This window comes from Rhodopseudomonas sp. BR0M22 (assembly GCF_010907035.1).
Classification (GTDB): Bacteria; Pseudomonadota; Alphaproteobacteria; order Rhizobiales; family Xanthobacteraceae; genus Rhodopseudomonas.
Genome location: NZ_QUMK01000045.1, coordinates 1 through 46,962, shown reverse-complemented (window position 1 = coordinate 46,962; position 46,962 = coordinate 1). Strand labels below are relative to the sequence as shown.

Here is a 46,962-nt window from a genome sequence, read left to right as displayed (position 1 = left end):
GCCACACGCTCAGTGCTCGGAGCACCCCCACCCCGGCCTCCGCTTCGCTCGGCCGACCCTCCCCGCAAGGGGGGAGGGGCACGGCGGCCGCTTCGCTCACATGGGAAGAAGTAACTACGCCACCGCGCCGAGGCACCAGGCCAGGATGCCCTTCTGCGCGTGCAGACGGTTTTCGGCTTCGTCGAACACCACCGACTGCGGGCCGTCGATCACCTCGTCGGTGACCTCCTCGCCGCGATGCGCCGGCAGGCAGTGCATGAAGATCGCGTCCTTGTGGGCGAGCGACATCAGCTTGGCGTTGACCTGATACGGCTTGAGCAGGTTGTGGCGATGCTCGCCGTCCTTGTCGCCCATCGACACCCAGGTGTCGGTGACGACGCAGTCGGCCCCGCGCACCGCCTCTTCGGGATCGGTACCGATGGTGATCGCCGCACCGCTCTGCTTGACCCAGTCGCGCAGTGCCTTGCTGGGCGCGAGCTGCGGCGGGGTGGCAATCTTGAGCTTGAAGTCGAAGCGCTGCGCGGCGTGAGCGAACGACGCCAGCACGTTGTTGTCGTCGCCGGTCCAGGCGATCGTGCGGCCCTTGATCGGCCCGCGATGCTCCTCGAACGTCATCACGTCGGCCATCACCTGGCAGGGATGCGACTTGCGGGTCAGGCCGTTGATCACCGGCACGGTGGCGTTGGCGGCGAGCTCCAGCAGCGCCTCGTGATTGAGGATGCGGATCATGATGATGTCGACGAAGCGCGACAGCACCCGCGCGGTGTCGGCGATGGTCTCACCGCGGCCGAGCTGCATTTCGGCGCCGGTCAGCATGATCGACTCGCCGCCGAGCTGGCGCATGCCGACATCGAACGACACGCGGGTGCGGGTCGACGGCTTGTCGAAGATCATCGCCAGCGTCTTGCCGGCGAGCGGCTTGTCGGCCTCGGCGTTCGCCTTGCGCTTCGCCTTCATGGCGACGGCGGCGGCCAGCATGTTGCGCAGTTCGGATGTCGGCAGCTCGGTGAGATCGAGGAAGTGCCGCGGCATGGTGCTACTCATCACACCGCCTCCTTCTGCGCCGCCTGCCCGGCAAGCGTGACGCAGGCGCGCTCCAGTCGCCCGATCGCCTCGTCGAGTTCGGCTTCGCTGACGATCAGCGGCGGCAGCAGGCGCACGACATTGTCGCCGGCGCCGACGGTGAGCAGCTTCTCGGCGCGCAGCGCTGCGATCAACTCCGGCGACGGCACCACCGCCTTCAGGCCGAGTAGCAATCCTTCGCCGCGGATCTCGCTGACGACGCGCGGATGCCGATCGACGATCCCGGCGAGTTTCTGCTTGAGCAGCAGCGACATCTTCTTGACGTGATCGAAGAAGCCCGGCTGCAGCATGATGTCGAGCACCGCATTGGCGGCCGCGACGGCGAGCGGATTGCCGCCGAAGGTCGAGCCGTGCGCGCCGGGCGCCATGCCCTTCGCGGCTTCGGCGGTCGACAGGCAGGCGCCGATCGGAAAGCCGCCGCCGAGCGCTTTGGCCAGCGCCATGATGTCCGGCGCAACGCCGACCCGCTTATAGGCGAACAGCTCGCCGGTGCGGCCCATGCCGGTCTGGACTTCGTCGAAAACCAGCAGCAGGCCGTGCGCGTCGCACAGCTCGCGCAAGGCGCGGAAGAACGCCAGCTCCGGCGAGCGCACGCCGCCCTCGCCCTGCAGCGGCTCGATCAGGATCGCCGCAGTCTCCGGACCGATCGCGGCTTTGACCGCGTCGAGATCACCAAGCGGGAGCTGATCGAACCCGTCGAGCGGCTTGCCATAACCTTCCAGGTACTTGGCCGCGCCGGTGGCGGCGAGCGTGCCGAGCGTGCGGCCGTGGAACGCACCTTCGAAAGTAATTACCCGGGTGCGCTCGGGCGCGCCGTTCGAGAAGTGATAGTGCCGCGCCATCTTCAGCGCGCATTCGACTGCTTCGGCGCCCGAATTGCAGAAGAACACCTTGTCGGCGAAGCTCTGCTCGCACAGCCGCGCCGCCAGCCGTTCGCCGTCCGGGCTCTTGAACAGATTGGACATGTGCCACAGTTTGGTCGCCTGCTGCTGCAAGGCTTCGACCAGATACGGATGGCAATGGCCGAGCGCATTGACGGCGACGCCGCTGGTGAAATCCAGGTAGCGCTCGCCGTCGGTCCCGTGCAGCCAGACGCCTTCGCCGCGCTCGAACGCGACATCCGCTCTGGCGAAAACCGGGAGGAGATGGGACGTTGAAGCGCTCTGAGACATGGCCGATCCGATCGGAAAAAAGCGGGCCGCCGGCCGGCCGCGTCATGTGCATGACACGAACGCAGTCAGGACAACGTACCCCGAAAACGAAACGTGCCGCCTTTCCAGGCGGCACGTAGGATTATTTTAGAAGCGTCGAACTCACTGTCAACACGGAGCTTCGACGAAGTGCGGCCAGAAAAGCACGGCTCGTGCTGATTGTTGTGGCTTCGTGGACTCACTCACAGGAGAAGGTGTGGACGCACCGGGTCGGACTCTTGCGCCCGAGTCACGGCATATTGTAGCCTTTTGCCTGTCGGGTACGACATCTCGTGCGCGGTTTGTAATCCATTTCGAGTTCTCGGATGAGGCGTAACGCCGGGGCGGCAGGGGTCGTCCGGCGAGCGCTAAGGGATTCTGACAGCAGAGATTTTGACGACCTCACAGCCGCGGTTCCGCGCCTCGCCTTCGGCGCCCGCGGCAGGAAGGGATAGAACTATGACGGCATTGACCTGGACCGACGAGCGCGTCGAACAGTTGAAGAAATTGTGGGAGGGCGGGCTGTCGGCGAGTCAAATTGCCGCCGAGCTGGGTAACGTCACCCGCAATGCCGTGATCGGCAAGGTTCACCGCCTCGGCCTGTCAGGCCGGGCCAAGAGCCCGACCTCGGCGGCGCCGCGGCCACGCAAGGCTCGCCCGGTGCAACAAATGATGCGTGTGAACCGTCCGGTGGCCCGCGGCAACACCGCCCTAGCCCACGCTTTCGAAGTCGAAGCGGAGCCGGATCCGGTCACGTTCGACAACGTGGTCCCGATGAACCAGCGGCTGTCGCTGCTGGAACTCAACGAAGCCACCTGCCACTGGCCGGTCGGCGATCCATCGAGCCCGGAATTCTTCTTCTGCGGCGGCAAGTCGCTGCCGGGCCTGCCCTACTGTGCGCACCACTCGCGCATCGCCTACCAGCCGGTCGGCGATCGCCGCCGCGCAGCTCCCAAGACCACCCGCTAGACTGACGCCGCCAACCCAAGGCCGCAGCAAACCGCGCTCGCGCAGCTCAGGGCTGCGCCATCCCGCCAAACTGTCATCGCCCGCAAAAGCGGGCGATCCAGTATTCCAGAGCGTCCGTTACTTGCCACCAACCCACTGCAATACTGGATCCTCCGCCTTCGCGGAGGATGACGCTGCTATGTTGGGCTGAGGCCGCGGCTGAACGATTGCAAAAGCTATAAAGTCGGCAAACGCCGCCATCGCGGCGCTCCCACGTGTCACCAAATCCCACTCGCGGTCATCGTGATTTGAAACTAGAGCGGTTCATCGTTTGATTGAACGATCCGACCTTTCCGAAGGCACTGAGTCCTCATCCTGAGGAGCCCGGCGAAGCCGGGCGTCTCGAAGGATGGGGCAACGCATTCCCTGCGTCACATGGTTCGAGACGGCGCTACGCGCCTCCTCACCATGAGGTTGTGCGTGGGGCAGGAGGCGTGGATCAGCTCTGATTCTATGAAAAACAGAACTGCTCTAATGTCTTGGTAGGCACGCTTCGCTTTGCCCACCCGACGTCGCAAACCTGCTAACAACTACGACGGGCTGCCTTCGATCTTGGCAAAGCGGTCGTCGAGGGCGTAGCCGGCGCCGCGAACGGTGCGAATCGGGTCCTGCTCGCGACCGATATTGAGCAGCTTGCGCAGGCGGCCGATGTGCACGTCAACGGTGCGCTCATCGATGTAGATGTCACGCCCCCAGACGCCGTCGAGCAGCTGTTCGCGGCTGAACACCCGGCCGGGATGCTCCAGGAAGAATTCGAGCAGACGATATTCGGTCGGGCCGAGATCGATCGGACGGCCGGACCGCGCCACCCGGCGCTTGTCGCGGTCGAGCTCGAGATCGCCATAGGCCAGCACGGTGGCGAGACGCTCCGGCGCCGCGCGACGCAGCAGGCCCTTCACCCGCGCCAGCAGCTCGGGCACCGAGAACGGCTTGACGATGTAATCGTCGGCGCCGGTCGCGAGCCCGCGGACCCGCTCGCTTTCCTCACCGCGCGCCGTCAGCATGATGATCGGCAGTTGCTTGGTCTCCGGCCGTGCCCGCAGCCGGCGGCACAGCTCGATGCCGGACAGGCCCGGCAACATCCAATCCAGCACCACCAGGTCGGGAATCCGCTCCTTCATCCGGGTGTCGGCGTCGTCGCCGCGCGCCACCGTCTCGACCTCGTAACCTTCGGATTCCAGATTGTATCGCAGCAGCGTCGTCAGCGCTTCCTCGTCTTCAACTACCAGAATGCGCGCAGCCATTGTCGTCCTCGTCTCAGTGTCGTCTCGATCCGCCCCATGGCGCCGGCCCGGCGGGCCGGCGACCAGATCGGCGTCAGTTGCCGGGAGTGGCGTTCGCGAAGGTCGTCATGTCGCCCTTCGGACGCTTGTCCATGATCTGCTGACCTTCGATCATGTAGAACACCGTCTCGGCGATGTTGGTCGCGTGATCGCCGATCCGTTCGATGTTCTTGGCGCAGAACATCAGGTGGATGCAGAACGAGATGTTGCGCGGATCTTCCATCATGTAGGTGAGCAGCTCGCGGAACAGCGAGGTGCAGATCGCGTCGACTTCCTCGTCGCCGTTCCACACCACCATCGCGGCCGGCAGGTCGTGCGCCGTATAGGCATCCAGCACTGCCTTGACCTGCGATTGCACGAGGTCGGTCATGTGCTCGAGGCCGCGGATCAGCTTCAGCGGATGGAAGTCGCTGTCGATCGCGTTGACGCGCTTGGCGATGTTCTTCGACAGATCGCCGATCCGCTCGAGATCGGTTGCGACGCGCATCGCGCCGACGATTTCGCGCAGGTCGATCGCCATCGGCTGGCGCCGCGCGATGGTCAGCACTGCGCGCTCTTCGATATTGCGCTGCATCTGGTCGATCTCGGCATCGGCCGCGACCACGCGCGAGGCCAGCGCGACGTCGCGCCGGATCAGCGCATCGACCGAGTCGACGATCTGGCGCTCGGCCAAGCCGCCCATCTCCGCAACCAGCCGGGTCAGATCCTGCAGGTCGCCGTCGAACGCCTTGGTGGTGTGTTCGAATCCCATATCCGTGCTCCTCGCCCGCCGCGTCAGCCGAACCGGCCGGTGATGTAGTCCTGGGTGCGCCGATCGCTCGGCGAGGTGAAGATCTTGTTGGTCGGGCCGAACTCGATCAGCTCGCCGAGATACATGAAGGCGGTCGACTCCGAGACGCGCGCCGCCTGCTGCATGTTATGGGTCACGATCGCGATGGTGTACTGTTCCTTCAACTCGTCGATCAGCTCTTCGATCTTGGCGGTGGAGATCGGGTCGAGCGCCGAGCACGGCTCGTCGAACAGGATCACTTCCGGCCGCACCGCGATGGTGCGCGCGATGCACAGCCGCTGCTGCTGACCGCCCGACAGGCTGAGGCCGGAGGCGTTGAGCTTGTCTTTGACTTCGTTCCACAGCGCCGCGCCGCGCAGCGCTTTCTCGACCCGGCCGTCCATCTCCGACTTGGAGATCTTCTCGTACAGGCGGACGCCGAACGCGATGTTTTCATAGATCGTCATCGGGAACGGCGTCGGCTTCTGGAACACCATGCCGACCCGCGCACGCAGCAGGTTGAGGTCGAGCTTGGGGTCGAGGATGTTGGTGGTGTCGAGCAGCACCTGCCCCTCGGCGCGCTGCCCCGGATACAGGTCGTACATCCGGTTGAAGATGCGCAGCAACGTCGACTTGCCGCAGCCCGACGGACCGATAAAGGCGGTGACCCGGTTGGTGGCGAGCGCCAGATTGATGTGTTTGAGCGCGTGGTTCTGGCCGTAGTAGAAATTGAGGTCACGCACGGTCACCTTCGCCGGCCCGTCCGGCTGGGCGCCGATCGGCGGCATCGCGGACGGAACGCTGGTGGCGATCGAGATCTCGGTCATTTCGTGGTCCTCTCGGCGCCGATGATGCGCGCGCCAATGTTCAGGGCAAGCACGGTGAGGGTGATCAGCAGCGCGCCTGTCCAGGCGAGCTGCTTCCAATAGGCGTAGGGGCTCTGGACGAAGTTGTTGATGGTGACCGGCAGGTTGGCCATCGTCTTGGTCAGATCCAGGCTGAAGAACTGGTTGCTGAGCGCCGTGAATAGCAGCGGCGCGGTCTCGCCGGCGACGCGGGCCGTCGCCAGGAGGATGCCGGTGATCAGACCGGCGCGCGCCGCCCGATAGGCGATTCGGCGGATCACCAGCGAGCGCGGCAGACCGAGCGCGGAGGCGGCTTCGCGCAGCGAGCTCGGCACCAGCAGCAGCATGTCTTCGGTGGTGCGCACCACCACCGGGATCACGATCACCGCCAAAGCCAGCGCGCCGGCAAGCGCCGAGAACCGGCCCATGGTCACCACCACCGCGCCGTAGATGAACAGGCCGATGATGATCGAGGGTGCGCTGAGCAGGATGTCGTTGATGAAGCGGATCACCGAGGTCAGCTTGTCGTACTTGCCGTACTCGGCCAGATACGTGCCGGCGAACAGGCCGAGCGGCGCTCCGATGCCGACGCCCAGAATGGTCATCAGCACCGAGCCGACGATGGCGTTGAGCAGACCGCCGGAGGTCGAACCCGGCGGCGGGGTGTTCTGGGTGAACACTTCGAGATTGAGGCCGGCGAGGCCGTTCCAGAACAGCGTGAACAGGATCAGCGCGAGCCAGGTGACGCCGAACAGCGCCGCTCCCGAGCACAGCACCTTGATCACCACGTCGTTGCGATGACGCCGCTTGTAGATGGGATTGTCGAGATGGATCGGCGTCATGTCACTTACCCGCCTTCAGTTCGAGCCGGAGCAGCAGCAGCCGGGCGGCCGCCAGCACCAGGAAGGTCAGAATGAAGAGCAACAGACCTAGCAGGATCAGGCCCGACTGGTGCAGACCGTCGCTCTCGGCGAATTCGGAGGCGATCGCCGCCGAGATCGTCGTGCCGGGCGAGAAGATCGACCCGGTGATCCGGAACGAGTTGCCGATGATGAAGGTGACCGCCATGGTCTCGCCGAGCGCACGGCCGAGCGCCAGCATCACACCGCCGATCACGCCGACCCGGGTGTAGGGGATCACCACGCTGCGGACCACCTCCCAGGTCGTGCAGCCGACGCCGTAAGCAGCCTCTTTCAGCACCGGCGGCACGGTCTTGAAGACGTCGACCGAGATCGCGGTGATGAACGGCAGCACCATGATGGCGAGGATCAGCGCCGCGTTGAACAGGCTGAGATAGGACGGCGGCCCCGCGAAGATGTCGTTCAGCACCGGAATGTCGGCGAAGATCGAGATCATGAACGGCTGGAAGTGATAGGCCAAGAACGGGCCGAGCACGAAGAAGCCCCACATGCCGTAGATGATCGACGGGATGCCGGCGAGCAGCTCGATGGCGAGCCCGATCGGGCGGCGCAGCCACATCGGGCACAGCTCGGTGAGGAAAATCGCGATGCCGAGGCCGACCGGGATCGCGATCATCATCGCGATCAGCGACGTCACCAGCGTGCCGTAGATCGGCCCGAGTGCGCCGAGCACCGGCGGATCGTTGGCTGGCGCCCACCGCGAGGTGGTGAGGAACGAGAAGCCGAATTCGCGGATCGCCGGCAAGGCACCGATGATCAGCGACACGATGATGCCGCCGAGGATCAGCAGCACCGAAATCGCGCAGGAGCGCGTCGTCCAATAGAAGGCCTTGTCGCCGAGCTTGAAAGCGCTGAGCGCCTTGGCCCGATCGTAAGGTCCGGCAGCCGCTTGCAATCCGGTTGTCTCAACCGCCATATCCGCCACGCTAACTCTCCCTATGCCTTCTGCAGGGCCGAAACCGCGCTTCGCGGCTGGAGATTTCTGAATTGAATCCGGATGCGCGCTCGATCGTCGCGCCTGCACCGGCTGCGGTGCAAAACCGGAGTCCGAGAAGTCCGCTCCTCGGAATCCGTCGTTCGCGTGAACGTCGTGCTACGACCCGGACGGAGCCGGATCGCAGCTTCGACAGTCAGCCTATCAGCTCTTGATGTCCGCGGCCCAGGTCTTCTCGATCAACTTGACGACCGGTTCCGGCATCGGGATGTAGTCGAGCTCTTCGGCGGCCTTGGCGCCCTTCTCGAACGCCCACTTGAAGAACTTGACGGCTTCGGCGGAGGCAGCCTTATCGACCGGCTCCTTGTGCATCAGGATGAAGGTCGCGGCGGTGATCGGCCACGAGGCTTCGCCCGGCTGGTTGGTCAGGATCAGGTAGTAGCCAGGAGCCTTGGCCCAGTCGGCGTTCGACGCCGCAGCCTGGAAGGCCGCGATGGTCGGCTGCACCGTCTTGCCGGCGCTGTTCACCAGACCGGTGTAGGTCAGCTTGTTCTGCTTGGCGTAAGCGTATTCGACGTAACCGATCGAATTCTTGGTCTGACCGACGTTGCCGGCAACGCCTTCGTTGCCCTTGGCGCCGACGCCGACCGGCCACTCGACCGCGGTGCCCGAACCAACCTTGGTCTTCCACTCCGGGCTGACCTTGGACAGATAGTCGGTGAAGTTGAAGGTGGTGCCCGAGCCGTCGGAGCGACGAACCACGGTGATCGCGTCGCTCGGCAGGCTGACCTTCGGGTTCAGCTTCTTGATCGCCGGGTCGTCCCACTTGGTGATCTTGCCGATGTAGATGTTGGCCAGGGTCTCGCCGTCGAGCACCATCTCACCCGGCTTCACGCCTTCGAGGTTCACGACCGGCACGATGGCGCCCATCACCATCGGCCACTGCACCAGGCCTTCCTTGTCGAGCTGTTCCGGCTTCAGCGGCGCGTCGGTGGCGCCGAAGGTCACGGTCTTGGCAATGATCTGCTTGATGCCGGCGCCCGAACCGATCGACTGATAGTTCAGACCGTTGCCGGTTTCCTTCTTATAGGCGTCCGCCCACTTCGAGTAGACCGGGTACGGGAAGGTGGCGCCAGCGCCGGTGATGTCGGCGGCGAAGGCCGAGGTCGACGCCGCAACCAGACCGGCCGCGACGATTGCCTTGATGAAATTCATGGGGAAGGTCTCCATCTGTAAGCGAAGCGCTCAGCGCGCCCGACTGCGCTTACCCCGCCCCGTCTACGGGCGGTCGGTTGACCTTTTATGAGGGTTTGATGACAGTCATGTGACCGCCCTAAGCGATTGAAATCGAATGCTTATTCGACTCAGACCTGGGGCTTTCCCTGAGGCAGGCAGACGGTGAAAGTCGCGCCCTTTTTCAGCACGCTTTCGATCAGAAGCCGACCGCGGTGACGGTTAACAATATGCTTCACCAACGATAATCCTAACCCCGTACCGCCCTGGGATCGGCTGTCGCCGACATCGACCCGGTAGAACCGCTCGGTCAGCCGCGGCAGATGCTCGGGGGCGATGCCGGGGCCGAAGTCGCGGACGACGGCACGATATTCAGGCACCCCTTCGCCCGACACCGCGGCCATTACCGAGACGACCACGCGCCCGCCGGAGGCGCCGTATTTCAGCGCGTTCTCGATCAGGTTCTCGAACAACCGCAACAGCTCTTCGCGATCGCCGGCGATCGTCGCGGCATCCTCTGGAAGCTCGAGCTCGATCACCACCTGGCGTTCCTTGGCCAGCGGCTCGAGCCCGTCGGTCACCTGCTTGATCAGCGGCTTCAGATCGATCAGCGCGTCGGGACGAACGTGGACGCTGAGTTCCACCCGCGACAGCGACAGCAGGTCGTCGATCAGCCGGGCCATCCGGGTGGCCTGGGCGTGCATGATGCCGAGGAAGCGTTCGCGCGCTTTCGGGTCGTCGCGGGCCTGCCCCTGCAGCGTGTCGATGAAACCCGACAAGGCCGCGAGGGGTGTGCGCAGTTCGTGGCTGGCATTGGCGACGAAGTCGGCACGCATCTCCTCGACGCGGCGCAGCGGCGTCAGATCGTGGAACGTCATCAGCATGCACTGATCGGTGCCGCCGAACGCGGTCGGCACCTGCACCGGCGCGATCATCAACTCGAGCCAGCGCTCGATCGAGCCGTGATCCAGATAGGTCACACGGCGCGGCTCGGAGGTGGCGATCGCCTCGCGCAGCGCAGTGACGATCTCCGGACTGCGCAGCGCGAACTGCGCCAGCTCGCGTACACGCAGGGCCGGAGCGAGCTGCGCCGCGGCGGCATTGAGATGAATGACGCGGCCGGCGCGATCGAGCAGCACGGCCGGATCCGGCATCCCGCCGACGATGGCACTCACCACCGGCATTTCCACCGGGCTGACGCCGAGCGTTTCTTCCAGCGCGCTTGCACCGTCGTGCAGCCGCCACGGCACCAGCGCCGCAGCGATCAGGCTGGCGAAGGCGGCGAGCGCGGGGCCGATCGCAAGCTCGGCGAACAGCACCAGAGCGGTGAGCGCCAGCGCCGCAGCGATCAGAATGATCGCCGCGTGACGAAGCCGGTCGGACCAATGTGTCATGAGAGATGGCCGCGTCGCCGGCGCTGCGAGCACGATTTCCCGGACCGGGCGGGTTTGCTCGTCGGGCGCGGGTGCGGTGGTCATGGCTCAACCTGGTGAGGGATCTCCGCGCACCGGTTTCGGCTTCAGCGCCTCGGCCAGCGGGCGAACCCGCTTCGGCCGCGCACCGAGCACGATTTCCCGGACCGCAAGTACGGCCACCGATATCACGAACGGCACGATGTAGTACAGCAGGCGGAACAACAGCATGCCGGCGAGCAGCTCTTCCTTGTCCATCTGCCACAGCCCGACCAGCATCGCGGCGTCGAACACGCCGAGCCCGCCGGGCGAGTGGCTGGCGAAACCGAGCAGCGTCGCCGACACGAAGATCACCGCCACCACCACGAAGCCGACATTGGGCTCGTCGGGTGTCAGCACATACATCGCCAGTGCGCAAAAGCCGAGATCCACGATGCCGATCGCGATCTGCAGCAGGGTCAGCTTTCCGCCCGGCAACGTCACGGTCCAACTGCCGCGACCGACGCAACGCGGTTTGAACGACACCCAGGCGACGTAGACCATCAAGCCGGCGAGGATCAGCAGCGCGAGCACGCGGTTGACCGCCGGCGGCAACAGATCGACAGCCGAGGCTGCCTCGGGATGATAGGCGACGCCAAGCCCGAGCACCGCGGCGTTGCCGAGCCAGAATGTCAGGCCGGCCAGAAAGCACACTTTGGCGACATCGATCGCATCGAGCCCCCAGGCCGAGTAGATCCGGTAGCGAACCGCCCCGCCGGTCAGCGCGCTGGCGCCGACATTGTGGCCGATCGAATAGCTGGTGAAGGCGGCGAGCGCGTTGACTCGGTAAGGCACGTCGCCGCGGCCGATCGCATGAACGGCGAACAGATCGTAGAACGTCAGGGTGAAATAGCCGGCGGCGACGAACAAGGCAGCGAGCGCGATCGAGGTCGGCTCGGTCTGGCCCATCGCGTCGAGCACGCGGTCGTGGTCGATGCCGCGCAGAATATGGTACAGAACGTAGCAAGCGGCCGCGATGACCGCGATGCTGACCGCAACACCGAGTTTGTGCAGGATTTGCTTCTCGCGCAGAACTTCGATCGTTCTGCGTATTGCGATCCGCATCGAGACCTCGAATCCCCTTCGCCCGCGTTTCTACCCCTGGTGTCACGGCTCAGACGCCGATTTCGGCCGGCCGCACATCGTTGGTAGCGTGTTTTCAGGCCGAGTGGAATTCGGTCGACACCGGAAGACCGCCGGCGACGCTTCAAATCCGCTTCAACCTGCCGGCTGCACCTTCGCTGTTATTGGGATTCTGTTGCAACGCGGGACCTATCGTCGCAGCGGCGGATCGATCGGGACGGCCGCCGCCGTCATGGTCGCTGCGATTGCCGCGCGACCACCCAGTAGCGGAGCCACGACCCGATCGCACACCCGATCAAATAGGCCGCGACCATGGCAAGGAAAAGGTCGAGCCAATAGCCGGCCCTGCCCGGAACCAACCGGGCGAGAGACAGCCCGATCAGCACGGCCGCGATTCCGCCGACGCCGAGCCCGGCGTTCTTCGACAGGCTCGGGCCACGATGCACCACCGAGATCCAACCGACCGCAAAGCCGAGCAGCAGCGACCCGACCAGCCAGCCCCAGAAGAAATCCGCCAAAGCCACCATGCTTCACCTGACCACGAAATCGATCCGGCGGTTCTTCGCCTTGCCGGCCTCAGTGTCGTTTTCGGCGACCGGAATCTTGCTGCCGTAGCCGAACGACTGGAAACGCTCGGGCGACAGCCCGGCACGGACCATGTAATCGACGACTGCGCGAGCACGCCGCTCCGACAACGTTTGATTGAATGCGTTGTCGCCGTCGCTGTCGGTGTGCCCGGCAACCTCGATTTTAGCGTTGGGACAACGCATCGCGGTCTCGATCAACCTGTCGAGCAGACCGGCCGAGTCCTTGTCGATGGTGGCGCTGGCGGAGTCGAACTGCACCGTTCCCTTGGCCAGCAGACCGTTGAACAATTGCTGGCACACCGTCGCATCCACCGGCGCCGCTTGCGGCTTGACCGAAAGATCGATCTTCACGGTCCAGCCTTGCGGCAGTTCCTTGTTGAGACCGCCCCGGATCTGGTTCGCCGCGACATCGTAAAATGCATCGCCCGACAGGTGCACTTCGCGGTCCGACAACACCAATGTGCCCGTCGACAGCCGCGACAGCGCGCCGAGCGCCGGCACGGCGGCGTCGACAAACCCCTTGGGCGCCCCGACACTGGCCTTGAGGTTGTCGATCACTTTGTCGCCGAAGAATTTGCGGCCTGTGGCGCCTGCGAGCGCGGCGTGGACGGCATTATCCGGAACGTAGCCGTCGAGCGTCACCTGACCGGAAACCGGATCCTTATAGGCACGGAACACGTAAGGCGGCGCCTCGATCTCGTTGTCGCCGACCGAATAGCCGTCGGGCAGATTCCGGAGCGCCGCGGCGATCGCTTCGCGGCCGCCGAGATCCTTCGCCATCCCCTTCAGCGCGACCTTGGTCCCGGTGAGGGTGATCTTGCCCTGTTTGAGCTTGGCCATCTGGTCGATCAACAGCATCGCCGCCGCATCGAACCGCTGCGGGGCGCCGCGTGCCAGCGCCATGTGGTCGACCACCTCGACGCCCGCGAAGGCGGCCTTGGCGCCGTCGAACAGGCGCGTCCTGCTGGCCGGCAACGGGGCGCTGCCGCTCAGCGTCACCCGGACGACATCGCGTTCGATCGACCAGACGTAAGGAGAGGCTTCCGGAACCAGCTTTGTGCGATCATTGACCAGGCGGAGCCCTGGGACCGCCTCGACGGCGGACACCGCGGCACGACGCCCCTCTTCGGAGAACGCCTCTGCCGTCAACGTGATGTCACGTCCGGCAGCCGTGATCTTGGTCTTGTCGAGGATCGTGTCTTTGAGCGCAGCCGCGGAGCGGGCGCTGAGTTCGGCTTCCACGGCAGGCATCGTCGTCCAAGCGGCGACGGCCCAGAGAATAACCAGCGGAATGGCGCCGGGCCACCATTTACCGCTGGAGCTGTAGAGTCCGCGCATTCCGCTTCCCGTGGATCAGAAGCAGAGAGAAATCAGCCCGTTGGAGGGCTGTCAAACGCAATTCCTGAAAACAGCAACCAAAGTTGCGCTTCGCATAACCGTTTCTTCAGCCGTGGACTCCTAGCATCCCCCCGAAATGATGTAGCCTGCGCTTCGATGAAACATTTTCGCCACAATATGATCCGCGCCGGGCTCGAAGCCCTCTATTACACGGGCGCGCATCGGGTGTTGCGCCCGCTTTGTTCCGGAATCGGCACCATCTTCATGCTGCACAACGTCCGGCCCGGCCGCGGCGATTCGTTTCAGCCAAACCGCCACCTCGAGGTCACTCCGCACTTTCTGCGCGCCACGCTGAGGCACTTGCGCCAGCTCGGGATCGATCTGGTCCCGATGGACGAGCTGCATCGCAGATTTCGAGCGCGCGACTTCGGCCGACGCTTCGCCTGCATCACCCTCGACGACGGCTATCGGGACAATCGCGATTTCGCACTGCCGGTATTCGAGGAGTTCGGCGCACCGTTCACCGTGTTCGTCACCAGCGACTTCGCCGAGAGCAACGGACGATTATGGTGGGTGACGCTGGAACGGGTGATCGCCGCCCAGAGCCGTCTGGATATCGCAATCGGCGGACAGGACCTGCGTTTCGACATCCAGACGCCGGACGCCAAGCAGGCGGCTTTCGACCGCATCCACGATCTCTTGCGCGGCCTGCCGAACGGCGGCGACCTCGATGCCACCATGACGGCGCTGTGCCTGCGCTACGGAGTCGACGAAACTGCCGCCGCCCGCGAGCTGTGCTTGTCGTGGGACGAACTGCGCAGCTTCGCCGCGCACCCGCTGGTGACGATCGGGGCCCACGGCATGACCCATTGCATGCTGAGCCGGCAGAGCGAACTGGTCGCCGCACACGAATTGACCGGCAGCCGCGCGCGCATCCAGGACGAGCTGCAACAGGCAGTCGACCACCTCGCCTATCCGTATGGCGACAAAGCATCAGCGGGCCCGCGCGAATTCGCACTCGCCAAGGCGGTCGGATACAAGACCGCGGTGACCACGCGTCCGGGCATGATGTTCGCCGAATACGCCGATCACCTCACGGCACTGCCCCGGATTTCGCTCAACGGCCACTATCAGGACGACCGCCTGTTACCGGTGCTGACCTCCGGCGCCGCTACCGCGATGTGGAACGGTTTCCGCCGCGTCGCTGCGGCGTGATTTCTTGACTCACTCTCCTCGCCGCCGCAAACAAGCGGCCAAAGATCCGAGGGAGGCGTCATGTTCAAAGATTTGTTCTCGCTGCAAGGCCGCGTCGCATTGGTAACCGGCGGCTCGCGCGGCATCGGCAAGATGATTGCGGCCGGCTTTCTCGCCTACGGCGCGTCGCGGGTTTACATCACCGCGCGCAAAGCCGCCGCCTGTCAGGCCGCTGCGGACGAACTCACCGAGATGTATCCCGGCGAGTGCGTGGCACTGCCGATCGACATCTCGACCATGGCCGGCATCGAGATGCTGGCCGCCGAGATCAAGCGCCGCGAGAGCTCGCTCGATATCCTTGTCAACAATGCCGGCGCCGCCTGGGCGGCCGACTTCGACGAATTCCCGGAGAGCGGCTGGGACAAGGTGATGACCCTGAACGTCAAGGCGCCGTTCTTCCTGACCAAGGCGCTGGCGCCGCAGCTTCGTGCCGCCGCGAGCGCCGAACAGCCCGGCAAGGTGATCAACATCGCCTCGATCGACGGCATCTTCGTCAACCCGCTCGAGACTTATCCCTACGCGGCATCGAAGGCCGGGCTCATTCACCTGACCCGCCGGATGGCGGTGCGGTTGATCAAGGACCGCATCGTCGTCACCGCGATCGCGCCCGGACCGTTCGCTTCCGACATGAACAAGGCGGCGCGCGACGAGTCCGACGCTGTCGCCAAGCGCGTGCCCGCCGGCCGGATCGGCACCGATGAGGACATGGCCGGCACCGCCGTCTTCCTCGCCTCGCGGGCCGGCGACTATGTGGTCGGATCGACCGTGACGGTCGACGGTGGCGTCGCCTTCGCCAATCCCGGCATCAAGGGCGACGGCTGGGCCTAAGCACCGCACTTTGCGTCTCCCGCCGGTGTGGTGGGAGACGCGCCGTGCCGAATACATCGCTCTCCGCCCGGTCCGCGCTCAAACGCGCCGACACCGGCCCGCGGTATTGCGCCCCACCTGCCGAAATTTGCCTTGAATTATAATGCATCGAACGGCATCCGTTCGATTGCTGGCGCTTGTGGCCGGCACTATCATTCTCCAAACAGGTGCGAACGGACGGACATGGTCGAGCCAAACGACACCGATGCGGGCTTTTTGCTCGACCTCGGCCAGCACGTTCGCACCATGCGTGGTCGGCGCGGCCTGTCGCGCAAGGTGCTGGCGAAAGTCTCCGGGATATCCGAGCGCTACATCGCTCAATTGGAAGGCGGTAAGGGCAACGTCTCGATCGTGCTGCTCCGGCGCATTTCCGAGGCGCTGGCGACCCCGTTGGAAGATTTGCTGCCGTCCAACGAAGCGACGACCGAGTGGCCGGTAATCCGGGACCTGGTTCGGCGCGCAACTCCGGTGCAGATCGCGCATGCCAAGGACGTGCTGTCCGGGCTCGGCGCTCACATGCCGCGCGAGGCGACCTTCCGCGGCATTGCGCTGATCGGCCTGCGAGGCGCCGGCAAGTCCACGCTCGGCAAAATGCTGGCGGACAGCATCGGCTGGAGCTTCGTCGAGCTGAACCGCGAGATCGAGCGCCAGAACGGGCTGTCGGTTTCGGAGATCATCGCGCTGTACGGCCAGGAAGGCTTCCGCCGGATGGAACAGGCTGCCTTGACGCAGTTGCTGGCGCGCAACGAGCCGGTGGTGCTGGCGACCGGCGGCGGCATCGTTTCCGAGCCGATCACCTTCGATCAGGTGCTGACGTCATTCTACACCGTCTGGCTGAAGGCCGAGCCGGAGGAGCATATGACCCGGGTGCGCGGCCAGGGCGACATGCGCCCGATGGCCGACGACCGCGCCGCGATGCAGGAACTGCGCACCATTCTGCAGAGCCGCGAACCGCTGTATGCCCGCGCGGCCGGCGTCCTCGACACCGCCGGACTCAGCGTCGAAGCCGCAGCGCGCAAACTCGTCGAGATGCTGTCGCCGGTGCTAAGCCGAGACTCTGGAGCGTTCGGCGTTCATCCGCAGGCACCGTAGCCGCCGTTACGGCTTGGTCCCTTCGAACTGCCGCAACAGCTTGTTGCCGCGCTCGACCGCGGAATCCATCGCCGCCTGCGCCGATTTATCGCCATGGACCGTGTGCTCGAACTCGACCTCGATCGCGGCCCGGACCAGCACGAACGAGCCGAGCCGCAACCCGCGCGAATTCTCGGTCGGCGGCTTCAGCGTGATCTGTTCGATCGAAATCGCCGTCCCCGGATTGCGGTCGTAGAAGCCCTGGGCCCGGGTGAGATCGTAAGCCGCCTTGGTGATCGGCAGATAGCCGGTGTGCTGGTGCCAGGCGGCCTGAACTTCCGGCTTCGACAAATAGGCGAAAAACTTGGCCACTCCTTTGTACTCTGCCGCCGGCCGGCCGCGCAGCACCCACAGCGTGGCGCCGCCGATGATGGTGTTCTGCGGCGCGCCGGACACATCAGGCCAGTACGGGAGGCGACCGTAACCGACCTCGAATTTGGCATTGGCCAGAATGTCGGCTCGGGTCGCAGACGACCCGATGAAGATGCCGCAGTCACCTTGTTGAAATCGCGGCTCGGCCGCAGTGGCGCGTCCGCTGTAGTCGTAGATCTTGGTCTTCTGCCAATCCGCGAGCTGGGCGACATGGCGCACCACCGTCGGATTGTTGAACACCAGTTCCGCATCCAACCCGCCGAGCCCGTTCGAGCGCGTTGCCAGCGGCAGGTTGTGATAGGCGGAGAAGTTCTCGACATTCACCCAGGACGGCCACGACGTCGTGAAGCCGCAGGCCGCGCCTGCATCGCGCAGACGCTTCGCCATGGTGCCGACTTCCGGCCACGTCAGCGGCGGCTTGTCCGGATCGAGCCCTGCCCGACGAAACAGTGTCTTGTTATAGTACAGGATCGGCGTCGAAGCGTTGAACGGAAACGACAGCATGTTGCCGCTCAGATCGGTGTAGTAGCCGGTGACGGCGGGGAGGTAGTCGTCCGGCGAGAACGCCTCGTTCTCGTCCTTCATCAGTTCGTAAACCGGATACACCGCGCCCTTCGCCCCCATCATGGTGGCGGTCGCGATCTCGTTGACCTGCACGATCGCCGGTTGGGTCGAGGAACGGAACGCGAAGATCGCGGCGGTCACGGTCTGGGTGTAGTTGCCCTTGTAACTCGGCACGACCCGGTAATCGGATTGTGAGGCATTGAAATCAGCCGCCAGTCTCTCGAGCTGCCGGCCGAGCTCGCCCGACATCGCATGCCACCAGGCGATCTCCGTGGCAGCGCCGGCAGGGGCGATGCCGGCAGCGCTACAAGCCAGGACGGCGGCGATCCATGCGAATTTTCTGAACATTCCGGCCATCGTCAGACGCGCTCACTCCCGATAGCCATCGCCCAGGCTGATCTGCTAGCTTGGCGGGACTTCTCCGGTCCCTGCGAACGGCATTAACCTTATGGGATTGAACTTGCCGCTGTCCAGCCGAGCCCTGGTCCCGCACGCAGACGCCGCGCGCGGGCCGTTTGTTGCGGCTGGCCGGTGGAGAGGTCATCGACGAAACATCGACCGGACTGGACCCGATGTCTTCGAAGACTGCTGATACCGAACCACGCCCGGACACCCGCGGCCGCACGGGTCTCGTCGGCTTGGTGCGAGCCGTACCTATCCGCTGGCGGATCATGTCGATCGCGGCGCTCAACTCGCTCGTCGTTCTGGTTCTGGTCAGCCTGATCTGGAGTGGCTCGCGGGAGCTGCGCACCGCTTGGGACGACGTCCGTCAGGTCCGCAAGTCCGACGAAATTCTGGCATTGCTCGAAAGCGAGACGAGCCGGCTGCAGAACCTGATCCATCGTTACATCAACCAGCCGAGCCCCGACTTGTTTGCGGAGATTCTGCTGCTGCGCGAGGCGGTACTCGGGACGTTGACCAACCGCGCCTCGACCGATCCGATGCTGTCAGGTTCGGTCGAGGAGCTGGAGCGCGCCACCGAACGCTTCCTCGGCGGTTTCGGCGACCTTCGGGCGCTGCAGACCACCATCAAGGCAACCTACGAAAACCAGGTCCAGGCTCCGGCGCGCGACATCGCAGCTTTGTTCGCGGTGATTGCCGGCGCCAGCGGCCAGCGCGACGCGCTGATCCTGCCGCCGCTCGGCCGCGCGCGTGAGGCGTTCACCGCCATGCTGGTCGCGGCCAACTCCTACTACCTGTCGCTGTCGCCGGAAGCCGCCGAAGACGCGCGTCAGAACACCGAAACGATCGTGCGCACCATTCCGGTGATGACCGACCTCGCCGACAACGATCTGCAGAAGATGGCACTGGAGAAGCTGAAGCTGCGCACCGCGGCGCTGAGCGACGGCCTGCAGGAGCTGACCGATCAGCTCGCCAAACGAAGCGACCTGCTGCGCAGCTCGATCGACGCCAGCCAGGCCGCGACCATCGCGGCAATCGATGCGCTCTCGGTCAAGATGCGGCAGCGTGAACAAAAGGCGCAGGAGACCTTCGACCGCACCCTGGCCGGAATCTCGCAGAAGGTGCTGACGATCGCGCTGATCTTTCTCGGAATCATCATCTCGGCCGGAATCGTCATCGCGCTCAGCATTCGTCTGCCGCTGCAGCAGATCCTCGCCTCGATGCACGCCATCACATCGGGCAATTACGACCGCCGCGTCGCCGGCACCGAGGCGCGGGACGAGGTCGGCGCGATGGCCCGCGCCGTCGAAGTGTTCCGCGAGAACGCCATCGACAAGCGCAAGGCGGAGGACGATCTGCGCGCATCGAAAGAGAAGGCCGAGAGCGCACTGCTCGAACTGAAGACCGCGCAGCAGAATTTGATCGATGCCGAACGGCTGGCCGCGCTCGGCAGTCTGGTCGCCGGCGTCGCTCACGAGGTCAACAATCCGATCGGGATCAGTCTGACGGTGGCGTCGAGCTTCAACCGCCGCGCCATGACGTTCGAGGCTGAAGTCAAAGGCGATGCGCCACTCCGGCGCTCGCAGCTCGACGAATTCGTGCGCACGACGCGGGATGCGGCCCAACAGCTCGTCGGCAATCTGCAACGGGCAGCCGATCTGATCCAATCCTTCAAACAGGTCGCGGTCGATCGTTCTCACGCCGAACGCCGGCAGTTTTCGCTGAACGAGGCGACCGATCAGATCGTCGCCAGCCTGAAGCCGGTGCTGAAGCGCGCGCCGATCGATCTGCGTATCGACGTGCCCGAAGGGTTGATGATCGATGGCTATCCCGGGGCCTACGGACAGATTCTGACCAACCTGTTTCTGAACGCCGCCAACCACGCCTTCCCGGACGCCCGCCCCGGGGCGATCACCATCACGGCGCGTCCCCGCGGCGCCGACGACATCGAGATCATTTTCGCCGACGACGGCGCCGGCATGACACCGGACGTGCAGCGACAGGCGTTCGACCCGTTCTTCACCACCCGCCGGAACGAGGGGGGCACCGGCCTCGGCCTGCACATCGTTTACAATCTGGTGACCCAGCAGCTCGGCGGACGCATGGTGCTGGAATCAAGATTAGGACAAGGCACGACTTTTCGCATTATCATGCCGAAGACCGCCACCGGTGGCGCGGCTCCTGCCGCTCCGCCCATCGACGGAAACCTGCAATGGCCGACCAGGACGATATCCTCGAGCTGATCGAAGACACCGATTCGACGCCGGAGGTATCGGGCGCGCGAAAATGGAAAATCGCGGTGATCGACGACGACACCGCGGTGCACGACGGCACCCGGTTCGCGCTCAGCGATTACAGCCTGAACGGCCAAGGGCTGGAAATCGTCTCGGCCTATTCCGGCGCCGAAGGGCGCGAACTGATGCGGGCCAACCCCGACATCGCCGCGGTCCTGCTCGACGTCATCATGGAGACCGATGCGGCCGGCCTCGATCTCGTCGAGTTCATCCGCAACGAACTGAAGAACGAGACTGTCCGCATCATCCTGCGCACCGGCCAGCCTGGCCAGGCACCGGAGCGGCGTGTGATCGTCGATTACGACATCAACGACTATAAGGCCAAGACCGAACTCACCGCCGACAAGCTGTTCACCTCGCTGACCGCCGCTCTGCGCAGCTACCAGCAGCTCGAACGCATGGTGCAGACGCGGCGCGGCCTCGAAATCATCATCGACGCCGCCTCCACGCTGTACGATTTCAAATCGATGCAGCGGCTGGCGGAGGGCGTGCTGACCCAGCTCGCCTCACTGCTCAACGTCGACTGCGCCGGTATTCTCGTGTTACGAGATTCCGGCGAGGAGCTGGCGGTTCTGGCCGGATCCGGTTGCTACAGCCGCTTCATCGGCACCACCTGCCAAGGCAACGGGCTCGACCAGAACCTCCGCCAGATGGTCGAGGAAGCGTTCCGGCGCCGCAAGCACGAATTCGCCAACCATCGTACCGTGCTCTACATCCGCACCGGCAGCGGCCGCGAAGTCGTGGTGTTGCTGCAGGCCGAACGCGAGCTGTCGGAAACCGATCGGTCGCTGGTCGAGATCTTCGGCAGCCGACTGTCGATCGCGTTCGACAACGTCATTCTCTATCGTCAGCTGCACGAGGCCAATACCCAGCTCGAAGACCGGGTCGCGCAGCGCACCCGGGCGCTGACCCTCGCCAACCGCCGACTGTCGACGCAGTGGCTGCGGCTGCAGCGCGCCAACGCGTTCAAGAACGAAATCCTCGGCACCGTCGCCCACGATCTGAAGAACCCGCTCGGCGTCATCCTCGGCCGCACCGAGATGCTCACCGAACTGATCGGCGCCGAAGCCTCCAAGGACCACGTCATTGCCCAGGTCGACCACATCCGCGATGCGACCCGGCGGTTGACGCTGATGGTCGACCACCTGATTTCCGACGCGATGGCCGACGCGTTCGACATCTCGATCCGGCGCGAGCCGGTGGACCTCGCGGCGCTGGTCGGCGAGGTCGCGGAAGCCAACCGACCGATGGCGCAGAACAAGCAGCAGGAGATCTCGGTGTCGACGCCGGAGGCCTGCACCACGCTGTGCGACTCCGACCGGATGCGCGAGGCGATCGACAATCTGGTCAGCAACGCAATCAAATACAGCCCGGTCGGCGGCCGTATCGCGCTGCAGGTCGACGGCGACGGCGGCAACACCGTGATCCGCGTCTGCGACGAAGGCGCGGGTCTGTCGCCGGAGGACCTTGGCCGCTTGTTCGGCCGGTTCCAACGGCTGTCCGCCAAGCCGACCGCCGGCGAGAGTTCGACCGGTCTCGGGCTGTCGATCGTCAAGAAGATCGTCGACATGCACGGCGGCCAGGTCACCGCTGCGAGCCCCGGCCCCGGTCAGGGCGCGACCTTCACCATCACCCTGCCCGCGGCAGCTTCGTCATGAGCCAGACCCCGCACATCATCGTCGTCGACGACGAAGCCCCGGCCCGCGAAATGGTCGGCGATTATCTGAAGATGCACGGCTTTGCCGTCACGCTGTGCGACGGCGGCAAGAGCCTGCGCGCCGAGATCGCCACCAAGCTGCCGGATCTGGTGGTGCTCGACCTCAACATGCCGGAAGAGGACGGGCTGTCGATCATCCGCGACCTCAAGGCCAAGTCGAACGTGCCGGTGATCATGCTGACCGCGACCGCCAGCCCGATCGACCGGGTGGTAGGCCTCGAGCTCGGCGCCGACGATTACATCGCAAAGCCCTGCGAGCTACGCGAATTGATGGCGCGGATCCGCTCGGTGCTGCGCCGCGCGGCGCCGCCGAAGCCGGCCGCCATTGAACCGGCGAGTGCCGCCAAGGCCGATAACGCCCAGCTCGTCCGGTTCGGCACCAAATGGCTCGATCTCGAGGCCCAGGCGCTGCGCGACGACGACGGCAACGAGCATCCGCTGACCGCATCGGAATTCGGCCTGCTGAAGGTGTTCGCGGCCAATCCGAAGCGGGTGCTGTCGCGCGAGCGGCTGCTGGAGCTGGCGAATGCGCGAGATGCCGAAGCCTTCGACCGCGCGGTCGATCTCCGCATCATGCGGATCCGCCGCAAGATCGAGCCGGATCCGACGAAACCGGCCGTAATCAGGACAATTCGCGGCGGCGGCTATTTGTTCTCGCCCGCCAGCGAACGGGCTTGACCCTGCCGGCCGACCCGTCGCGGCCGCCTGCTGCCCTGATCCCTCTCGCCTTTTTGCACCGATTGTTTCGTCACCGCCGAAGCGACGAAACAATTCGATCATGGCACGAAACCATTTTCTTCCCCGGCGCAGACCTCCTGAAACGGTAGCTGGCTAGTACTTCTCCCAACACGCCGCGGGGGAGCGCGGCACGAAGGGAGCTCGTCATGCAGAACGTCATTGCGCTCAACGACGCCGGCCGCCTGGGTATCCTCGCCGCCAGGGCCACGAGCGATGAAATGCTGCTCGCCAGCATTGCGGACGGTGACCGGACTGCGATGCACACTTTGTACGCCCGGCACAACGTCCGGGTTTATCGGTTCATCTTGCGGATGGTACGCGACGCCGCGACCGCCGAGGATCTGGTCAGTCAGGTTTTCCTGGATGTATGGCGGACGGCCCGGCAGTTCGAAGGGCGCGCCCAAGTGTCGACCTGGCTGCTGTCGATCGCCCGCTTCAAGGCGCTCACCGCGCTGCGCCAGCGTCAGCACGAGGATATCGACCAGGACGACGTGCTGGAGATCGCCGACGGCTCGGACTCGCCGGAAGCCGCCCTCGACCGCAGCCGCACCAGCGACATCTTGCGCGCCTGCATCGCCAAACTGTCGCCGGCCCATCGCGAGATCATCAATCTCGTCTACTATCATGAGAAGTCGGTGCAGGAAGTCGGGCGTATCGTCGGCATTCCGCAGAGCACGGTGAAGACCCGGATGTTCTACGCCCGCAGGCAGCTCGCCGAACTGCTCAAGCGGCACGGCGTCGAAAGCCTCGCGGCGTGACGTCGCAAGCGCGCCGATCCGCGCCGCTTGGTCGCACGCCGGCAGTTTGGAGCGGTTCTCGTCCGCCGCTCTCGCGCCACGATGTGGTGGTCACTATAATTGTACAGTGCAGTTCGATCGCGGAATGAAACAATTGAAACGGTCGACGACATCGAACGGAAAGATCGGCCTGCTAGGGTGATCTCCATCGACGCGGCGGCCGCCAATCGCAGGTCGCGCGGCAGCGAATTTCCAAAGCCTCCGACACCCCATCGTAGGCCTCCAAGGGACCCGGACGAGATGCCCCCTCGTCCGGGTTTTCGCTTGTTTGCAGCTCGCTGATGCGTTGTGTTGACGCAGCGCGCGCACTGCGCGCCTCGAAAACCCGAGACAAACCGCACGATGATCGACCGACCGCAACGCCGTCGCGGAATTGTTAACGGCTACCGGCTAGGCATTTGTGCACTGCGACGATACATAGTCGCGCGATGATCTGCGCATCATCTTCCGTCACGTCTACGGGTCGGTGGAATGTTCGAGAGTCTGGATCCGGTGGTGCTGGCGCGCCTCCAGTTCGCCTTCACGGTTTCGTTTCACATCATCTTCCCCGCCTTCTCGATCGGACTGGCGAGCTTTCTTGCGGTGCTTGAAGCGCTGTGGCTGTGGACCAAGCGCGAAGTCTTCATCAACCTGTTCAACTACTGGATGAAGATCTTTGCGATCGCGTTCGGCATGGGCGTGGTCTCGGGCATCGTGATGTCCTACCAGTTCGGCACCAACTGGGCGGTATTCTCCGACAAGACCGGCCCGGTACTCGGGCCGCTGATGGCCTACGAGGTGCTGACCGCCTTCTTCCTCGAGGCGGGATTTCTCGGCGTGATGCTGTTCGGCCTCAAGCTCGTCGGGCCGCGGCTGCACTTCTTCGCCACGCTGATGGTGGCGATCGGAACGCTGACGTCGGCGTTCTGGATTCTGTCGGCGAATTCCTGGATGCAGACTCCCGCTGGCTACGCCATCAACGACGTCGGACAGTTCGTCGCGGTCGACTGGTTCAAGCTGATCTTCAATCCGTCGTTCCCGTATCGGCTCGTGCACATGGTGCTCGCCGCCTACCTGACCACCGCGCTGGTGGTCGGCGCGGTCGGCGCCTATCACCTGTTGAGCAACACCCGGCAGCCCGGCGCGCGGATGATGTTCTCGATGGCGATGTGGATGATCGCCGTGGTGGCGCCGATCCAGATCTTCGCCGGCGACGCCCACGGCCTCAACACGCTGGAGCACCAGCCGGCCAAGGTGATGGCGATGGAAGGCCACTACCAGAGCCATCCGGACGGCGCGCCGCTGATCCTGTTCGGCCTGCCGGACCAGGACGCCGCGGTGGTGCGCTACGCGTTGGAAATCCCCAAGCTGTCGTCGCTGATCCTGAAGCACTCGCTCGACGCCCCGCTCGCCGGCCTCGACACCGTGCCGCGCGAAAACTGGCCGCCGGTGCCGATCACCTTCTGGTCGTTCCGCGTGATGGTTTCGCTCGGCTTCCTGATGCTCGGCCTCGGCGTGTTCAGCCTGTGGCTGCGCTGGCGTGGCCGGCTGTTCGAATCCCGCCCCTTGCACCGCTTCGCGCTGGCGATGGGCCCGGCCGGCTTCATCGCCGTGCTGGCAGGCTGGGTCACCACCGAAACCGGCCGTCAGCCGTTCACGGTGTTCGGGCTGCTGCGCACCGTCGACTCGGTATCGCCGCTCGCCGCGCCCGCCGTGGCGACATCGCTGATCGCCTTCATCGTGGTGTATTTCGCCATCTTCATCGCGGGCGTGGTCTACATCCTGCGGCTGATGGCGCATCCGCCGCATCATGGCGAGGAAGGTCCGCGCGGCGATACGCCCGAACGCGCCGCCGGCATCACGCCGGCGCCGGCGATCGCCACCCGCAGATTCAGTTGAGCAGGATTCGGTTGTGGCTATGACTTACGACGTCGCGACGATCTGGGCCTTCATCATCGCCTTTGCGGTGTTCGTCTATGTGGTGATGGACGGCTTCGATCTCGGTCTCGGCATCCTGTTTCCGCTGTTTCGCACCAAGCGCGACCGCGACGTCATCATGAACAGCGTCGCGCCGGTGTGGGACGGCAACGAGACCTGGCTGGTGCTCGGCGGCGGCGGGCTATTCGCGGCGTTTCCGCTGGCCTATGCGGTGCTGATGCCGGCACTGTACACGCCGATCATCGCGATGCTGCTGGGGCTGGCGTTTCGCGGTGTCGCGTTCGAATTCCGCTGGCGCACCCAGCGCGAGCGCAACCGTTGGGACCTCGCCTTCTTCCTCGGCTCGCTGATCGCGGCTCTGGCGCAGGGCATCGCGCTCGGCGCGCTGCTGCAGGGCATTCACGTCGAAGGACGCGCCTACGCGGGCGGCTGGTGGGACTGGCTGACGCCGTTCAGCGTGCTCACCGGCGTCGCGCTGGTGATCGGCTACGCGCTGCTCGGCGCGACCTGGCTGGTGATGAAGACCACCGGCGATCTGCGCGACACGGCGTATCGGCTGAGCCGCTGGCTGCTGTTCGCGCTGCTCGCCGCGATCGTCGCGGTCAGTGCGGCGACGCCGTTCCTGTCCTACGACTATTCGCAGCGCTGGTTCGCCTGGCCGAACGTGCTCGCCACCGCGCAGGTGCCGCTCGCGGTCGCCATCGTCACCGCGCTGTTGCTGCGGGCGCTGGTGCAGCGCCGGGACTATCAGCCGTTCCTGCTGGCGCTGTGCCTGTTCGCGCTGTCCTACGCCGGCCTCGGCATCAGCATCTGGCCGTATGTGGTGCCGCGCAGCATCACGATCTGGCAGGCCGCTGCACCGGAGAACAGTCAGATCTTCATGCTGGTCGGCGTCGCCATTCTGGTGCCGATCATCCTCGCCTACACCGCCTGGGCCTATTGGGTGTTCCGCGGCAAGATCGATCCGGAGCACGGCTATCATTGACGGCGCCGATTGAACCGAAGAGCCCGCTGCCCCGACGACTGCTGTGGTTCGTCGCGCTTTGGCTCGCCGGCGTCGGTGCGGTGACGCTGGTTTCGCTGCTGCTGCGGCTGTGGATCGGTAAGGGCTGACGTGATACACAGCAAGTGTCTGTGACTCGCGATGGGGGTGTCATGAGATTTCCGCGCTTGCTGGGCAGGGTGGCGATGGCGACCGCCCTGGTCACACTCTTCGCATCGGCACCGAGCTACGCGCAGCAGTCCGATGTCGGAGACGAGCCCGGACTGATCGCCGACGACGGCTTTGTGCTGCCGCCGGAATGGCAGAAGCAGATGGTGTATTTCCGCACCACCGAGCCCCCCGGCACCATCATCGTTCAGACCTCCGAACGCTATTTATACTTGGTGCAAGGCAACAACCGCGCGCTGCGCTACGGCATCGGCGTCGGCCGTGAAGGCTTCACATGGCAGGGCCTGTTGAAGATCTCGCGCAAGGCCGAATGGCCGGATTGGGTGCCGCCGCCGGAGATGATCCAGCGCCAGCCTTATCTGCCGCGCTTCATGGCCGGCGGCCCGGGCAATCCGCTCGGCGCGCGGGCGATGTATCTCGGCTCGACGGTGTATCGCATCCACGGCACCAACCGCCCCGACACCATCGGCACCGCGATTTCGTCCGGCTGCTTCCGGCTGGTGAATGCCGACGTGATGGATTTGTACGACCGCGTGCCGGTCGGCACCAAGGTTGTGGTCCGGCAAAAGCCCGAGCTGTAACGGCGCGGCGGCCTTCCCTTCTCATTGCGAAAGATCCAGCATGTTCAAACGGACGTTTCAGACCGGGCTCGCGATCGGGCTCGTGGTCGCGGCGGGCATCGCGGCGGCGGCGATCACCTATGAGCGCTACGACACCAAGACGCTGAAGCGCACCATCCGCCGCGACGCCGTGCTGTGCGGCGTCAACAAGGGCCTGCCCGGCTTCGCGACTCCGGACGACAAGGGCAACTGGACAGGCTTCGACGTCGACTTCTGCCGCGCGGTGGCGGCGGCGATCTTCGACGATCCGACCAAGGTCAAATTCGTGCCGCTCGATGCCAGCGAACGCTTCAAGGAGCTGCAGAGCCGCAAGGTCGACATCCTGTCGCGCAACTCGACCTGGAGCATGTCGCGCGAGACCAACTACGACCTGTATTTCCCGGCGGTGGCTTATTACGACGGTCAGGGCTTCATGGTCCCGGCGTCGCGCAAGATCGACAGCGCGGTCGAGCTCGACGGCAGCAAGGTCTGCGTCCAGAACGGCACCACCACCCAGCTCAACCTCGCCGATTACTTCCGCACCAACAACATGAAGTATCAGGAGGTCAAGTCCGACAAGTTCGACGACGTGGTGAAGGCCTACAAGGACGGCCAGTGCGACACCTTCACGGCCGACGTGTCGCAGCTCTACGCACTGCGCAAGACCTTCGCCAACGCCGCCGACCACGTCATCATGCCCGACGTCATCTCCAAGGAGCCGCTCGCCCCGGTGGTACGTCAGCGCGACGACGACTGGATGATGATCGTGAAGTGGACGCTGTACGCGATGATCAACGCCGAGGAGCTCGGCATCACCTCGCAGAACATCGATACGGCGCTGAAATCGAAGAAGCCGGACGTGATGCGCCTGGTCGGCACCGAGGGCGCGTTCGGCGAGGACCTCGGCCTGTCCAAGGACTGGGCCGCCCGCATCATCCGCCACGTCGGCAATTACGGCGAAGTCTACGACCGCAACGTCGGCAAGCTCGGCATCCCGCGCGGCCTCAACCAGCTCTGGAGCAACGGCGGGATTCAGTACGCGCCGCCCATCAGATAATAGGCCACAGCTCCGTCATTCCGGGGCGCGCGTAGCGCGAGCCCGGAATCTCGCGGTTTAGGGCGAGGTCTCAAAACAATCCCGGGATTCCGGGTTCGCGAGCTAGCGCTCGCGCCCAGGAATGACCACGCAAGCGCCCTGACGAACGGACCTCAGTACTTCTTCAACTCCGCCAGCGCTTCGGCGTGGTAGGCACTGTCGCCGAGCAGTTCCTGCAGCACGCGGGCGCGCTTCATGAACAGGCCGACGTCGAACTGGTCGGTCATGCCCATGCCGCCGTGCATCTGTACGCCTTCCTGCACTGCGAGCGTCGTCACCGTGCCGGCCTTGGCCTTGGCGACCGCAACAGCCACCCGCGCCTGAGCCGCATCGGCGTCGACCGCCTGCAGCGCCTTGAGCACCGCGGCGCGCAGGATCTCGATCTCGGTGTAGAGGTGTGCGGCGCGGTGCTGCAGCGCCTGGAACTCGCCGATCAGCTTGCCGAACTGCTTGCGCTCTTTCAGATAGCTCACGGTCCGCCCGAACGCCTCGTCGGCGACCCCGAGCATTTCGGCCGCAGCAGCGGCACGGCCGACATTGAGCACCGCCTCGAGCAGCGCACCGCCGCGGTCGACTTCGCCGAGCACCTGATCGGCATTCACCTCGACGTCGTCGAAGCTGATCCGCGCCGCGTTGTGCGCGTCGACCATCACGGTGCGCTCGATCGCAACGCCCTTGGCCTTGGGGTCGACCAGGAACAGCGTCAAGCCGTCGGCATTGCCCGGTGCGCCGGAACTCCGCGCGGCGACGATCAGCAGATCGGCAACATGCCCGTCGACCACCAGCGCCTTGTCGCCCTTGAGCTTGAAGCCGTTGCCGGCGCGGGTTGCCTGCAGCGCGATCTTTGCGGGCCGATGCTTGGCACCCTCGTCGATCGCCAGCGCAGCGATCAGCGAGCCATCGGCGATCTTGGGTAGAAACGTTTTCTTCTGCGCTGCCGAACCGCCGCGGGCCAGCGCCGAAGCGGCCAGCACTGCAGTCGACAGGAACGGCGACGGCGTCAGATTGCGGCCGATCTCTTCCATCACCACACCGGCCTCGACACAGCCGAGCCCCGAGCCGCCGAACTCTTCCGGCACCAGCAGGCCGGCCAGCCCCATCTCGGCGAAGCTCTTCCACAGTTCGCGTGAGAAGCCGGTGGCGTCGCGTTCGTCGCGCAGCTTGCGCAAATGCGCGACCGGCGCCTTGTCGCCGATCAGCCCGCGCGCGGAATCGCGCAGCATGGTTTGTTCTTCAGTGAGGACGAGAGCCATGGGTGAGGTTTCCGATCAGATCAATGATGTTGCAACGATACGAGGACCTCATGGTGAGGAGGCGCGCGCAGCGCGCCGTCTCGAACCATGAGCGCCGGGGCCCCTCATCCTTCGAGACGCGGCCTGACGGCCGCTCCTCAGGATGAGGCCCCCTACTACGCCCCCGGCAGATCCAGGATGCGCTTGGCGACGATGCCGAGCATCACTTCGCTGGTGCCGCCCTCGATCGAGTTGGCCTTGGTGCGCAGCCAGGCGCGGGCGCGGCTGCCTTCTTGGCTGCGCTCGCTCTCCCACTCCAGCGCATCGATGCCGCCGGCCGACATCAGGATCTCGTGGCGACGCTTGTTCAGCTCGGTGCCGTAATACTTCATCGCCGACGAGAACGCCGGATGCAGTTGGCCGGCCTTGGCGAGATCGACCGCCCGCTCCGCCGCGCAGGCGAGTGCCGCCTCGTCGACATCGAACGTCGCGATCTGGCCGCGCAGGATCGGATCGTCGAGCCGGCCCTGATCGTCGGTGCCGAGCGAATCCGCCGCGACCTGACCAAGCGGCCGGCCGCCGTCGCGGCCGCCCATCCCGGAGATCATCGCGCGCTCGTGCTGCAACAGATACTTCGCAACGTCCCAGCCGCGATTGATGGTGCCGACGACGTGCGACTGCGGCACCCGGACGTTGTCGAAGAAGGTCTCGCAGAACGGCGATTTGCCGGAGATCAGCAGGATCGGCTTCGTCGTCACGCCCTTCGAGGTCATGTCGAACAGGATGAAGCTGATGCCGTCGTGCTTCTTGGCGGCGGGGTCGGTCCGCACCAGACAGAAGATCCAGTCCGCGTAGTTGGCGTAGGATGTCCAGATCTTCGAGCCGTTGATGATGAAGTCGTCGCCGTCGGGCACCGCGCGGGTCTGCAGCGAGGCCAGATCCGATCCGGCGTTCGGCTCGGAATAGCCCTGGCACCAGCGGATTTCGCCGCGGGCGATCTTCGGCAGGTGCTCGGCCTTCTGCTGCTCGTTGCCGTATTTCAGCAGCGCCGGCCCAAGCATCCAGATGCCGAACGAGGACAGCGGCGAGCGAGCGCCGATCGCAGCCATCTCTTCGCGCAACACTTTGTGCTGCGCGCCGTCGAGCCCGCCGCCGCCGTATTGGGTCGGCCAATCCGGCACCGTCCAGCCCTTGTCGCGCATCCGCTCGAACCACACCTTCTGCGCCTCGGAGGCGAATTTGGCGTTGCGGCCGCCCCAGAAATTGTCCTCGTCACCTTGCATCGGCGTGCGCATCTCGGCGGGGCAATTGGCCTCGAGCCAGGCACGGGTCTCGGCGCGGAATGTATCGAGATCGGTCATGCGGTTTCCATCCACATTTGCGCCGGCGCTTTGCGCGCCGGCGATGCATTGTTGGCGGCGACCTTGGCGCGTCGCGCGGTGGAATTCAATATCTGTCTCGGGATGCGGTCTTGCGGCGATGCGCTAGGGATCGGATGCCGGACAGCCAAAGAGGATCCAACAGGATGCGCCTGAAATTACTTTCGCCTGGCGAAATGAGCGCCGAGCAACGCGCCATCTACGACGAGTCGATCGCCAGCAAGCGCGGCAGCCCGCCGCCGCCGATGATGGCGTGGCTGGCGAGCCCGGAGATGGCGCGGCACGCCACACGGCTCGGCGCCTTCCTACGCTACGACACGTCACTCACCGCGGCGGAATCCGAACTCGCCATCCTGGTGACGGCTCGGCACTGGACCGCGCAGTTCGAATGGTACGCGCACAAGAAGATGGCGCTCGACGGCGGGCTCGATCCAAAAATCATCGACGCGATCCGCGACCGCCGCACGCCGTCCTTCGACAGCGCGAAGGCCCAGGTGATCTACGACGTGGCGCGGTCGCTGCACGAAGCCAAGGGGCTGCCGCAGCCGCTGTACGACGAGGCGATGCGGCTGCTCGGCGAGCGCGGGCTGGCGGAGGTGATCGGACTGTGCGGCTACTACACGATGGTGTCGATGACGCTCAACACCTATCAGTTTCCGCTGCCGGAGGGCGAGACGCCGGAGCTGACGTAAAGCCGCATTCGCCGGGCGCGTTCCGGCCGCCCCGCATGACGACAGAAAAGGTCATCTGCGCTCCCGCCGCACCATGATTAGCGCTGCGGCGGCGAGTTGCAGGGCGATACAGCCGGCGAACGGCGCCGTGTAGCTGCCAGAGGCATCGCGCAGCAGACCGACGACACCAGGACCGAACGCGTAGGCGACCTGGTTGATCGCGGTGTTGAGCGCGACCAGAACGCCGAACGACGAGGTGGGAAATTCGCGCTGAATGATCAGCGCCGGCAAGGTGATCAGATTGCCCACCGAAAAGCCGAACAGCGCGCAGGCGGCCAGCAGCAGCGTCGCATCGCGGGTGGAGATCAGCACACCCAGCGCCGCCGCCTGACTGGCGAACGACAGCGCCGAGACCAGACGCTGATCGAGCCGGTCGATCACCACCGACAGCGATACCCGGCCGACCACGGCCATCGCGGTGAGCAGCGACATCGCCAGCGCGGCACGCTCGCGGCCGATAAGCGGGTCGAGATAGGCGATCAGGTGGACGATGAAACCGACTTGCGCGAACAGCACCAGCGAGAACGCGACCGTCGCGGTCAGGAATCCGAGGTTGCGCAGCGCGCTGCCGCGGATCGCACCGGACGACAGCGCCCTGGGCGAGGTCGCCGTCCCCGAAGCGATGGCAAGATGCGGCGGCGGTGTAATGACGATGGCGACCAGCGGCATCAGCAACACCACCGCGGCGATGGCCGCCGCCGAGGTCGCCCCGGTGAAGCCGAGCGCCCCGATCAGCGCCACCAGCAGCGGCACGCCGGCGATGCCGCCGAAACTGGCGCCGTTCAGCGCCAGACTGATCGCCATGCCGCGACGCCGGTCGAACCACAAGCCGAGCGTGTTGGTGATCGCCCCGAGGCTGGTGCCAGCCCACCCGACCGCGAGGATCGCGTCGACGGCATAAAGCTGCCACGGCGCATCGATGCGGCCGAGCAGCACGGTGCCGATCGCCATCGCGGCGATGCCGCCGAGCAGGCAGGCTCGCGCACCGATCAGGCGGATCACGTCGCCGACGAAGGCGACCAGCAGCGCACCGGTGAGATAGAAGAAGGTGGTAGCAATCGCGATCTGCGACGACGGCCAGCCGTGCGTCCGGGCCAGCTCGGCGAGGTACACGCTCTGGCCGTAGAAGCCGAGCCCCCAGCCGAAGGTGGCGACGATGAAGCACACCGTGACGATCCGCCAACCGTGATAGCGGAACGAGGTCTCGTCGGGAGCCGAAGGATTCACCATCGTAGGCGAGCGTGATTGGTCGCGCGCGACGGCATCGTGTTCACTCCCTCGATCCGGCGCTTGCGGCCGGCCGTATTGTTGCGCGGTCAGACGCCGCGATCGGACAGTTCAGGCGCGGCGACGGCCACCCGCTTCCGGACTTTCGACCAGCCGGTGACCGCCAGCACGATCAGGCCGAGCAGCACCGGCGGGAACACCGCGAGGTTCACGGTGGTCCAGCCGTAATTCGCCAGCAACTGCCCGGACGCAAACGAACCCAGCGCCATCAGCCCGAAGATGATGAAATCGTTGAACGCCTGAACCTTGTTCTTCTCGCTCGGCTGATGCGTCTCCAGCACCAGCGCCGAGGCGCCGACGAACGCCAGATTCCATCCGACGCCGATCACGAACAGCGTCGCCCAGAAGTGCGGCGCGGTGACGCCGAGCAGACCAATCGACGCACCGAGCGCTTCCAGGATCAGGCCGGCGGCGACCACACGCGGCGCGCCGAACTTGGCAATCAGCGAACCGGTGACGAAGCTCGGGGCGTACATCGCAACGATGTGCCATTGCAGGCCGAAATTGGAATCACCGACGCTGAGCCCGCACATCTGCATCGCCAGCGGCGCCGACGTCATCACCAGATTCATCATCGGATAGGCGATGGCGCCGCACAGCGCCGCGGCGATGAAGCGCGGCTGCCGCACGATCTCCAGCAGCGGCCGGCCGCCGGTACGCTCCGCCGGCTTCGGCCTCGGCGCATCGACGCCCCACAGCACCGCCATCGCGATCAGCGCAATCGCCGCCTGCACCACGTAGGAGAACGCGAACAAATAGGGCTGCCAGACGTTCATGGTCCACTGCACGAGCTGCGGACCGAGCACGCCGGCGAACACGCCACCGGCCATCACCCACGACATCGCCTTCGGGCGATAGGCCGCGCTGGCGCCGTCGGCGGCGGCAAACCGATAGGATTGCGACACCGCAGCGTACAGCCCGCCGATGAAGGTCGCGGCACAGAACAGCAGGAACGAGCCGTACAGGATGGCGATGGCACCGAGCACGCCGGTGAGCGTGCCGCAGCCGGTGCCGATCATGAACGCGACGCGGCGACCGTAAACCCGCGCGATCCAACCCGTGGGCAGTGTGCCGGCAGCAAGGCCGAGCACATACATCGACAGCGGCACGGTCGCGAGCGACATCTCCGGCGCGAGCTGGGCGCCGATAATCGACCCGGTCGCGAAGATCACCGCGGCGTTGGCGCCGGTCAGCGCCTGCGCCGCGACCAGCCGCACCACGTTGGAGCGGGCACGGGCATCGTCTTCGACGATGTCGTTGGCCGTCGCATCGACCATCGGCAGGGAATCTCCTCGCACCGGCCGACGCCGGCCGGCGAATGGCGCGCATCATAGGGCCGGGCGGAGCGCGATCAACCCGCCGCACCATCGGCGGCCGTGCATGGGCCTACGCGGGTTTTGCTCGGACAAACACCAGTATCAGATTGTTGGCCGGCATCTCGACGATCTCGCTCAGCGCCAGGCCGGCGCTGGCACCGAGCCGTTCCACATCCGCAACGTCGCGCACGCCCCACTCGGGATTGGCGTCGCGCAGGCTGGTGTCGAACACCGCATTGCTGAGCGCGGTGTGATCGCCGCCCCGCTTGTACGGCCCGTACAGCACCAGCATGCCGTCCTGGCGCAGCAACCTTCCGGCGCCCGCCAGCAGTCCTTCGGCGACCCGCCATGGCGCGATGTGCAGGACATTGGCGCAGAACACCGCCAGCAACTCACCGGGAGCAGCCGCTTCGGCTGACGCGACCGACCAGGCGGGATCGGCAAGGTCGATTCGCTGGGGCGGGCGCAGGTTCGGCAACGCCGCATGGGCCCGCCAAGCGGCGATGCTCTTGAGGTGCTGGTCGTTGACGTCGCTCGGCCACCACACGATCGAGGGGTGTTCCCGCGCTAGCGCCGCGATGTGCTGGCCGGTGCCGCTGCCAGCTTCGAGCACGTCACCCTGCCGGCCGGCGAGCAACCGCGCCAGCACGGAGCGGATCGGCGCATCGTTGCGATGAAACGCAGCGGCATCGAGCCGGCCGTCGGGCTCGACGCGCCGTCCATCCTTGCCGTACTCCACCACGAATTCCGCCATCGTCCGCCTGCCGCTCCAACTATCGTGCGAGGTGTACAGACCCGGCTGTTACACGCAAGTCACAGCCGGTCACAATCCGACCACGATTGCACCCGGCGTCGCCTTCGACGAATTGACTCGCGAATCCCGCGACTTCTAGATGGCCTCGACGGTTCCCGAGAGGGATGAAAAGGGAATACGGTGCGAACGCTGCCATTTTTTGCGTTCCAGGCCGTAGCTGTTCCCGCAACTGTAAGCGGATCGTCTTTCGTCGGATGCCACTGGGAACCTCGGTCCTGGGAAGGCGACGGAAGATCAACCGCGAGCCAGGAGACCTGCCGTCGCTCGTGGTCACACGCGAAGTTGCCGGCCGGGAATTGCAGGCATTGTCTTCACCGCTTCCGAAAAGCTCGGTGAGACCTCGTTCGCTGTGACGTGCCACAGACGTCAGCCGAGGTTGAACCTTATGCACTCCCGACCCGCCGCGCCGCGGCCTTGCTCCGCACTTTCACGCGCGCTTCTCGCTTCCACCATTCTGGTGCCCGCGCTCTCGCTCGCCACGCCCGCCGCCGCGCAGGACGTGCTGCCGGAGATCGTCGTCAGCGCCACCGCGACCCGCGCCTCCAACGCCATCGTCGGCACGTCCAGCACGGTGATCACAGCCGAGGACATCGCGCGTTCACCGGCCCAAACCGTGCAGGACATCATCGCGCAGACGCCCGGTGTGCAGAGCACGTCGCTGTACGGTGGCGTCAACGGCACCGGCTCCTCGGTCGATCTGCGAGGTTTCGGCGCCACCGCGACCTCGAATACGTTGTTCCTGATCAACGGCCGCCGTCTCAACGACCTCGATCTGCAGGGCATCGACCTGTCGAGCCTCCCGCTGCAATCGATCGAGCGCATCGAGATCACTCGCGGCGGCAGCGGCGCGGTGCTGTACGGCGACAATGCTGTCGGCGGCGTCATCAACATCGTCACCAAGACCGGTGCCGGCGGCCCACCCGCATCGTTCCGCGCCGAAGGCGGCGTCGGTTCGTTCAATCAGCGCCTCGCTGCGGTGTCGGCGGCTTTCAATTCCGGCCCATGGTCGACGTCGGCCTTCGCCAATCACGTCCGCACCGACGGCTACCGTACCAACAACGCACTCGAACAAAACAATGCGCTGGGTGAGCTGCGTTACACGACGAGCGACTTCAGCGCGTTCGTCAACATCTCGGGCGACAACCAACGCCTCGGCCTGCCGGGCTCGCGGACCGTCGATCCGTCGATCGGCCTGAATCAGTTGCAGACCGACCGCCGTGGCACCAACACGCCGTTCGACTACGCCGACAAGCAGGGCACCAATATCACGGCCGGCTTCACCACATCGCTTTGGGACGGTGCCGAACTGATCGTCGATGGCGGCGTGCGCGACAAGCGCCAGCAGGCCGCCTATTTCGGCAATGTGCCGCTGTCGCCATTCAGCGCCAGCTCGTTCGACGCACATCTGCAGACCTGGTCGATCACGCCGCGGCTGAGCATCAAGAACGCGTTCTTCGGCCTGCCGTCGAAGATCCTCACCGGTCTCGACTATTACGACGCGACCTATGATTCCGACCGCGGCCAATATCGCGGCACGCCGCCGGTTCACGTCTACAACCTGTCGCAGAAGACCCTCGCCGGCTATTGGCAACAGACGATCGCCGTCCTGCCGACCACCGACTTCTCCTATGGCGGCCGGGTGCAGAGCGTGAAGGTCGAAGCCGCCGATCGGCTCAATCCGCTGGCGCCCGGCTATTTCGGCGGAGCGCAAGCGCTGCCGCTGGACAGCACCGAGACCCAGCATGCGCTGCATGTCGGCCTCGAACATCGCTTCAACGACGTCTTCAGCATGTTTGCCCGCGCCGCCCGCGCGTTCCGCACCCCAAATGTCGACGAGCGCGTCGCCTCCGGGCCGTCCTACGACGCATTCTTCAATCCGATCCCGGGAACGTTCACGCTCAAGACCCAGACCTCGGTGGATGTCGAAGGCGGCTTCCGGATCAAATCAGGTCCGTTCGAGATGCAGACGAGCGTCTACAACATGGATCTGACCAACGAGATCCGCTACGACCCGGTCAACTTCTACAACACCAATCTCGATCCGACCCGCCGTTATGGCGGCGAAACCTCCTCTTCGATCCGCATCAGCGACTCGCTGTTGCTGCGCAGCGGCGCGGCCTACACCCGCGCAACGTTCCGCGAAGGACCATTCTCGGGCAACGACGTGCCGCTGGTGTCGCGCTATACGGCGAATGCCGGCGTGACCTGGAACGTCTGGCAGAAATACGTCGTGTTCGATGCCACCGCGCGGGTCTGGAGCAGTCGCTTCATGGACAGCGACAATGCCAACAGCCAGGTCAAGATCCCGGCGAACGGCACAGTCGATGTCAAACTGAGCGGCGAGATCGACCACTTCTTCTGGTCGCTGAGCGTGATCAACCTGTTCAACGCACAATACTACGATTACGCGGTGGCCAGCAGCTTCACGCCCGGCCGCTACGGCGCCTATCCGCTGCCCGGCCGGACCTATCTGGCCAAAGCCGGCGTGACTTTCTGATGAAGGCGGCTGCGTTCCGCAGCCGCATCTCACGCGAAACCAACGTCGAACAGCCTCCGAGCGCCGAAAGGCTGTTCGGAGGCTTTTTTCGTGCTATCACGCCGCCTCCCAACTGGAACGCGATCGAACTGGAAGAATGACGAACGACGACGATCACCACGCTGGCAACGCTGCTGAAGGTCGCGAAGGCAAGGCCGAACGCGACGCCGCAGCCAAAGCAGTCCTCGACAACATGGCGCGCCTGCGCGCCCTGCGGCTCGCCCGCGAAGCCGCGATGCCGCAAGCCGCGACATCGAGCAAGGCCAGACGGGCCAAGACGACGGCCTCGACCGCCAAGCGAGGCACCAAGAAGACCGAGGACGACAAGCCCCGCCCGCTGTCGGAATGGCTGGCCGACCAGCAAAGCTCCGGTCACCGGACCTGAGACCGTGCGGCAAGGCCCGCGACGCAACAGCGAGCCTTGCGAGAATTGCGTGCGAGCCCTGACAAATCCGGTCTGGTGTCGGCTCTGCAATCGCAGTTGAAATGAACTGCCAACAACGCCGGTCGCGTGTGTGCCTCGTGCCACCCGCGCCGGCCATCACGGGACCGAGAGCCATGATCGGCTTTCTGCACAAGCGCCCCAAGGTTGCCGCACCGAAGCGCGGCGATAAGGCTGACGACAGCCGCGGGGCCAGCGAAGCCAAGCCCGCGCCGACGCAGCCGCCGCCTGCCCTCGACGAAGACCTGTACGAGGCCGGCGACATTTGCGCACCGGACCGCGATCGCGACGACTATACCAAGGATCTGTAACAGGCCGGCGCCGAGGCGTGCGCGCATCAGGCCGGCTGCTCGAATCCTCGATCGATCTGCGCCATGGTTGCCGCATCGCGGAGGTGATCGCCCCAGCCTTTGGCCGCCAACGTTGAGGCACGACCGGGAGCCGCGAGCACGATCGGTGCCGTCGCGGCGAACAGCGATGCAACGCACGCACAAAACGTGAGAACAGGCCGAGACACAGTCGCGCCGGACCGCAGATCTCGACAGGACTCCCGGCGTGTCCGAGGACGGTGGTCGCCTGTCACGCAGAGCACCTGCCGCGCTCGGATAGCAATACGCGAAGCCGACGCCCGGCGGGACTCATCATCGCACGCCCCTCGTGCTCATCGCTCATCCCGGCTCATCCCGCAGGTAGCTCAGCAGGACTTAGTCCGCTCCACGAAATATGCGCATCTGCGAATGACCTGCGCCGCTACGTCGCCGCGTAATTCAATTGAACGACGGCGGTTCTCGTGACAGCGTAAGCAGGATCGTACCGAAAACAAAAAGCACGGGCGATCGATCTTTAGCCCGCACCGCAGAGTGCGGCTTTCAACGAGAGGAAACGCATTTGTCCATTCGCACCTCGCTCCTGCTGGCCAGCGCTCTCGCGCTCGCTGCGGCTCAGCCGGCTTTCGCCCAGAAGAAGTACGGCCCCGGCGTTACCGACACCGAGATCAAGATCGGCCAGACCATGCCGTACAGCGGCCCGGCCTCTGCCTATGGCGTGCAGGGCCACGTCGAAGACGCGTACTACACGATGATCAACGCCAAAGGTGGCGTCAACGGTCGCAAGATCAAGCTGATCAGCCTCGACGACGCCTATTCGCCGCCCAAGACGGTCGAGCAGACCCGCAAGCTGGTCGAACAGGAAGAGGTGCTGGCGATCATCGGCACCATCGGCACCCCGACCAACACGGCGATCCAGAAATATCTCAACGCCAAGAAAGTGCCGCAGATCTTCATCTCGACCGGCGCGGCCAAGTGGGACGATCCGAAGAACTTTCCGTGGACCACGCAGCTCTACCCGCCCTACCAGATGGAGGGCATGATCTTCGCCAAGTACCTGCTGAAGAACAAACCCGACGCCAAGCTCGGCGTGTTCTCGCAGAACGACGATGCCGGCAAGGACTACGTCAAGGGCCTGAAGGACGGGCTCGGCGACAAGGCCAAGACCATGATCGTCAAGGAGGTCACCTACGAGGTCACCGACCCGACGGTCGACTCCCAGATCGTGGCGCTGAAGGCCTCGGGCGCCGACACGCTGTTCACGATGGCCACGCCGAAGTTCGGCGCACAGGCGATCCGCAAGGTGCACGAACTGAACTGGAAGCCGCTGAACTTCGTGGTCAGCGTGTCGAGCTCGATCAAGGGCGTGCTCGAGCCCGCCGGCAAGGAAGCCTCCACCGGTCTCCTGACCGCGCTGGCGGCGAAAACGCCGACCGATCCGCGGTTCGCGAACGATCCCGACGTCAAGGAGTTCAAGGAATTCCTGGCCAAGTGGTACCCCAAAGGCGATATCGCCGATGGCTCCACCGTCACCGGCTATATCTCGGCCTATATGACCGTGAAGGTGCTGGAAGCCTGCGGCGACAATCTCACCCGCGACAACCTGCTCAAGCAGGCGACCAACATCAAGCCGACGGCCGCGCCGATGCTGCTGCCGGGCATCAAGATCTCGACCCGCCCGGATCGCTATGCCCCCTACACCCAGATGCAGATCGCCAAGTTCGACGGTGCGAGCTGGGTGCCGGAAGGCGAGGTGTTCAACACCGACGCGGCGAGCCAGTAAATCGTCTCTTGCAAGACCAAGAGACTGAACGACGTGATGGCCGGGCTCGCCCCGGCCATTTTCGTTTTCGTGGAGTTGATCGCCGGTGACTTCGAAAGTCGGGCGCAGCGACCGAAAACCTCAGGCCGGCTTGCGAAGTCCGAGAGAGACCGGCTCCGCACCCTTCAGCAGCCGAGCACGCTCGGTGTTCGGCCACAGCAGCAACAGGCCGGCGACGCCAGCGGCGATCATCACCCCACCGTTGATGGCGTAGCCGAAGAGGTAACCGTTGAGCGGCGAGGACGCGTGCTGCAGAACATTCCCCATCACCCAGGGCGCGACGATCCCGGCCAACGTATACAGCGCGCCGTAGATCGCAATCGCGGCGCCGCGCTGCGACACCGGGGCGAACTCGGCGATCATCGGCGGACACACCACATAGATCGAGCCGCACAGGCCGGAGCCGACCACCAGGGCGACGATCCGCGCGGTGGGGCTCTCGATATAGGGCAGCATCAGGATGATGGCGCCGCCGACCACGAGCGGCGCCGCGCCGAGCACGCCGCGCGCCATCCGGCTGGAGACTCCGCGTTGGATCAGCCGCTGCGACAGCCAGCCGGTGAGCAGCACCACGCTGGCGCCGAACACCCACGGCGTGATCGAGATCAGTCCGGCCTGATGCTGGCTGAAGCCCAGCCCCTGGATGATGAACGTGGTGAACCAGGTCAGCCCGAGCGACAGCGCCCAATAGGCTCCGAACGTCGCCAGGATACAGCCGATGAAGGTGCGCGAGGTCAGCAGCCGCGCGTAGGGAATCCGCACCTCGGCCGCGGCGACGGCGGCGCTCGGCACCAGCGGGCCCTCTTTGCCGAGCGCGATCCACGCCGCCGCCCACATCAGACCAACGATTCCAAGCGCCGCGAATGCGTAGTGCCAGGAGTGATTGACGATGATCCAGTTCAGCGCCGGCACCGCCAGGATCACGCCGAACGCCGAGCCCTGCGACAGGATCGCGGTCGGCAGCGTGCGCTGATGGTCGGGAAACCATTTGTAGATCGCGTGCGCCGCGACCGAGAACGCCGGGCCTTCACCGGCGCCGAGGATGATCCGGCAGATCACGAAGGTGGCGAAGGAAACCTCGCCGACGATCGGAAACTGCGCCACCGCCCACACCAGCGCCAGTGCCAACAACACCCACCGCGTCTCGATGCGATTGACGATGAACCCGACCACGATCGCCGAGATCGAAAACAGGAAGAAGAACGACGAACCGAGCAGACCGAATTGTTCGGGTGAGAGCTTCAGCTCCTGCATGATCGGCACGCCGGCGAGCCCGACCACGATCTTGTCGGCGAAATTCACCACCATGAACAGAAACAGGAGAAATGTAATTTTCCAGGCGCCTTCCGGCGTGGATTGCGCGGCCATGACGATCTCCCCGGACCAGTCGTTCGACGACCCTTTTTGCGAGTCTGTCGCGAGGTTGCCGCCGGCATCGATCGAATGCAATCCGGGATTTGACAAATCGTCGCAGGGTGCATCGCAGCGATCCGTTCGCCGCGCATCGGACGCACCGTCTTGAGCGATGGATTCACAACCCCATATCGTTCAGGACGAGCATGACGACGAGCGATTGGAAGACGAGAATGACCGGGTCACACCGGCGCGGTATGCGCGCTGTGTTTATCGCGCAGCGCGAGCTGTGCCGATGCTGATCGTTTCCAACCTCACCAAGTCTTATTCCTCCGGCCAGGACCGCGTCGCGGTGCTGCGCGGCGTCGATCTTGCGGTGCAGCCGGGTGAGAGCGTCGCGCTGACCGGCGAATCCGGCAGCGGCAAGTCGACCTTGCTGCATCTGATCGCCGGCCTCGACCAGCCCGATGGCGGCGCCATCACGTTCGGCGAAGAAACGATCTCGACGATGCCGGACGCCGAGCGCGCCGCCTTCCGCCGCGAGCGGCTGGGGCTGGTGTTTCAGCAGTTCAATCTGATCCCGAGCCTGACCGTCGCCGACAATCTGGTATTCCAGGCTCGCCTCGCCGGCCGCCATGATGCGGCGTGGCGCACCGAGCTGATCGAGCGGCTGGGGCTCGGCGCCTTGCTGAAGCGCTACCCCGAGCAACTCTCCGGCGGCCAGCAGCAGCGTGTCGCGATCGGCCGCGCGCTGGCGATCAAGCCGCTGCTGCTGCTCGCCGACGAGCCGACCGGCAATCTCGACGAAGCCACCGCCGACGACGTGCTGGCGCTCGCCACCGATCTGGTCCGCCGCACCGGCTGCGGCTTCCTGATGGTGACGCACAGCGAACGTCTCGCCGGCATGCTCGACCGAAGGGTGCATCTGCACGCGGGGCTGATCCATTGAGGCGGGCGCTGTGGATCCTCGCCGTACTGCTCAGCCACTGGCGACGGCATCCGATGCAGCTTGCGACCCTGGCGATCGGCCTGATCTCCGCGACTGCGTTGTGGAGCGGCGTGCAGGCGCTGAACGCACAGGCCCGCACCAGTTACGACCGCGCCGCCGCGGCGCTCGGCGGCAACCGCACCGCGACGCTGGTGGCGCGCGACGGCGGCAGCTACGCACAACAGCTCTATGTCGATCTGCGCCGCGCCGGCTGGCCGGTGTCACCGGCGGTCGAAGGCGCGATCCGGCTCAGCGGCCGGTCGCTGCGGCTGCTCGGCGTCGAACCGCTGTCGCTGCCGGTCGAAGCCCGCACCGCGCCAGCGCTCGGCACCGGCGACCTGCAGGGCTTCATCCTGCCGCCGGGCCAGACGCTGATTGCGCCGGAGACGCTGCGCGAATTCGGGCTGACCGAAGGCGCTACCCCGGAGCTGCCCAACGGCCAGCATCTGCCGCCGCTGAAGCCGCAGGCAGAAATCGCCCCCGGCGTGCTGGTGGTCGATATCGGCCTTGCGCAGAAGCTGCTCGACATGCCGGACCGGCTGTCCCGGCTGCTGCTCGGCAGCAAGCAGGATGGTTCGCGTCCGCCGCTGCGCGACATCGTCGGCGATAGACTGCAGCTGGATCAGCCGGATGCAGCCACTGAGCTCGAGCGCCTCACCGACAGCTTCCACCTCAACCTCACCGCCTTCGGGCTGCTCTCATTTTTGGTGGGGCTGTTCATCGTCAATTCGGCGATCGGGCTGGCGTTCGAGCAGCGCCGCCCGATGCTCCGCACCTTGCGGGCCTGCGGTGCCTCCGCGCGGCAGCTCAACGCCGTGATGGTGATCGAGCTGTGTCTGATCGCCCTGCTTGCCGGCCTGATCGGGCTGGTCTGCGGCTATCTGATCGCTGCGACGCTGTTGCCCGACGTCGCCGCCACCTTGCGTGGTCTATACGGCGCGCAGATTCCCGGCGAGCTGTCGCTGCGGCCGGAGTGGTGGCTGGCCGGCATCGCCATCAGCATTCTCGGTACTCTCGCGGCGGCCTCCGCTGCTCTGATCAAGGCGGCTCGGCTCCCGGTGCTCGCCGCCGCGCAACCTTACGCCTGGCAACAGGCACAGTATCGCTGGCTGATCGTGCAGGGCGCTGCCGCGCTCGCGGTGTTCGCCGCCGGCTTCGGCTTCCTGTGGTTCGGCGACTCGCTGCTGTCGGGCTTTGCGGTGCTGGCCGCGATCCTGCTCGGCGCCGCGCTCGGCCTGCCGGCGATCCTCGGACTCGTGCTGGCGCTCGGCGAGAAGCTGGCGCGCGGGCCGCTGACGACCTGGTTCTGGGCCGACAGTCGGCTGCAGCTCTCCGGCCTGTCGCTGGCGCTGATGGCGCTGCTGCTTGCGCTCGGCGTCAATGTCGGCGTCGGCACCATGGTCGAGAGCTTCAGCCGCACCTTCCAGCGCTGGCTCGACGGCCGCCTCGCAGCAGAAGTCTATCTCAATGCGGCGACCGATCAGCAGGCGACCGAGATCAAGGCTTGGCTGAAGGACCGCCCCGAAGTCAGATCCTTACTTCCCGGCGCTCGTGCCGAGGTGAAACTGCAGGGCCAGCCGGTCGAGCTGATCGGCTTTGCCGATGACGCCACCTATCGCGATCACTGGCCGTTGCTGGAGCACACCAAAGACGTCTGGGACCGCGTCGCGCGCGGCGATGCGGCGCTGGTCAGCGAACAGCTGTGGCGCCGGCTCGGCGTCAAGCTCGGCGACCGCATCGTGGTGCCGAGCGATCGCGGTCCCTGGCCTGTGGAGGTGGTTGGGATCTATGCCGACTATGGCAATCCGCGCGGCCAGCTCGGCGTCGCGTTCGGCGCGCTGGTGACGCATTTCCCCGATGTGGCCAAAACGCGATTTGGACTTCGGGTCGATCCTGCGCGCGTGCCGGCGCTGATCGCCGACCTGCGCAGCAACTTTGCACTTGGGGAGCGCAGCCTCGCCGATCAGTCGACGCTGAAGGCGATCTCCAAGCAGATCTTCAGCCGGACCTTTGCGGTGACCACCGCGCTCAACGCCTTCACGCTCGGCATCGCCGGCGTGGCGCTGCTGACCAGCCTGTTGACGCTGGGCGCATCGCGGCTGCCGCAGGTCGCGCCGCTGTGGGCGATCGGCATCACCCGCCGCCGGCTGGCGCTGGTCGAACTGACGAAGACACTGGCGATGGCCGCGATCACCGCGCTGGTGGCGCTGCCGCTCGGGCTGTTGGTGGCATGGTGCCTGATCGCGGTGGTGAACGTGAAGGCGTTCGGCTGGCGGCTGCCGTTCGAGGTGTTTCCGTTCGAACTGGCAAAGCTGGTGGGCATTGCGCTGCTCGCGACCTTGCTGGCAGCGGCGCTGCCGATCCTGAAGCTGATGCGGATGCAGCCGGCGCGGCTGGTGAAGGTGTTCGCCGATGAGCGTTAGAAGTCGGATCAGCCGCCGGGCATTCGCGGGCGGCCTGCTCACGGTCGCCGTCGCGCCGCCAGTGTGGGCGCAGGGCTTTGCCGGACTCGGCAGCGACGCCGGCGGATTTGCCCCTGTGGTGCCTGGACGCAAGCTGGCGTTTCCCGACGACCACGGTCCGCATCCGGATTTCCGGATCGAGTGGTGGTACCTCACGGCGAATCTGAAGGACGCCGCCGGCAACGCCTATGGAGCGCAGTGGACCCTGTTCCGCCAAGCGATGACGCCGGGCCCGCAACGTGACGGCTGGGCCAACCAGCAGATCTGGATGGCGCACGCCGCCGTCACCAGCGCCGACATCCATCGCTTTGCCGAGAAGTTTTCGCGTGGCGGGGTGGGCGTGGCGGGGGTCGAGGCCTCGCCGTTCAAGGCGGTCATCGACGATTGGGCGATGCAGGGAAGTTCGGCAACCGAGCCGGCAACGCTGTCGCCGCTCGAGGTGACGGCGCGCGGGACCAATTTCAGCTACGCGCTGCGGCTGAGCGCCGACCGGCCGCTGGTGCTGCAAGGCGACAACGGCTACTCGCGCAAGTCCGAGCGCGGCCAGGCGTCGTACTACTACAGCCAGCCCTATTTCACCGCGTCCGGCACCCTCACCCTCGACGGCCGCGCCATCGCGGTCGAGGGAGCGGCCTGGATGGACCGGGAATGGTCGAGCCAGCCGCTCGCTTCCGACCAGACCGGCTGGGACTGGTTCTCGCTGCATCTGTCGACGGGCGACAAGGTGATGCTGTTCCGGCTGCGGCAGCGCGACGGCAGCAACTACTTCGCCGGCAACTGGATCGGCACCGACGGCCGCTCAGCGCCGCTGTCACCCGATCAGATCAGACTCGAACCGCTCGGCTTCACCACGATCGGTCCGCGCCGGCTTCCGACGCGCTGGCGGGTGGAGGTGACGGGTCACGATCTGGCGATCGAGACCACGCCGCTCAACCCGGCAAGCTGGATGGGGACCAGCTTTCCCTATTGGGAAGGGCCGATCGCCTTCAAAGGTAACCGGGTCGGTGTCGGGTATCTTGAGATGACCGGATATTGAGTTCAAGCTGGAAGCAACCGGCGGCCATCAGCCGGACAAGAACGAACCTAGTCTGGGAGCCCTTGGATGTTTCATTACACCACGATCGTCACCCTTCTGGCGTTGATGTTCTACTTCTACACGTCGCTGCAGGTCGCGCGGGCGCGGATGCTGTACGGCGTCAAAGCTCCGGCGATCTCCGGCCACCCGGATTTCGAGCGGGTGTTTCGTATCCAGGCCAATACCTTGGAATGGCTCCCGATCTTCCTGCCGTCGCTGTGGCTGTTCGCCTATTATCTCAGTGACGTGTTCGCGGCAGCGGCCGGTGCGGTGTGGATCATCGGCCGGATCCTCTACATGCTGGGCTACGCCGCAGCCCCCGAAAAGCGCGGTCTCGGCTTTGCGGTGCAGATGGTCGCGACCGCCTTCCTGTGGGGCGGCTCGGTGTACGGCGTCGTGCACCAGATGCTGGGAGCTTGAACCATCCTCCGTCACGGACGTCATGCGCGGGCTTGACCCGCGCATAGCCGGCTCCCTCTCCCGCTTGCGGGAGAGGGTTGGGGTGAGGGCGCCCCAGGCAGTGAGTTATCGATCGCTGAGAGGAGTGCCCCCCCCC

42 protein-coding genes and 1 riboswitch are annotated in these 46,962 nt (G+C 65.3%); of the genes, 23 read left to right on the top strand and 19 right to left on the bottom strand.

Features of this window, described 5'->3' with window-relative positions; translation table 11 throughout:
* Positions 1 to 114: 114 nt before the first annotated feature.
* Together argF and DY468_RS15460 are read right to left on the bottom strand one after the other, a co-directional pair.
* The gene (gene argF / locus DY468_RS15465; RefSeq protein WP_164605692.1) at positions 115 to 1,044 is read right to left on the bottom strand and encodes an ornithine carbamoyltransferase; all 930 of its coding nucleotides are present in this window, start codon (positions 1,042 to 1,044) and stop codon (positions 115 to 117) included.
* Positions 1,044 to 2,255, bottom strand: a complete 1,212-nt coding sequence (locus DY468_RS15460; protein WP_164605691.1) for an aspartate aminotransferase family protein — start codon at positions 2,253 to 2,255, stop codon at positions 1,044 to 1,046. Before DY468_RS15460 ends, argF begins: the two co-directional genes overlap by 1 nt.
* A 477-nt stretch (positions 2,256 to 2,732) precedes the next feature.
* On the opposite strand from DY468_RS15460, the gene DY468_RS15455 reads away from it, so the two are divergent.
* A complete protein-coding gene (locus DY468_RS15455) occupies positions 2,733 to 3,242 on the top strand; it encodes a GcrA family cell cycle regulator (protein ID WP_164605690.1) in 510 nt (169 codons plus the stop codon).
* A gap of 569 nt (positions 3,243 to 3,811) precedes the next feature.
* On the opposite strand, the gene phoB is transcribed toward DY468_RS15455, so the two are convergent.
* The 10 genes from phoB to DY468_RS15405 all read right to left on the bottom strand — a co-directional run bounded on the left by phoB (position 3,812) and on the right by DY468_RS15405 (position 13,724).
* Positions 3,812 to 4,525 carry a phosphate regulon transcriptional regulator PhoB gene (gene phoB, locus DY468_RS15450; protein ID WP_164605689.1) on the bottom strand — a complete coding sequence of 238 codons (714 nt, stop codon included), beginning with the start codon at positions 4,523 to 4,525 and terminating at the stop codon, positions 3,812 to 3,814.
* A gap of 73 nt (positions 4,526 to 4,598) precedes the next feature.
* Complete coding sequence (gene phoU / locus DY468_RS15445) at positions 4,599 to 5,315, bottom strand: phosphate signaling complex protein PhoU (RefSeq protein WP_164605688.1); 717 nt, start codon at positions 5,313 to 5,315, stop codon at positions 4,599 to 4,601.
* Between the two features lie 23 nt (positions 5,316 to 5,338).
* On the bottom strand, positions 5,339 to 6,160 hold the full coding sequence (gene pstB / locus DY468_RS15440; RefSeq protein ID WP_164605687.1) for a phosphate ABC transporter ATP-binding protein PstB: 822 nt from the start codon (positions 6,158 to 6,160) through the stop codon (positions 5,339 to 5,341).
* A complete protein-coding gene (gene pstA, locus DY468_RS15435) occupies positions 6,157 to 7,020 on the bottom strand; it encodes a phosphate ABC transporter permease PstA (RefSeq protein ID WP_164605686.1) in 864 nt (287 codons plus the stop codon). Before pstA ends, pstB begins: the two co-directional genes overlap by 4 nt.
* A gap of 1 nt (position 7,021) precedes the next feature.
* On the bottom strand, positions 7,022 to 8,023 hold the full coding sequence (pstC, locus tag DY468_RS15430) for a phosphate ABC transporter permease subunit PstC (RefSeq protein WP_164605685.1): 1,002 nt from the start codon (positions 8,021 to 8,023) through the stop codon (positions 7,022 to 7,024).
* A gap of 213 nt (positions 8,024 to 8,236) precedes the next feature.
* Positions 8,237 to 9,247, bottom strand: coding sequence for a phosphate ABC transporter substrate-binding protein PstS (gene pstS, locus DY468_RS15425; RefSeq protein WP_164605684.1), 1,011 nt, complete (start codon positions 9,245 to 9,247; stop codon positions 8,237 to 8,239).
* A 149-nt stretch (positions 9,248 to 9,396) separates the two neighbouring features.
* On the bottom strand, positions 9,397 to 10,743 hold the full coding sequence (locus DY468_RS15420) for an ATP-binding protein (protein WP_205512392.1): 1,347 nt from the start codon (positions 10,741 to 10,743) through the stop codon (positions 9,397 to 9,399).
* A 3-nt stretch (positions 10,744 to 10,746) separates the two neighbouring features.
* Complete coding sequence (locus tag DY468_RS15415; protein WP_164605683.1) at positions 10,747 to 11,781, bottom strand: putative bifunctional lysylphosphatidylglycerol flippase/synthetase; 1,035 nt, start codon at positions 11,779 to 11,781, stop codon at positions 10,747 to 10,749.
* 248 nt (positions 11,782 to 12,029) lie between these two features.
* Positions 12,030 to 12,326 carry a hypothetical protein gene (locus DY468_RS15410; RefSeq protein ID WP_164605682.1) on the bottom strand — a complete coding sequence of 99 codons (297 nt, stop codon included), beginning with the start codon at positions 12,324 to 12,326 and terminating at the stop codon, positions 12,030 to 12,032.
* A 3-nt stretch (positions 12,327 to 12,329) separates the two neighbouring features.
* Positions 12,330 to 13,724 (bottom strand): OmpA family protein, encoded by a 1,395-nt coding sequence (locus DY468_RS15405; RefSeq protein WP_164605681.1) that lies wholly within the window; start codon positions 13,722 to 13,724, stop codon positions 12,330 to 12,332.
* A gap of 156 nt (positions 13,725 to 13,880) precedes the next feature.
* On the opposite strand from DY468_RS15405, the gene DY468_RS15400 reads away from it, so the two are divergent.
* The 3 genes from DY468_RS15400 to DY468_RS15390 all read left to right on the top strand — a co-directional run bounded on the left by DY468_RS15400 (position 13,881) and on the right by DY468_RS15390 (position 16,937).
* Positions 13,881 to 14,939: a polysaccharide deacetylase family protein gene (locus DY468_RS15400; RefSeq protein WP_164605680.1), complete on the top strand. Its 1,059-nt coding sequence runs from the start codon at positions 13,881 to 13,883 to the stop codon at positions 14,937 to 14,939.
* A gap of 60 nt (positions 14,940 to 14,999) precedes the next feature.
* Positions 15,000 to 15,806, top strand: a complete 807-nt coding sequence (locus DY468_RS15395) for an SDR family oxidoreductase (protein ID WP_164605679.1) — start codon at positions 15,000 to 15,002, stop codon at positions 15,804 to 15,806.
* A 165-nt stretch (positions 15,807 to 15,971) separates the two neighbouring features.
* Positions 15,972 to 16,937: a helix-turn-helix transcriptional regulator gene (locus DY468_RS15390; RefSeq protein WP_349644286.1), complete on the top strand. Its 966-nt coding sequence runs from the start codon at positions 15,972 to 15,974 to the stop codon at positions 16,935 to 16,937.
* Positions 16,938 to 16,943: 6 nt separating this feature from the next.
* Here DY468_RS15390 and ugpB read toward each other — a convergent pair whose 3' ends face one another.
* The gene (gene ugpB / locus DY468_RS15385; protein ID WP_502706229.1) at positions 16,944 to 18,260 is read right to left on the bottom strand and encodes a sn-glycerol-3-phosphate ABC transporter substrate-binding protein UgpB; all 1,317 of its coding nucleotides are present in this window, start codon (positions 18,258 to 18,260) and stop codon (positions 16,944 to 16,946) included.
* 224 nt (positions 18,261 to 18,484) lie between these two features.
* Between ugpB and DY468_RS15380 the strand changes: the two genes are divergently transcribed.
* The 9 genes from DY468_RS15380 (at position 18,485) to DY468_RS15340 (ending at position 28,604) form a co-directional block, all read left to right on the top strand.
* On the top strand, positions 18,485 to 20,557 hold the full coding sequence (locus DY468_RS15380) for a sensor histidine kinase (protein ID WP_205512390.1): 2,073 nt from the start codon (positions 18,485 to 18,487) through the stop codon (positions 20,555 to 20,557).
* A complete protein-coding gene (locus DY468_RS15375; RefSeq protein ID WP_164605676.1) occupies positions 20,527 to 22,266 on the top strand; it encodes an ATP-binding response regulator in 1,740 nt (579 codons plus the stop codon). The genes DY468_RS15380 and DY468_RS15375 overlap by 31 nt, the downstream gene beginning before the upstream one ends.
* Positions 22,263 to 23,003, top strand: coding sequence for a response regulator (locus DY468_RS15370; protein WP_164605675.1), 741 nt, complete (start codon positions 22,263 to 22,265; stop codon positions 23,001 to 23,003). The genes DY468_RS15375 and DY468_RS15370 overlap by 4 nt, the downstream gene beginning before the upstream one ends.
* A 206-nt stretch (positions 23,004 to 23,209) precedes the next feature.
* Complete coding sequence (locus DY468_RS15365; RefSeq protein ID WP_164605674.1) at positions 23,210 to 23,821, top strand: sigma-70 family RNA polymerase sigma factor; 612 nt, start codon at positions 23,210 to 23,212, stop codon at positions 23,819 to 23,821.
* 510 nt (positions 23,822 to 24,331) lie between these two features.
* Positions 24,332 to 25,738 (top strand): cytochrome ubiquinol oxidase subunit I, encoded by a 1,407-nt coding sequence (locus DY468_RS15360; RefSeq protein ID WP_164605673.1) that lies wholly within the window; start codon positions 24,332 to 24,334, stop codon positions 25,736 to 25,738.
* Positions 25,739 to 25,757: 19 nt separating this feature from the next.
* The gene (gene cydB, locus DY468_RS15355; protein ID WP_164605693.1) at positions 25,758 to 26,762 is read left to right on the top strand and encodes a cytochrome d ubiquinol oxidase subunit II; all 1,005 of its coding nucleotides are present in this window, start codon (positions 25,758 to 25,760) and stop codon (positions 26,760 to 26,762) included.
* Positions 26,759 to 26,890 (top strand): DUF2474 domain-containing protein, encoded by a 132-nt coding sequence (locus DY468_RS15350; RefSeq protein ID WP_164605672.1) that lies wholly within the window; start codon positions 26,759 to 26,761, stop codon positions 26,888 to 26,890. Before cydB ends, DY468_RS15350 begins: the two co-directional genes overlap by 4 nt.
* Before the next feature lie 42 nt (positions 26,891 to 26,932).
* Positions 26,933 to 27,529 (top strand): L,D-transpeptidase, encoded by a 597-nt coding sequence (locus tag DY468_RS15345; RefSeq protein ID WP_164605671.1) that lies wholly within the window; start codon positions 26,933 to 26,935, stop codon positions 27,527 to 27,529.
* 40 nt (positions 27,530 to 27,569) lie between these two features.
* On the top strand, positions 27,570 to 28,604 hold the full coding sequence (locus DY468_RS15340) for an amino acid ABC transporter substrate-binding protein (protein WP_164605670.1): 1,035 nt from the start codon (positions 27,570 to 27,572) through the stop codon (positions 28,602 to 28,604).
* Positions 28,605 to 28,756: 152 nt separating this feature from the next.
* Here the strand turns inward: DY468_RS15340 and DY468_RS15335 are convergent, their stop codons facing one another.
* Both DY468_RS15335 and DY468_RS15330 read right to left on the bottom strand, forming a co-directional pair.
* Positions 28,757 to 29,896, bottom strand: coding sequence for an acyl-CoA dehydrogenase family protein (locus tag DY468_RS15335; RefSeq protein WP_164605669.1), 1,140 nt, complete (start codon positions 29,894 to 29,896; stop codon positions 28,757 to 28,759).
* Between the two features lie 155 nt (positions 29,897 to 30,051).
* Positions 30,052 to 31,236, bottom strand: a complete 1,185-nt coding sequence (locus tag DY468_RS15330; RefSeq protein ID WP_164605668.1) for an acyl-CoA dehydrogenase family protein — start codon at positions 31,234 to 31,236, stop codon at positions 30,052 to 30,054.
* 164 nt (positions 31,237 to 31,400) lie between these two features.
* Between DY468_RS15330 and DY468_RS15325 the strand changes: the two genes are divergently transcribed.
* Positions 31,401 to 31,946 carry a carboxymuconolactone decarboxylase family protein gene (locus tag DY468_RS15325; protein WP_164605667.1) on the top strand — a complete coding sequence of 182 codons (546 nt, stop codon included), beginning with the start codon at positions 31,401 to 31,403 and terminating at the stop codon, positions 31,944 to 31,946.
* A 51-nt stretch (positions 31,947 to 31,997) separates the two neighbouring features.
* Here the strand turns inward: DY468_RS15325 and DY468_RS15320 are convergent, their stop codons facing one another.
* From DY468_RS15320 to DY468_RS15310, 3 genes are all read right to left on the bottom strand, one after another.
* Positions 31,998 to 33,215, bottom strand: a complete 1,218-nt coding sequence (locus DY468_RS15320; protein ID WP_164605666.1) for an MFS transporter — start codon at positions 33,213 to 33,215, stop codon at positions 31,998 to 32,000.
* 86 nt (positions 33,216 to 33,301) lie between these two features.
* Positions 33,302 to 34,549, bottom strand: a complete 1,248-nt coding sequence (locus DY468_RS15315) for an MFS transporter (RefSeq protein ID WP_164605665.1) — start codon at positions 34,547 to 34,549, stop codon at positions 33,302 to 33,304.
* A 109-nt stretch (positions 34,550 to 34,658) separates the two neighbouring features.
* On the bottom strand, positions 34,659 to 35,342 hold the full coding sequence (locus tag DY468_RS15310) for a DUF938 domain-containing protein (protein ID WP_164605664.1): 684 nt from the start codon (positions 35,340 to 35,342) through the stop codon (positions 34,659 to 34,661).
* 132 nt (positions 35,343 to 35,474) lie between these two features.
* Positions 35,475 to 35,678: riboswitch (cobalamin riboswitch) on the top strand.
* Between the two features lie 109 nt (positions 35,679 to 35,787).
* Here DY468_RS15310 and DY468_RS15305 point away from each other — a divergent pair.
* The 5 genes from DY468_RS15305 to DY468_RS15285 all read left to right on the top strand — a co-directional run bounded on the left by DY468_RS15305 (position 35,788) and on the right by DY468_RS15285 (position 40,489).
* Entirely contained in the window at positions 35,788 to 37,899 is a 2,112-nt protein-coding gene (locus DY468_RS15305) for a TonB-dependent receptor (protein WP_164605663.1), read from the top strand.
* Positions 37,899 to 38,039 (top strand): hypothetical protein, encoded by a 141-nt coding sequence (locus tag DY468_RS15300; RefSeq protein ID WP_164605662.1) that lies wholly within the window; start codon positions 37,899 to 37,901, stop codon positions 38,037 to 38,039. Before DY468_RS15305 ends, DY468_RS15300 begins: the two co-directional genes overlap by 1 nt.
* A complete protein-coding gene (locus tag DY468_RS15295) occupies positions 38,036 to 38,323 on the top strand; it encodes a hypothetical protein (protein ID WP_164605661.1) in 288 nt (95 codons plus the stop codon). Before DY468_RS15300 ends, DY468_RS15295 begins: the two co-directional genes overlap by 4 nt.
* A 173-nt stretch (positions 38,324 to 38,496) precedes the next feature.
* Positions 38,497 to 38,691, top strand: a complete 195-nt coding sequence (locus DY468_RS15290; protein WP_164605660.1) for a hypothetical protein — start codon at positions 38,497 to 38,499, stop codon at positions 38,689 to 38,691.
* Between the two features lie 577 nt (positions 38,692 to 39,268).
* Positions 39,269 to 40,489, top strand: coding sequence for an ABC transporter substrate-binding protein (locus tag DY468_RS15285; protein ID WP_164605659.1), 1,221 nt, complete (start codon positions 39,269 to 39,271; stop codon positions 40,487 to 40,489).
* A 120-nt stretch (positions 40,490 to 40,609) separates the two neighbouring features.
* Here DY468_RS15285 and DY468_RS15280 read toward each other — a convergent pair whose 3' ends face one another.
* A complete protein-coding gene (locus DY468_RS15280) occupies positions 40,610 to 41,896 on the bottom strand; it encodes an MFS transporter (protein ID WP_164605658.1) in 1,287 nt (428 codons plus the stop codon).
* Between the two features lie 280 nt (positions 41,897 to 42,176).
* Here DY468_RS15280 and DY468_RS15275 point away from each other — a divergent pair, with 280 nt between their 5' ends.
* The 4 genes from DY468_RS15275 to DY468_RS15260 all read left to right on the top strand — a co-directional run bounded on the left by DY468_RS15275 (position 42,177) and on the right by DY468_RS15260 (position 46,826).
* Positions 42,177 to 42,830, top strand: a complete 654-nt coding sequence (locus DY468_RS15275) for an ABC transporter ATP-binding protein (RefSeq protein WP_164605657.1) — start codon at positions 42,177 to 42,179, stop codon at positions 42,828 to 42,830.
* A complete protein-coding gene (locus tag DY468_RS15270) occupies positions 42,827 to 45,292 on the top strand; it encodes an FtsX-like permease family protein (RefSeq protein WP_164605656.1) in 2,466 nt (821 codons plus the stop codon). The genes DY468_RS15275 and DY468_RS15270 overlap by 4 nt, the downstream gene beginning before the upstream one ends.
* A complete protein-coding gene (locus DY468_RS15265; RefSeq protein WP_164605655.1) occupies positions 45,282 to 46,367 on the top strand; it encodes a lipocalin-like domain-containing protein in 1,086 nt (361 codons plus the stop codon). The genes DY468_RS15270 and DY468_RS15265 overlap by 11 nt, the downstream gene beginning before the upstream one ends.
* Before the next feature lie 66 nt (positions 46,368 to 46,433).
* Positions 46,434 to 46,826, top strand: a complete 393-nt coding sequence (locus tag DY468_RS15260) for an MAPEG family protein (RefSeq protein ID WP_164605654.1) — start codon at positions 46,434 to 46,436, stop codon at positions 46,824 to 46,826.
* The last annotated feature ends 136 nt before the right edge of the window (positions 46,827 to 46,962 follow it).

Excerpts from the sequence above, each read along its gene's own strand:
- argF (WP_164605692.1), bottom strand. The coding sequence starts at position 1,044 with ATGAGTAGCACCATGCCGCGGCACTTCCTCGATCTCACCGAGCTGCCG.
- DY468_RS15460 (WP_164605691.1), bottom strand. The coding sequence starts at position 2,255 with ATGTCTCAGAGCGCTTCAACGTCCCATCTCCTCCCGGTTTTCGCCAGA.
- DY468_RS15455 (WP_164605690.1), top strand. The coding sequence starts at position 2,733 with ATGACGGCATTGACCTGGACCGACGAGCGCGTCGAACAGTTGAAGAAA.
- phoB (WP_164605689.1), bottom strand. The coding sequence starts at position 4,525 with ATGGCTGCGCGCATTCTGGTAGTTGAAGACGAGGAAGCGCTGACGACG.
- phoU (WP_164605688.1), bottom strand. The coding sequence starts at position 5,315 with ATGGGATTCGAACACACCACCAAGGCGTTCGACGGCGACCTGCAGGAT.
- pstB (WP_164605687.1), bottom strand. The coding sequence starts at position 6,160 with ATGACCGAGATCTCGATCGCCACCAGCGTTCCGTCCGCGATGCCGCCG.
- pstA (WP_164605686.1), bottom strand. The coding sequence starts at position 7,020 with ATGACGCCGATCCATCTCGACAATCCCATCTACAAGCGGCGTCATCGC.
- pstS (WP_164605684.1), bottom strand. The coding sequence starts at position 9,247 with ATGAATTTCATCAAGGCAATCGTCGCGGCCGGTCTGGTTGCGGCGTCG.
- DY468_RS15420 (WP_205512392.1), bottom strand. The coding sequence starts at position 10,743 with ATGACCACCGCACCCGCGCCCGACGAGCAAACCCGCCCGGTCCGGGAA.
- DY468_RS15415 (WP_164605683.1), bottom strand. The coding sequence starts at position 11,781 with ATGCGGATCGCAATACGCAGAACGATCGAAGTTCTGCGCGAGAAGCAA.
- DY468_RS15410 (WP_164605682.1), bottom strand. The coding sequence starts at position 12,326 with ATGGTGGCTTTGGCGGATTTCTTCTGGGGCTGGCTGGTCGGGTCGCTG.
- DY468_RS15405 (WP_164605681.1), bottom strand. The coding sequence starts at position 13,724 with ATGCGCGGACTCTACAGCTCCAGCGGTAAATGGTGGCCCGGCGCCATT.
- DY468_RS15400 (WP_164605680.1), top strand. The coding sequence starts at position 13,881 with ATGAAACATTTTCGCCACAATATGATCCGCGCCGGGCTCGAAGCCCTC.
- DY468_RS15395 (WP_164605679.1), top strand. The coding sequence starts at position 15,000 with ATGTTCAAAGATTTGTTCTCGCTGCAAGGCCGCGTCGCATTGGTAACC.
- ugpB (WP_502706229.1), bottom strand. The coding sequence starts at position 18,260 with ATGTTCAGAAAATTCGCATGGATCGCCGCCGTCCTGGCTTGTAGCGCT.
- DY468_RS15380 (WP_205512390.1), top strand. The coding sequence starts at position 18,485 with ATGTCTTCGAAGACTGCTGATACCGAACCACGCCCGGACACCCGCGGC.
- DY468_RS15375 (WP_164605676.1), top strand. The coding sequence starts at position 20,527 with ATGGCCGACCAGGACGATATCCTCGAGCTGATCGAAGACACCGATTCG.
- DY468_RS15370 (WP_164605675.1), top strand. The coding sequence starts at position 22,263 with ATGAGCCAGACCCCGCACATCATCGTCGTCGACGACGAAGCCCCGGCC.
- DY468_RS15365 (WP_164605674.1), top strand. The coding sequence starts at position 23,210 with ATGCAGAACGTCATTGCGCTCAACGACGCCGGCCGCCTGGGTATCCTC.
- DY468_RS15360 (WP_164605673.1), top strand. The coding sequence starts at position 24,332 with ATGTTCGAGAGTCTGGATCCGGTGGTGCTGGCGCGCCTCCAGTTCGCC.
- cydB (WP_164605693.1), top strand. The coding sequence starts at position 25,758 with ATGACTTACGACGTCGCGACGATCTGGGCCTTCATCATCGCCTTTGCG.
- DY468_RS15345 (WP_164605671.1), top strand. The coding sequence starts at position 26,933 with ATGAGATTTCCGCGCTTGCTGGGCAGGGTGGCGATGGCGACCGCCCTG.
- DY468_RS15340 (WP_164605670.1), top strand. The coding sequence starts at position 27,570 with ATGTTCAAACGGACGTTTCAGACCGGGCTCGCGATCGGGCTCGTGGTC.
- DY468_RS15335 (WP_164605669.1), bottom strand. The coding sequence starts at position 29,896 with ATGGCTCTCGTCCTCACTGAAGAACAAACCATGCTGCGCGATTCCGCG.
- DY468_RS15330 (WP_164605668.1), bottom strand. The coding sequence starts at position 31,236 with ATGACCGATCTCGATACATTCCGCGCCGAGACCCGTGCCTGGCTCGAG.
- DY468_RS15325 (WP_164605667.1), top strand. The coding sequence starts at position 31,401 with ATGCGCCTGAAATTACTTTCGCCTGGCGAAATGAGCGCCGAGCAACGC.
- DY468_RS15320 (WP_164605666.1), bottom strand. The coding sequence starts at position 33,215 with ATGGTGAATCCTTCGGCTCCCGACGAGACCTCGTTCCGCTATCACGGT.
- DY468_RS15315 (WP_164605665.1), bottom strand. The coding sequence starts at position 34,549 with ATGGTCGATGCGACGGCCAACGACATCGTCGAAGACGATGCCCGTGCC.
- DY468_RS15310 (WP_164605664.1), bottom strand. The coding sequence starts at position 35,342 with ATGGCGGAATTCGTGGTGGAGTACGGCAAGGATGGACGGCGCGTCGAG.
- DY468_RS15305 (WP_164605663.1), top strand. The coding sequence starts at position 35,788 with ATGCACTCCCGACCCGCCGCGCCGCGGCCTTGCTCCGCACTTTCACGC.
- DY468_RS15300 (WP_164605662.1), top strand. The coding sequence starts at position 37,899 with ATGAAGGCGGCTGCGTTCCGCAGCCGCATCTCACGCGAAACCAACGTC.
- DY468_RS15295 (WP_164605661.1), top strand. The coding sequence starts at position 38,036 with ATGACGAACGACGACGATCACCACGCTGGCAACGCTGCTGAAGGTCGC.
- DY468_RS15290 (WP_164605660.1), top strand. The coding sequence starts at position 38,497 with ATGATCGGCTTTCTGCACAAGCGCCCCAAGGTTGCCGCACCGAAGCGC.
- DY468_RS15280 (WP_164605658.1), bottom strand. The coding sequence starts at position 41,896 with ATGGCCGCGCAATCCACGCCGGAAGGCGCCTGGAAAATTACATTTCTC.
- DY468_RS15275 (WP_164605657.1), top strand. The coding sequence starts at position 42,177 with ATGCTGATCGTTTCCAACCTCACCAAGTCTTATTCCTCCGGCCAGGAC.
- DY468_RS15265 (WP_164605655.1), top strand. The coding sequence starts at position 45,282 with ATGAGCGTTAGAAGTCGGATCAGCCGCCGGGCATTCGCGGGCGGCCTG.
- DY468_RS15260 (WP_164605654.1), top strand. The coding sequence starts at position 46,434 with ATGTTTCATTACACCACGATCGTCACCCTTCTGGCGTTGATGTTCTAC.